General features: G+C 71.3%; 47 protein-coding genes, 1 pseudogene and 1 other annotated feature. Of the genes and pseudogenes, 18 read left to right on the forward strand and 30 right to left on the reverse strand.

Annotated elements, in window-relative coordinates:
- The first annotated feature begins 448 nt into the window (after positions 1-448).
- The 5 genes from AAC134_RS14125 to AAC134_RS14145 are packed head-to-tail and all read left to right on the forward strand — an operon-like array spanning position 449 to position 5,345.
- The gene (locus tag AAC134_RS14125) at positions 449-1,510 is read left to right on the forward strand and encodes a phosphotransferase family protein (RefSeq protein WP_339949746.1); all 1,062 of its coding nucleotides are present in this window, start codon (positions 449-451) and stop codon (positions 1,508-1,510) included.
- A complete protein-coding gene (locus AAC134_RS14130) occupies positions 1,501-1,968 on the forward strand; it encodes a hypothetical protein (RefSeq protein ID WP_339949747.1) in 468 nt (155 codons plus the stop codon). Before AAC134_RS14125 ends, AAC134_RS14130 begins: the two co-directional genes overlap by 10 nt.
- A 26-nt stretch (positions 1,969-1,994) precedes the next feature.
- Positions 1,995-3,101 carry a hypothetical protein gene (locus tag AAC134_RS14135; protein ID WP_339949748.1) on the forward strand — a complete coding sequence of 369 codons (1,107 nt, stop codon included), beginning with the start codon at positions 1,995-1,997 and terminating at the stop codon, positions 3,099-3,101.
- 52 nt (positions 3,102-3,153) lie between these two features.
- On the forward strand, positions 3,154-4,710 hold the full coding sequence (locus tag AAC134_RS14140; RefSeq protein WP_339949749.1) for a long-chain fatty acid--CoA ligase: 1,557 nt from the start codon (positions 3,154-3,156) through the stop codon (positions 4,708-4,710).
- Between the two features lie 38 nt (positions 4,711-4,748).
- Entirely contained in the window at positions 4,749-5,345 is a 597-nt protein-coding gene (locus AAC134_RS14145; RefSeq protein ID WP_339949750.1) for a TetR/AcrR family transcriptional regulator, read from the forward strand.
- Positions 5,346-5,375: 30 nt separating this feature from the next.
- Here AAC134_RS14145 and AAC134_RS14150 read toward each other — a convergent pair whose 3' ends face one another.
- The 11 genes from AAC134_RS14150 to AAC134_RS14200 form a co-directional block, all read right to left on the reverse strand.
- Positions 5,376-6,671, reverse strand: a complete 1,296-nt coding sequence (locus AAC134_RS14150) for a TRAP transporter large permease (RefSeq protein WP_339949751.1) — start codon at positions 6,669-6,671, stop codon at positions 5,376-5,378.
- Positions 6,668-7,201, reverse strand: coding sequence for a TRAP transporter small permease (locus AAC134_RS14155; protein WP_339949752.1), 534 nt, complete (start codon positions 7,199-7,201; stop codon positions 6,668-6,670). The genes AAC134_RS14150 and AAC134_RS14155 overlap by 4 nt, the downstream gene beginning before the upstream one ends.
- Positions 7,198-8,232, reverse strand: a complete 1,035-nt coding sequence (locus AAC134_RS14160; RefSeq protein WP_339949753.1) for a TRAP transporter substrate-binding protein — start codon at positions 8,230-8,232, stop codon at positions 7,198-7,200. Before AAC134_RS14160 ends, AAC134_RS14155 begins: the two co-directional genes overlap by 4 nt.
- A 252-nt stretch (positions 8,233-8,484) precedes the next feature.
- On the reverse strand, positions 8,485-9,714 hold the full coding sequence (locus AAC134_RS14165; protein WP_339949754.1) for an FAD-dependent oxidoreductase: 1,230 nt from the start codon (positions 9,712-9,714) through the stop codon (positions 8,485-8,487).
- A gap of 76 nt (positions 9,715-9,790) precedes the next feature.
- Positions 9,791-10,945, reverse strand: coding sequence for an ABC transporter substrate-binding protein (locus AAC134_RS14170; RefSeq protein WP_339949755.1), 1,155 nt, complete (start codon positions 10,943-10,945; stop codon positions 9,791-9,793).
- Positions 10,946-10,971: 26 nt separating this feature from the next.
- Positions 10,972-12,018 (reverse strand): branched-chain amino acid ABC transporter permease, encoded by a 1,047-nt coding sequence (locus AAC134_RS14175; RefSeq protein WP_339949756.1) that lies wholly within the window; start codon positions 12,016-12,018, stop codon positions 10,972-10,974.
- Positions 12,018-12,890, reverse strand: a complete 873-nt coding sequence (locus tag AAC134_RS14180) for a branched-chain amino acid ABC transporter permease (protein WP_339949757.1) — start codon at positions 12,888-12,890, stop codon at positions 12,018-12,020. The genes AAC134_RS14175 and AAC134_RS14180 overlap by 1 nt, the downstream gene beginning before the upstream one ends.
- Entirely contained in the window at positions 12,887-14,839 is a 1,953-nt protein-coding gene (locus AAC134_RS14185) for an AMP-binding protein (protein WP_339949758.1), read from the reverse strand. The genes AAC134_RS14180 and AAC134_RS14185 overlap by 4 nt, the downstream gene beginning before the upstream one ends.
- A gap of 1 nt (position 14,840) precedes the next feature.
- The gene (locus tag AAC134_RS14190) at positions 14,841-15,671 is read right to left on the reverse strand and encodes an ABC transporter ATP-binding protein (RefSeq protein WP_339949759.1); all 831 of its coding nucleotides are present in this window, start codon (positions 15,669-15,671) and stop codon (positions 14,841-14,843) included.
- Positions 15,668-16,525 carry an ABC transporter ATP-binding protein gene (locus AAC134_RS14195; protein ID WP_339949760.1) on the reverse strand — a complete coding sequence of 286 codons (858 nt, stop codon included), beginning with the start codon at positions 16,523-16,525 and terminating at the stop codon, positions 15,668-15,670. The genes AAC134_RS14190 and AAC134_RS14195 overlap by 4 nt, the downstream gene beginning before the upstream one ends.
- Before the next feature lie 221 nt (positions 16,526-16,746).
- Positions 16,747-17,352: a TetR/AcrR family transcriptional regulator gene (locus AAC134_RS14200; RefSeq protein ID WP_339949761.1), complete on the reverse strand. Its 606-nt coding sequence runs from the start codon at positions 17,350-17,352 to the stop codon at positions 16,747-16,749.
- 162 nt (positions 17,353-17,514) lie between these two features.
- On the opposite strand from AAC134_RS14200, the gene AAC134_RS14205 reads away from it, so the two are divergent.
- Both AAC134_RS14205 and AAC134_RS14210 read left to right on the forward strand, forming a co-directional pair.
- Complete coding sequence (locus AAC134_RS14205; RefSeq protein ID WP_339949762.1) at positions 17,515-18,831, forward strand: FAD-dependent oxidoreductase; 1,317 nt, start codon at positions 17,515-17,517, stop codon at positions 18,829-18,831.
- A 119-nt stretch (positions 18,832-18,950) separates the two neighbouring features.
- Positions 18,951-19,862: an SDR family NAD(P)-dependent oxidoreductase gene (locus AAC134_RS14210; RefSeq protein WP_339949763.1), complete on the forward strand. Its 912-nt coding sequence runs from the start codon at positions 18,951-18,953 to the stop codon at positions 19,860-19,862.
- A gap of 45 nt (positions 19,863-19,907) precedes the next feature.
- On the opposite strand, the gene AAC134_RS14215 is transcribed toward AAC134_RS14210, so the two are convergent.
- Positions 19,908-21,101, reverse strand: coding sequence for an acyl-CoA dehydrogenase family protein (locus AAC134_RS14215; RefSeq protein ID WP_339949764.1), 1,194 nt, complete (start codon positions 21,099-21,101; stop codon positions 19,908-19,910).
- A gap of 268 nt (positions 21,102-21,369) precedes the next feature.
- On the opposite strand from AAC134_RS14215, the gene AAC134_RS14220 reads away from it, so the two are divergent.
- From AAC134_RS14220 to AAC134_RS14235, 4 genes are read left to right on the forward strand one after another with little or no spacing between them, the layout of a single operon-like run.
- Positions 21,370-22,641 carry an aromatic ring-hydroxylating dioxygenase subunit alpha gene (locus AAC134_RS14220; RefSeq protein WP_339949765.1) on the forward strand — a complete coding sequence of 424 codons (1,272 nt, stop codon included), beginning with the start codon at positions 21,370-21,372 and terminating at the stop codon, positions 22,639-22,641.
- Between the two features lie 3 nt (positions 22,642-22,644).
- Positions 22,645-23,199, forward strand: a complete 555-nt coding sequence (locus AAC134_RS14225; protein WP_339949766.1) for an aromatic-ring-hydroxylating dioxygenase subunit beta — start codon at positions 22,645-22,647, stop codon at positions 23,197-23,199.
- A 35-nt stretch (positions 23,200-23,234) separates the two neighbouring features.
- On the forward strand, positions 23,235-24,062 hold the full coding sequence (locus tag AAC134_RS14230) for an enoyl-CoA hydratase-related protein (protein WP_339949767.1): 828 nt from the start codon (positions 23,235-23,237) through the stop codon (positions 24,060-24,062).
- 2 nt (positions 24,063-24,064) lie between these two features.
- Complete coding sequence (locus AAC134_RS14235) at positions 24,065-24,805, forward strand: SDR family NAD(P)-dependent oxidoreductase (protein ID WP_339949768.1); 741 nt, start codon at positions 24,065-24,067, stop codon at positions 24,803-24,805.
- A 9-nt stretch (positions 24,806-24,814) separates the two neighbouring features.
- On the opposite strand, the gene AAC134_RS14240 is transcribed toward AAC134_RS14235, so the two are convergent.
- The 3 genes from AAC134_RS14240 to AAC134_RS14250 form a co-directional block, all read right to left on the reverse strand.
- Positions 24,815-25,585, reverse strand: a complete 771-nt coding sequence (locus tag AAC134_RS14240) for an SDR family oxidoreductase (RefSeq protein ID WP_339949769.1) — start codon at positions 25,583-25,585, stop codon at positions 24,815-24,817.
- Between the two features lie 17 nt (positions 25,586-25,602).
- Positions 25,603-27,048, reverse strand: coding sequence for an NAD(P)/FAD-dependent oxidoreductase (locus AAC134_RS14245; RefSeq protein WP_339949770.1), 1,446 nt, complete (start codon positions 27,046-27,048; stop codon positions 25,603-25,605).
- 67 nt (positions 27,049-27,115) lie between these two features.
- Positions 27,116-28,135, reverse strand: coding sequence for a TRAP transporter substrate-binding protein (locus AAC134_RS14250; protein ID WP_339949771.1), 1,020 nt, complete (start codon positions 28,133-28,135; stop codon positions 27,116-27,118).
- Between the two features lie 220 nt (positions 28,136-28,355).
- Here AAC134_RS14250 and AAC134_RS14255 point away from each other — a divergent pair, with 220 nt between their 5' ends.
- Together AAC134_RS14255 and AAC134_RS14260 are read left to right on the forward strand one after the other, a co-directional pair.
- Positions 28,356-29,114: an SDR family oxidoreductase gene (locus AAC134_RS14255; protein WP_339949772.1), complete on the forward strand. Its 759-nt coding sequence runs from the start codon at positions 28,356-28,358 to the stop codon at positions 29,112-29,114.
- Between the two features lie 9 nt (positions 29,115-29,123).
- Positions 29,124-29,819 carry a TetR/AcrR family transcriptional regulator gene (locus AAC134_RS14260; protein WP_339949773.1) on the forward strand — a complete coding sequence of 232 codons (696 nt, stop codon included), beginning with the start codon at positions 29,124-29,126 and terminating at the stop codon, positions 29,817-29,819.
- Positions 29,820-29,825: 6 nt separating this feature from the next.
- On the opposite strand, the gene AAC134_RS14265 is transcribed toward AAC134_RS14260, so the two are convergent.
- From AAC134_RS14265 to AAC134_RS14290, 6 genes are all read right to left on the reverse strand, one after another.
- The gene (locus AAC134_RS14265; protein WP_339949774.1) at positions 29,826-31,457 is read right to left on the reverse strand and encodes an AMP-binding protein; all 1,632 of its coding nucleotides are present in this window, start codon (positions 31,455-31,457) and stop codon (positions 29,826-29,828) included.
- 114 nt (positions 31,458-31,571) lie between these two features.
- Entirely contained in the window at positions 31,572-32,462 is an 891-nt protein-coding gene (locus tag AAC134_RS14270; RefSeq protein WP_339949775.1) for an alpha/beta hydrolase, read from the reverse strand.
- The gene (locus AAC134_RS14275) at positions 32,459-33,418 is read right to left on the reverse strand and encodes a nitronate monooxygenase family protein (RefSeq protein WP_339949776.1); all 960 of its coding nucleotides are present in this window, start codon (positions 33,416-33,418) and stop codon (positions 32,459-32,461) included. The genes AAC134_RS14270 and AAC134_RS14275 overlap by 4 nt, the downstream gene beginning before the upstream one ends.
- Positions 33,419-33,552: 134 nt before the next feature.
- On the reverse strand, positions 33,553-35,016 hold the full coding sequence (locus tag AAC134_RS14280; RefSeq protein WP_339949777.1) for an NAD(P)/FAD-dependent oxidoreductase: 1,464 nt from the start codon (positions 35,014-35,016) through the stop codon (positions 33,553-33,555).
- Positions 35,017-35,071: 55 nt separating this feature from the next.
- Entirely contained in the window at positions 35,072-36,214 is a 1,143-nt protein-coding gene (locus AAC134_RS14285) for a hypothetical protein (protein WP_339949778.1), read from the reverse strand.
- A gap of 129 nt (positions 36,215-36,343) precedes the next feature.
- On the reverse strand, positions 36,344-37,189 hold the full coding sequence (locus AAC134_RS14290; RefSeq protein WP_339949779.1) for a LuxR C-terminal-related transcriptional regulator: 846 nt from the start codon (positions 37,187-37,189) through the stop codon (positions 36,344-36,346).
- A 10-nt stretch (positions 37,190-37,199) separates the two neighbouring features.
- Here AAC134_RS14290 and AAC134_RS14295 point away from each other — a divergent pair, with 10 nt between their 5' ends.
- The 4 genes from AAC134_RS14295 to AAC134_RS14310 all read left to right on the forward strand — a co-directional run bounded on the left by AAC134_RS14295 (position 37,200) and on the right by AAC134_RS14310 (position 42,279).
- Positions 37,200-38,075, forward strand: a complete 876-nt coding sequence (locus AAC134_RS14295) for an alpha/beta hydrolase (RefSeq protein ID WP_339949780.1) — start codon at positions 37,200-37,202, stop codon at positions 38,073-38,075.
- A complete protein-coding gene (locus AAC134_RS14300; RefSeq protein WP_339949781.1) occupies positions 38,072-38,821 on the forward strand; it encodes a glucose 1-dehydrogenase in 750 nt (249 codons plus the stop codon). The genes AAC134_RS14295 and AAC134_RS14300 overlap by 4 nt, the downstream gene beginning before the upstream one ends.
- A gap of 111 nt (positions 38,822-38,932) precedes the next feature.
- Positions 38,933-40,525 (forward strand): AMP-binding protein, encoded by a 1,593-nt coding sequence (locus tag AAC134_RS14305; protein WP_339949782.1) that lies wholly within the window; start codon positions 38,933-38,935, stop codon positions 40,523-40,525.
- Between the two features lie 671 nt (positions 40,526-41,196).
- Positions 41,197-42,279, forward strand: a complete 1,083-nt coding sequence (locus AAC134_RS14310; RefSeq protein ID WP_339949783.1) for a TRAP transporter substrate-binding protein — start codon at positions 41,197-41,199, stop codon at positions 42,277-42,279.
- A gap of 133 nt (positions 42,280-42,412) precedes the next feature.
- On the opposite strand, the pseudogene AAC134_RS14315 reads toward AAC134_RS14310, so the two are convergent.
- From AAC134_RS14315 to AAC134_RS14350, 8 genes and pseudogenes are all read right to left on the reverse strand, one after another.
- Positions 42,413-43,085: pseudogene (locus AAC134_RS14315) on the reverse strand (hypothetical protein).
- Positions 42,672-42,788: a sequence feature (AL1L pseudoknot), on the reverse strand. It overlaps the preceding pseudogene by 117 nt.
- Positions 43,086-43,375: 290 nt before the next feature.
- Positions 43,376-44,833, reverse strand: coding sequence for an IMP dehydrogenase (guaB, locus tag AAC134_RS14320; RefSeq protein ID WP_339949784.1), 1,458 nt, complete (start codon positions 44,831-44,833; stop codon positions 43,376-43,378).
- Between the two features lie 201 nt (positions 44,834-45,034).
- Positions 45,035-45,562, reverse strand: coding sequence for a PEP-CTERM sorting domain-containing protein (locus AAC134_RS14325; protein WP_339949785.1), 528 nt, complete (start codon positions 45,560-45,562; stop codon positions 45,035-45,037).
- A gap of 164 nt (positions 45,563-45,726) precedes the next feature.
- Positions 45,727-46,104, reverse strand: a complete 378-nt coding sequence (locus tag AAC134_RS14330) for a rhodanese-like domain-containing protein (protein WP_339949786.1) — start codon at positions 46,102-46,104, stop codon at positions 45,727-45,729.
- Positions 46,105-46,216: 112 nt separating this feature from the next.
- Positions 46,217-47,329, reverse strand: coding sequence for a CorA family divalent cation transporter (locus AAC134_RS14335; RefSeq protein ID WP_339949787.1), 1,113 nt, complete (start codon positions 47,327-47,329; stop codon positions 46,217-46,219).
- A gap of 249 nt (positions 47,330-47,578) precedes the next feature.
- Complete coding sequence (locus AAC134_RS14340; RefSeq protein WP_339949788.1) at positions 47,579-49,483, reverse strand: propionyl-CoA synthetase; 1,905 nt, start codon at positions 49,481-49,483, stop codon at positions 47,579-47,581.
- Between the two features lie 264 nt (positions 49,484-49,747).
- Positions 49,748-50,389, reverse strand: a complete 642-nt coding sequence (locus tag AAC134_RS14345) for a LysE family translocator (protein WP_339949789.1) — start codon at positions 50,387-50,389, stop codon at positions 49,748-49,750.
- 10 nt (positions 50,390-50,399) lie between these two features.
- Positions 50,400-52,694, reverse strand: coding sequence for an NADP-dependent malic enzyme (locus AAC134_RS14350; RefSeq protein WP_339949790.1), 2,295 nt, complete (start codon positions 52,692-52,694; stop codon positions 50,400-50,402).
- A gap of 275 nt (positions 52,695-52,969) precedes the next feature.
- Here AAC134_RS14350 and nhaA point away from each other — a divergent pair, with 275 nt between their 5' ends.
- Entirely contained in the window at positions 52,970-54,196 is a 1,227-nt protein-coding gene (gene nhaA, locus AAC134_RS14355; protein ID WP_339949791.1) for a Na+/H+ antiporter NhaA, read from the forward strand.
- A gap of 219 nt (positions 54,197-54,415) precedes the next feature.
- On the opposite strand, the gene AAC134_RS14360 is transcribed toward nhaA, so the two are convergent.
- Positions 54,416-55,339 carry a 2-dehydropantoate 2-reductase gene (locus AAC134_RS14360; protein ID WP_339949792.1) on the reverse strand — a complete coding sequence of 308 codons (924 nt, stop codon included), beginning with the start codon at positions 55,337-55,339 and terminating at the stop codon, positions 54,416-54,418.
- Positions 55,340-55,559 lie beyond the last annotated feature (220 nt).

A 55,559-nucleotide genomic window follows, 5' to 3' on the forward strand; every position in this document is an offset into this window, starting at 1 on the left:
CGATCCTCTTCCAGACCGAGGACCTGCGCGAAGGCGCCGCCGCCTTCGTCGAACGACGCCCCGCAGTCTTCAACGGGAGATGAGACGCCCACGCTCTTGAATCGGCGAAGCTCGGGTCGGTCTCCTGACTGACCCGCGACCGGGCGCCCGCGACGGTCTGGACCCGAAGCGTCCGGACCGTCGCAAGCCGATCCCGCACAAAATCCTTAGATCAGGCCGGCTTCGGACCGGCCGCTGTCCGGCCACTCTCGCCTGCGCTGGACGTGGGTCCGCGATTCCCCCGAGGCCCGCTGCTCCGGCCTCATCCAGATAATTGATTGACCGACTGGCCGGTTTTTCTTATAGCATCGGACAGGCGTCGCGGAACTGACGCCCGCAGGACAGAGGATGGCGTCGTCGGCTACATGCAGAACTCCCCCCGCCATAAGACAATTTTCCGAGGCCGCCCGTGACTCTCGCCAGCCCCGCCTGGAGAAGCCCGGCGCTGCAACCGCGGCTTGCCGGGTTCATCGAACGGCAAGTCGGCGAACCGGTTTCGGTCGCGGATCTGCACCGGTTCACCGCGGGACTGTCCTGGGCCACGATCGGCTTCACCCTGCGCCGCGAGGGGCGTCCGGACGAGCCGCTGATCCTGCGCATCGGCGATCCCAACGGCCTTCTCGCGCCCTACTCGGCGCGCCCCGAACACCTGGCGCTGTCCTCGCTCGCCGGCGCCGCGCGCCTGCCCGCGGCGGCCTCGCGGTGGTGGAGCGACGACGTCGAGATCATCGGCGCGCCGTTCATCGTGACCACGCGGCTGGAGGGGCGCACCCCGATGCCGATCTGGCCCGGGGCGGAGCACGACGGGGCGGGCGACAAGGAGACGGAGGACGCGGACCGGATCCTCGACGACTTCGTCGACGCGCTTGTCGCGGTGCACGCCTGCGACTGGCGCAACGCGCCCGCGGCGGCGCTCGACCCCGGCGCGACGGCGCACAGCTGCGTGCGCGACGAGATTGCGCGCTGGGTGGCGCGCCTGCCCGGCGCCGACGGGCGGCCCGAGGCGCCGGCGATGCGCTACGCGGCCGCCTGGCTGCACGACCACGCGCCGACCGCCGTGCGCCTCGCGCTCCTGCACGGCGACTACCGGGTCGGCAACTACATGGTGAAGGACGGGCGGATCAGCGGCATCCTCGACTGGGAGCTGACCCACCTGGGCGACCCGCACGAGGACCTCGCCTGGGCCGGGCTGCGCAGCCTGGGCGGCACCGCGGCCACCCTGGGCGGGCGGCTGGACCGGGCCGCGTTCCTGCGCCGCTACGCCGAGCGCAGCGGCCTGGCGCTCGAGCCCGAACGGCTCCGCTATTTCGAGGTGCTGGGCCAGTTCAAGGCCGCCTCGCTGCTGATCATGGCGCGCGAGCGGGTGCGCCGCGGGGCGGTGCATGACGCGCGTCTGGCGGTGATGGGCCTGCAGCCCGCCGCCGCCCAGATGGGCCTGATGAGCATGATCAAGGCGATCCGATGGACATGACCCCCGCCCAGATCTGCGCGGCGCTGCGCGAGCGGCTTGCCCAGGACGTGGCCCCGAAGCTCGACGACGACCACGCGCTGTCGCAGCTCCACGCCGCCATCGACGTGCTGGGCAAGATCGCGCCCCTGCTCGACTGGTCGGGCGAAATGCTGGGCGAGCAGATCGCCGCCCTCGAAAGCCGGCTGGCCGAGGCGGCGGAGACCGCGGCGGGGGCCGAGGGCGCGCCCCCCCTTTCGGCCCCCCTCGCCCTTCCCTGCGCCGACCTGCACGGGCGGCTGGCGGCGCGGCGGCGCGAGGCCTCGGCCTGGCTCGACTGGCTGCACGGGCCGGGGCGGGCGCTGGAGCCAGCCCGGCGCGAGACCCTCGAGCGGCTGCTGAGCGAGGCGCTGCAGGGGATGCTCGCGGCCGAACGCAAACGCATCGCGGCCATCGACTTCGCGTCGATGACCCGCGGCTGAAACCGGAACAACGGGAGACGACGTCCATGCTGTCGCCGCAAGACGACCTGATCGGCCACCAGACGCCCACCACCTTCAACCACGTCGCCTCCAGCGACGAGCGCTGGACCGAGCGCTACTGGTACTCCGGCGCGCCGATCGACCTGCCCGGCGTGGTGCTCGACCTCGGGCTGGGGTGGTATCCCAACCGCAACGTGATGGACGTCTTCGCCGGCCTGACCGCAGACGGGGTGCAGACGACGTTCCGCGCCTCCCGCCGGCTGGGCGGCGACCCGCTGGGCACGCGCGTCGGGCCGCTCAGCTTCCAGGTGATCGAGGGACTCAGGCGCCACCGCCTGGTGCTGGGGGAGAACGCCTCGGGCCTGAGCTTCGAGCTCGACTGGCTGGCCCGGTTCGACGGGCTGCAGGAGGCGCAGAGCTTCCGGCGCAAGCGCAACCGGGTCGAGGAGGATCTGACCCGGATGACCCAGTTCGGCCGCCTGCAGGGCTGGATCGAGCTGAACGGCCGCCGCTTCGAGGCGACGCCGCAGACCTGGTGGTCCCAGCGCGATCACTCCTGGGGCATCCGCTCGCGCATGCAGACCGACATGGCCTCGAACGACAGCCTGCCCGCCTACAAGGAGTTCTTCTGGTTCTGGCTGACCTACCAGTTCGACGACTTCGCCCTGTCGCTGTTCCTCAAGGAACGCGAGCCCGGCGCGCCGTTCTTCCTGTCGGGAGAGGAAGTCGACAAGGACGGCCGCACCCGCCACGTCGTGGCGGTCGAGCATGAGATCGAGTGGGCCGACGACCCGCTGGGCCAGACCTGGAAGGGCGGCGTGCTGGAGCTGACCTACGCCGACGGCGGCCGGCGGCGGATCACGCTGGATCCGCAGCCGGGACGCTTCTTCCTCAAGGGCGGCGGCTACGGCGGGCACAAGGGCTGGAACCACGGCGACGACATGGGGCGGGAGCATTCCGACCACTACGTCTGGGACCTTTCGGACCCCGAGACCCGCCGCCAGGCCCGCCAGCTGGGCGACCACTTCACCCGCGTCGAATGCGACGGCGCCGTGGGCTGGGGGATGAGCGAATACGGCGTCGCGAAAGGCTATCCGAAATACCAAATCGCGCAGGCGCACGAGCCGCTCTGACGCGACGCCCCTCCCGGCGCGCCGCGCCGGGACCGCGCCTTGGGAGGACGAAATGCGGTTCATGTCGAGCCTGGAGCGGGCGGTGCAGACCCGCGGCCGCTTCCCCGCCGTGATCGACGGCGAAACCACACGCACCTGGTCCGAGGTCGGCGCACGGGTCGACCGTCTCGCCGGCGGGCTCGTCGCCATGGGGGTCGCGCCTGGGGACCGGGTGGCGATCCTGGCGATGAACTCGGCCGACTACCTCGAGGCGCTCTATGCCATCGCGCGGGCGGGGGCGGTCTCGGTCCCGCTCAACACCCGCTGGTCGGTCGAGGAGACGGTTGCGGCGCTGCTGGACTTCACGCCGAAGCTCCTGATCGTCGACGCCGCCTTCCGCGACCAGGCGCCCGAGCTGCGACGTCGCGCGGGCATCGGCGGCGCGATCCACATGGGCCCCGGCCCGGTCCCCGCGGAGATGGAGGGGCACGAGGCCCTGATCGCCGCCCACGCCCCCCTGCCCGACCGTTCCGGCTCGGGCGAGGACCTGTGCAGCCTGTGCTGCACGGGCGGCACCACGGGGCGCTCGAAGGGGGTGATGCTGACCCACGCCAACCTGACCTTCGCGGCGGTGAACTGGATCGCGAGCCTGCATTTCTCGGACGAGACGGTGTTCCTGCACTCGGCCGGGTTCTTCCATCTGGCGGGCTCGATCCCGCTGTTCGCGCTGACCCTGGCGGGCGGGACCCATGTCCTGCTGCCCAAGTTCGACGCGGAGGCGGCCATGGAGACGATCCAGCGCCACCGGGTGACCTACTGCCTGTTCGTGCCGACGATGATCAACACGCTGATCAACCATCCGCGCTCGGGCGAGTTCGACCTCTCCTCGATCCGGACCATCGAATACGGCGCCTCGCCGATGTCGCTCCCGGTGCTCGAGGCGGCGATGGATCGCCTGCCGGACTGCCAGTTCATCCAGGGCTACGGGCTGACCGAGGCCACCGCGCTGACCCTGTCGCTGCCCTGGCGCCACCATTTCGACAGCGCCGAGGGGGCGAGCAAGCGCGCCGCCACCGGGCGGGCCGCCTATGGCATCGACGTGCGCATCGCCCCCCCCGGCGGCGGCGAGGAGCTGCCCCGCGGCGAGGCCGGCGAGATCCTGCTGCGCGGCCCCCAGATCACGCCCGGCTATTGGAACCAGCCCGAGCAGACAGAGGCGGCCTTCCACGACGGCTGGCTCAAGACCGGCGACGGCGGCTTCATGGACGAGGACGGCTTCGTCCACATCACCGACCGGGTGAAGGACATGATCGTCTCGGGCGGCGAGAACGTCTATTCCAAGGAGGTCGAGAACGCGATCTTCTCCCACCCCGCCGTGCAGGATTGCGCCGTGATTGCAGTGCCTTCCGAGGAATGGGGCGAGGCGGTTCATGCGGTGGTGGTGTTCCGCCCCGGCCGCTCGGCGACCTTCGAGGAGATCCGCGGGCATTGCCGCGCGCGGCTCGCCGGCTACAAGTGCCCCCGCAGCCTCGAGGTGCGGGACGCCCTGCCCCTTTCCGCCGCCGGCAAGATCGTGAAAGCTGAGCTGCGCGCGCCCTGGTGGGCCGACCGGCGACGCTCGGTCGGCTAGGCGCGCGAGGCGACCGGGGACGAGGCAGGGGGCGCGGGATGGCGCGGGTTCAAGCGGCCGACTACGGCGAGAAACGTCAGGCGATCATCGACTCCTCCGCCCGGCTTTTCGCGGAATCCGGCTACCCCGCCGTGCGCATCGCCGAGATCGCCAAGGCCTGCGGCGTCTCCAAGGCCATGGTCTACCACTACTTCCCCGCCAAGGACGACATCCTCCACCACCTGGTGCGCGAGCATCTCGAGCAGGTGGTCGAAAGCCTCGCGGGCGAGATCGACGCCGATGCGGAGGTCGAGCGGGCGCGGCTCGAAAGCTTCGTGCGCGGCTTCCTCGAAGCCTCGGCCAAGGCGCGCCACCGCAACCTGGTGGCGATCCACGACGTCATCTACCTCTCGCCCGAGCGTCGGACCGAAATGCAGGCCCTCCAGCGCCAGGTGATGGAGCGGCTGGGCGAGCGGCTCGCCGCCGCCAACCCCGGCGCGCCGCGGGAAATGCTGCGCCCGATGGCGCTCTACCTGATGGGCGTGCTGAACTGGTCCGACCGCTGGTTCCGCCCCGACGGCCCGATCGGGGCCGGGCAGATGGCCGCCCAGGTCAATCAGGCGTTCCTGCACGGCTGGCTCAGCTTCAAGGGCTGAACCAGCCGCTTTCCGGAACACAAGCTCCGCTCACCGGAACAGAAGTTCCGGCAGCAGCAGCGAGATCCCCGGGATCGCCGCCAGCAGGATCAGCCGCAGCACGTCCGCCGCCACGAAGGGCGCGACGCCGCGGTAGAGGGTCCACAGCGGCACGTCGCGCACCACCGTGCGCATGACGAAAAGGTTCATGCCAAGCGGCGGCGTGATCAGCCCGATCTCGACGGCCATCACCACCACGATCCCGAACCACACCGGATCGAAGCCGAGCCCGGTGACGATGGGAAAGAACAGCGGCACCGTCAGCAGCATCATCGACAGACTCTCGAGCACGCAGCCCATCACCAGGTAGATGCCCAGGATCGCCGCGATCACCGCCCAGGGCGGCAGCCCCGCGTCCCGCACCACCGCCAGCACGCCCTCATGCGCGCCGGAGAAGTTGAGGAACTCGGCGAAGACCGTGGCGCCGATCAGGATCGCGAAGATCGCGGCCGTGACCTCGGCGGTGGAGACCATGATCTCCCACAGCGTGCGCAGGGTGAGGTCGCCGCGGGAAGCGACGATCAGCAGGCTGCAGGCGGCGCCGATGCCCGCGGCCTCGGTCGGGGTGAACAGGCCCCCGTAGATGCCCCCGATCACCACCACGAACAGCAGCAGCACCGCCCAGACCCGGCCCAGCGCCGCGCGAACCTCGCGCCAGGGCACGCTCTCGCCCGGCGGAGCGCTGGCGGGGCGGCGCATCACGATCCAGGCGATCGCGAGGCAATAGCCCAGAATGCCCAGCAGGCCGGGGATCATGCCCGCGGCGAACAGCTCGCCGATCGGGGTCTCGGTGGTGATGCCGTAGACGACCATGATCACGCTCGGCGGGATCAGGATGCCCAGCGTGCCGCCCGCGGCCACGGCCCCGGTCGCCAGCGCATCGGAATAGCCGCGCCGGCGCATCTCGGGCACCGCGATGCGCGAGAGGGTGACGGCCGTGGCGACCGACGAGCCCGAGACCGCCGCGAAGCCCCCGCACGAGAGGATCGTGGCGAAGGCGAGCCCGCCGCGGAACCGCCCCACCAGGGCGCGGGCGGCGTCGTAGAGCTCTTCGGCGAGGCCCCCGCGGGCGACGGCGGCGCCCATCAGGATGAACAGCGGGATCACGGTCAGCGTGTAGGCGAGCGTGGTCTCCTTGACCACCAGCGCCATCGAGGCGAGCGCCATCTTCGCCCCGTAGGTCATCCAGATGCCGGCGGTCCCCACGCTCATCAGCGCCACCGCCACGGGCACGCGCGCGAAGATCAGCACGAAGGCCGCGAGGAAGCCCAGCAGCGCGACGGTCATTCCGCGCCCTCCTCGAGGTCCCCGCCGCGGACGATCACCGCGACCAGCAGCAGGGCCCGCAGGGCGAAGGCCAGCGCGCAGATCGCGCACATCACGGTCATGAAGCCCAGCGGCCAGGTCATCGACAGCCCGAAGGTCGCCGAGACGTCGCCGAACTCCGCCGCCCGACGCGCCAGCCGCAGCGCCTGGGGCGCGGCGAGCCCGAAGATCCCCGCCCCCAGCAGGCAGCCGAAGGCCCGCAGCGCCAGCCGACTGCGCGGACCGAGCAGCGCGTCGAACAGGTCGGCGGTGATGTGGCGCTCGCGCCAGGAGACGAACACCAGCCCGGTGAACACCGCGACGACGAGCGAGAACTCGATCAGCTCGGTGGCGCCGGGCAGCGGGCTGTTGAGCGCCTCGCGCCCGAAGACGTCCGCCGTCATCAGCCCCATCATCACGAGGATGGAGACGGCCGACGCCGCCTCCACCCCCCGCAGCAGCCTGGACCAGAGCCGGCGCGCCGGCCCCGGCGCTTCTCCGGCCCCGCTCATTGCGACAGCGCCGCCGTCTCGTCGCGCAGGCGGCCGGGCAGCTCGGCCGCATTCTCGACGCCCAGGCTCTCGGCCTTCTCGACCCAGGCCTTCTCGACAAAGGCCAGACGCTCGCGCAGGGCCGCCATCAGCTCGGGGTCGGCCTCGATCACGCCGCCGGTCTCGAGCGCATTCATCTCCGCCTCGGCGAGCACGTCGTTGGCGGCGTAGCCCGAGCCGATGGTGGCGGCCATCTTCTCGCCGGCGGCCGCGAGGACGATCCGCTGGTCCTCGGGGCTCAGCGCCTCCCAGGCGTCGCGGTTCATCACCAGGCCCAGCGCCGGCTGGAACAGGCCGCCCTCGACCTTGGTCATGTAGGGCATCACCTCCATCAGGCGGAAGCTCTTCATGGTGTCGAGCGGGGTGAAGGTGCCGTCCACGACGCCCGACGAGGCGAGCTCGTACATCTCCGAGACCGGCTTGTTGATCGGCACGGTGCCCAGCGCCTCGGAGGCGGCGGTGAAGCTGGCCACCGGGTTGCGCATCTTGAGCCCTTCGAGCTGGTCGATGCGCTCGATCGGCTGGCTGCGGGTGGCGATCTGGGAAGGCGTGGTGACGGCGAGCGTCAGGACCTTCACGCCCTTGAACTCGTCGCGCGGCTCGATCTCGGCCTCGAACATCCGCCACAGCGCGACGCTCAGCGCGCTGGGGTCGAAGTTGGAGAAGGGCAGCTCGGCCACCTCGGTCAGGGGGAAGCGGCCCGGCGTGTAGCCCAGCACCAGGAAGGTGATGTCGGCGAGCCCGTCGACGGCCACGTCGTACTGGCCGGGGACGGTGCCCACCACCTTGGGCAGGGTCTCGATCTTCACGCGGCCTTCGGTCTTTTCCTCGACCTCGGCGATGAAGGGCTTGATGGCGCCTTCGAGGACCGAGTGGCCCGCGGGCAGCCAGTTCGAGTAGCGCAGCACCGTCTCGGCCTGGGCCGAGGGGGCCTGCGTGGCGGCCAGCAGGGCGAGCCCCGCCAGGCGCGCCAGGCGTCGATCCATCTTCATGTCGCGTTCTCCCTGATCCGGCGCCTGTTCTGAGGGTCCCGGCGCCCTGTCTCGCGGGAGGCGGCCGCCGCGGGCGGACCGTCTCCCGACGCGGTCCGCCCGGGCTCGCCACGGGCGAGGGGGCAGAGGCGCGATGGGGCAATTATTAACCGGCTGTCCGGTTTATGCAATGAGAATGAATCGAGCGAAAACCGCCTGTTGGGTTGAGCGTTGAGGCGTCCTTTCGTCCGATCTGGCGAATTGTCCGACGAGTCAGCCGGCTTTCGCGAGCCGCGCCAGGCTGCCGTCGTGCGCCTCGAGCGCGGCGCGCGACACCCCGCCCGCGGAGAGCAGACGGCGGGCGGCCATGTGCTCGGCCGGGGCGTTGACCGTCTCGACGCAGACCAGCTCGGCGCCTTCCCAGCGATGCACGGCGAAGCCGCCCCGGGGCAGGTCGCGGACCTCCGCCGGGCCGTCCCCGCGCGGGGGGAGACCGGCGATCTGGAGCTTCCAGTCCGCCTGATCGCTCCAGAACCAGGGCAGCGCCGCGTAGGGCTCGGGGCGACCGGCAAGGCGTCGCGCGATGGTCCGGGCGTGGTCGCTGGCGGCCTGCACCGACTCGAGCCGCACCCGCGCTCCGGTCCGCGGATCGGGAAAGCTGCACGCGTCGCCCAGCGCCGAGATCGCAGGGTCGGAGGTCAGCAGCCCTGCGTCGGCGGCGATCCCGTCGGCGATCTCCAGCCCCGCCTCCTGCGCCAGCTCGACGTTCGGGCGCACCCCCACGGCCAAGAGCACGAGGCCGCCGAGGATCTCGGTCCCGTCGGCCAGCGCCACGCCTCGGGCGCGACCGGCGGCGTCGGTCAGGATCGCGGCGGCGGGGACGCCGAAAGCCAGCTCCACGCCCAGGCTCTCGTGCCTGGCGCGGAAGCGGGCGGACGTTTCGGGGGAGACGGCGCGGGCCATCAGCCGCTCGGCCGCCTCGACGACCGTGACGGCGCAGCCGGCGGCGCGGGCGACGGCGGCGAACTCCAGACCGATGAAGCCGCCCCCGATCACCACCGCCCGCGCGCCGGCCTCGACCGCGGCGGGGAGCGCCGTGCGCAGCGCCTGCGCATCGGCGAGCGTCCGCAGCCCCAGCACCCCGGGCGCGTCGATCCCCGGCAGCGGCGGACGCGCGTTGCGCGCGCCGGGCGCGAGGATCAGGTGGTCGTAGGCGAGCGGCGCGCCGCGGGCGAGCGCGACCTCCCGCGCCTCGCGCCGCAGGGCGCGCGCGCGGTCGTGGACCAGCTCGATGCCCGAGGTGGCGTAGAACGCCTCCGGCCGCAGGGCGAGCCGGGCGGCGTCGCCGTCCTTGAGATAGGCCTTGGACAACGGCGGGCGCTGGTAGGGCAGGCCCGGCTCCTCGCAGACCAGGCGCACCGGGCCCTCGTATCCTTCCTGCCGCAGACTGGCCGCGGCCTGGAAACCGCCCTGCCCGCCGCCCACGATCACCACGCCTGCCATTGCGCTCGCTCCCGCCATCCGCACATGAGAACGGCGGCGACCGGGGTCGCCGCCGCAGGGTCGTTCCGCCGTCGGCTCACTCGACCGGGGCGTAGCTCAGCGTCTCGAAATCGGCCTGCATGATGGTGACGGGGGAGTTGGTGAACCGCCCGCCCTCGAACGCGGCCGGCGCCATCACGCCGCTGTCGATCGGCGGCCCCTCGGCCAGGGCCTTGTTGGTGCAGGCCCAGGTCAGGTCCTGCGCGCAGCTCTGCATCGCGGCGATCAGCAGCCGGGTAGAGGTGTAGCCGGTCATCGTGTAGCGGTTGACGCGCGCCACCTCGCCCTCGTCGAGATGCTGCCTGGCGAGCTCCAGGAACGCCTTGCCCGCGTCGGACTGCAGGGGCGCCACGTAGTCCACGGCGTAGATCCCGTCCGAGGCCGGGCCGATGGCCTTGAGCACCTCCGGCACGCGGCCGGGCCAGAAGGTGGCGATGGCGGGCGTGATGCCCAGCTTCTCGGCCTCCTTCACCATGGCGATGTTCTCGGAGATGATGCCGCCGGCGACCAGCACCTCGACGCCGGCGTCCTTCACGCGCAGCATCTCGGAGGAGAAGTCCTTCTGTCCGCGGGCGTAGCGGGTCTCGAAGGCGACCTCGATCTCGGCCTCGCCCCTGGCCTGCTCGATGCCCTCGCGCAGCGCGGCGCCGTAGTCGTCGTCCTGGGTGATCACGCCCCACTTGGCGCCGGGATGCTTGTCCGCGAGGAACAGCGCCAGCTGCCGCATGCCCTCGGTGTAGGACTGGCCGACGACGAAAACGTTGTCCATCGGCGGCTCATAGAGCGGCGGCAGCGGGCCGATGGGGATCATGGTGGGGATGCCCGACTGCTTGAGCACCGGGATCGAGGCCACCGCCTGCCCCGAGCCCGAGACCGCGGTCAGCGCGAAGACCTTGTCCACCCCGATCAGCTTGCGCAGGCTCTGGATCGTGCGGGAGGTGACGTAGCCGTCGTCCTCGGCGACCAGCTTCAGGGTGCGCCCGCCGACGCCGCCCGCGGCGTTGGCCTCGGCCAGCGCCAGGCGGACGCCGAGGTTGTGGGCGATGCCCAGCAGGCCCGGCGGGCCGGTCAGCGGCTCGACCTCGCCCAGCAGGATCTCGGTGTCGCTCACGCCCTGGTCGGCGGCCGTTGCGGCCCCCGCCAGCGCCGCGGCGGCGAGCAGGCCGGCGGCCGCGCCTTTCCAAGTCTTCATCTCTTTGACCTCCCTGGTTTTCTTGTTCAGTAGCGCAGCGGCCAGAGCGTCCAGACACGCTGCGCGTCTCGCCACAGGCCCATCAGCCCCTCGGGCTGGAGCCTGAGGAATAGGATGATCACCAGCCCGTAGAGCGCGCCCTTCACCTCATGCGCGCCGGTCGAAAGCAGGGCGCGGGCGGAGTCTCCGAAAGCCGCGAACAGCATCGACACGACCTCCGGGAGGCCCACCAGGAAGACCGCGCCCAGGATCGCGCCGGCGATCGAGCCCATGCCCCCCACGATCAGCATCGCCAGCGCCTCGATCGACAGCAGGAACGGGAAGCCGTCCACCGTCACGAAGCTGAGGAAGATGCCGTAGAGCGCGCCCGAGATCCCCACCACGAAGGAGGAGGCCACGAAGGCGTAGAGCTTGTAGGTCCGCAGATCGACGCCCATGACGCGCGCCGCGTCGTCCTTGTCGCGGATCGCGAACCAGGCCCGCCCGATGCGCGAGCGCTTCAGGTTCAGCGCGCCGAGGATCGCCAGCACCAGGAAGATCGCGGCGAGCCGGAACATGTCCCGGTCGGTCGCCACATCCCAGCCCAGCAGCGTCGGGCGGTTCACGAAGATGCCCGAGGCGCCGTTGGTCAGGCCCGGAAACTCCAGCACCAGGTGGGTGACGATGAAGGCCGAGGCCAGCGTGGTGATCGCGAGATAGAGGCCGGTCAGCCGCAGCGAGGGGATGCCCACCAGCACCGAGGCCGCCGCCGGAACCAGTCCCGCCAGCAGGAAGCCCGCCAGCGGATCCCACCCCCAGCTCTCGACCGGGATCGCGTAGCCGTAGGCGCCCAGCACCATGAACCCGGTCTGGCCCAGAGAGATCAGGCCCGTCCACCCGGTCAGGATGTTCAGCCCGATGCCGCCCACGGCCGTGATCATCATCAGCGTGACCAGCGTCAGCAGGTAGGTGTCGAGCAGGAAGGGCGCCGCGGCGAGCGAAGCCAGCCCGACGGCGATCCAGGCGCGCTGGGGCCAGGAATCCGTCAGCGCCAGATGCTCGGCGATGGTCTGCTTGTAGAACCCGGAGCGCATCAGAGCCTCTCGATCCGCTTTTCGCCGAACAGGCCGTAGGGACGGACCATCAGGATGGCGATGATGATGACGAAGCCGGCGACCTCCTTCAGGCCGGGGCTGAGGTAGCCGCCGACCAGGTTCTCGGTGACGCCGATCACCAGCCCGCCGAAAGCCGAGCCGACGACGGAGTCGAGCCCGCCCAGGATCGTCGCCGGGAACGATTTCAGCCCCAGCGCGTAGAGGGAGGGCGACAGCTCCCACGCGATGGCGAACAGCGCGCCGGCGATGCCCGACATCACCGCCGCCGCGCCCCAGGCCGCCTGCTGGACGCGGGCGGTCTTCACCCCCATCAGCCGGGCGGTGGCGTCGTCGGAGGCCACCGCGCGCATGGCGATGCCGAAGCGCGAATAGCGGAAGAAGGCGAGCATCGCGGCGACCGAGACGGCGAGCGCGACCACCACCCCGATCTGCGCGCCGCGCACCCGCACGCCGCCGAGATCGACCAGCGCCGAGCCGGCGGCCAGCCCCATGTCATGAGGCAGCGCGTCCCAGACCAGCATGGTCCCCGAGCGCAGGATCACCGCAAGGCCGATGGTGGTCATGATGCGCGCCAGGATCGGCTCGTCGACCATCGGGCGGATCACGATCCGCTCCACCGCCAGGGCGAAGAGGACCGAGAACACGATGGCGCCCGCCGCGGTCAGCCAGGGGTTTCCGTCGGTCGAAGAGGCGATGGAGAACGCGACGTAGGCGGTCACCATCCCCATCTCGCCCTGGGCGAAGTTCAGCAGGCCCGTGGCCTTGAAGATGATCGCGAAGCTCATCGCGATCAGGCCGTAGACCGCGCCGACGGCGAGGCCGGAGACCAGAAGTTCCACAAGGTAGTTCATGCGCTCGCCTCCGCCGGGCCATAGATCTGTTCGAGCTCGCGGGCGAACTTCGTTTCGATGATCGAGCGGCGGACCTTCTGGGTGGCGGTCAGCTCGCCGTCGTCGTGGTCGAGCTCCTTCTCCAGGATCACGAAGCGGCGGATGTTTTCCACGCGCGCGAAGCGGGTGTTGACCTCGTCCACCACGGTCTGGATGAAGGCGCGCATCTGCGGCAGTTGCGCCAGCGACTTGTAGGTCGTGTAGGGCAGGTCCCGCTCGGCGGCCCAGAGGCCGGCGTTGTCGAAATCGAGCTGGATCAGCGCGCCGAGGAACTTGCGCCCGTCGCCGGTGACGATGACCTCCTTGATGCAGGGATGGTCCTTGAGGGCGTTCTCGATCTCGGAGGGGGCGATGTTCTTGCCGCCGGAGGTGATGATGATCGCCTTCTTGCGGTCGACCACCGCGATCTCGCCGTTGTCGAGCGTGGCCACGACGTCGCCCGACAGCAGCCAGTCGCCCTGCATGGTCTTGGCCGTCGCCCCCGGGTCGCGGAAGTAGCCCTTGAAGACGGCGGGGCCGCCGAGCAGGATCTCTCCGTCCTGCGCGATCTCGTAGTCGGTGCCCTCCACCGGCAGGCCGCAGCCGCCCAGGCGGAAGAAGCCGGGGCGCTGGACGAAGACGCAGCCCGCCACCTCGGTCATGCCGTAGCCCTGCGCCAGCGGCAGGCCGATCACCGAGAAGAAGCGCAGCGTCTCGGGGGAGACCGAGGCGCCGGCGCAGAGGCGGTGATAGGTCCGGTCGAGGCCCATGTGGCGCTGCACGTTGCGAAACATCAGCCAGTGGAGCGCCTGCCCTTGCAGTTTTTGCGAGAGGGAGAGGCGGCCGTCATTGGCCTGGCGCGCATCGTCCAGGCGGCGGCCCCAGCGCAGGAGGGCTTCCGCGATGCGCCGGCGGGTCGCGCCGCTCTCGCGCAGGCGAAACTCGAACCCCTCCTTCATCTTCTCCCAGATGCGGGGGACGCCGACCATGAAGGTGGGGGCGATCTCGCGCACGTTGAGGTTCACCGCGTCGATGGACTCGGCGAAGTTCACCGTGCCGCCCGCGACCAGCAGCATGGCCATCGAATAGCAGCGCTCGGCCGCGTGGCAGAGCGGCAGGTAGCCCACCGCCTCGATCCGGGCGCGGTCGGCGCCGACGGTGCGGGCGTAGGCGTGGGTCGAATAGACGATGTTGCGATGGGTCAGCATCGCGCCCTTGGGCGGGCCGGTGGTGCCGGAGGTGTAGACCATCAGCGCCGCGTCGTCGGGCGAGGCCTCCTCCAGCATCGCGTCGAGGCGCGCGTCGGCGTCCGGGTGGGCGGCAAGATACGCGTCCCCGGCCTCCAGCAGCGCCTCGAACGAGGTGAGCTGCGGGTTGGCGTAGAGGCGCATGCCCTTCATGTCGACGCAGACCACGTGGGCCATGTCGGGCAGGCCGTCGCCGTTCGCCTGCGCGTCGAGGACCTTGTCGGTCTGCTCCTGGTCGCCGCAGACGGCGAGGCGCGCGCCGGAGTGGCGGGCGATGTATTGCAGCTCCGGCCAGGGGTTGGTGGGGTAGATGCCGACGGGGATGGCGCCGATCATCTCGGCGCCGAGGTCGGCGTAGTACCACTCGGGCGTGTTCTCCGAGGCGATGACGATCCGGTCGCCCCGCCCGATGCCGAGGCTGAGCAGCGCCAGCGCGAAGCGGCGCGCCTGCCGCTCGTAATGCGCCCAGTCGTAGCGCCGCCAGACGCCGAGGTCCTTCTCGCGCAGCGCCAGCTCTGTGGGCGTGCGGCGGGCGCGTTCGCGCAGCAGGCGCGGCAGGGTGGTGGCGCCGGCGCGAAGGGTGTCGAAGGCGAGCGGGTCGTGGCCCGACGGCAGCGGCGTGCGGTCGGCGGCGAAGAGTTCGGCGGGGGGGGCGAGGCGCGGATCCGGGGTCAGGTCGGTCATCTCAGCTCGCCTTCGCCTGGAGGAGAAGGGCGGGCGCGGCCCCGGGCGCCTGGCGCGCGGCGGCGGCCTTCGATCCGAGGTAGGCTTCGATCACGCCGGGATGGGCCTGCACCTCGGCCGGCTTTCCTTCGGTGATCGTCGCGCCGAAGTTCAGCGCGTGGACCCGGTCGGAGATGTCCATCACCAGGTGCATGTCATGCTCGATCATCAGGATCGACACGCCGAGCTCGTCGCGGATGTCGAGGATGAAACGGGCGATGTCCTCGGTCTCCTCCTGGTTCATGCCGGCCACGATCTCGTCCAGCAGCAGGAGTTTGGGGTCGGTGGCGAGCGCGCGGCCCAGCTCGACGCGCTTCTGCTGGCCGTAGCTGAGGGTGCCCACGATCTTGTCGCGGATGGTCTCGATCTCGAGGAACTCGATGATTTCCTCGGCGCGCTCGCGGGCGGCGATCTCCTCGCGCCGGGGGCGGCCGAAGTGGAAGACCGCCTCGACCAGCGAGGTCTTCATGCGCCAGTGGCGGCCGACCAGGATGTTGTCGACCACGGTGCCGTGCTTGAACAGCGCGAGGTTCTGGAAGGTCCGCCCGATGCCGTGGCGCACGTAATCGTGGGGCGCGACGCGGGCGAGGTCGCGGCCCAGGAGCTCGATCGTCCCCGCAGAGGGCGGCAGCACGCCCGAGATCATGTTGAAGAGCGTGGTCTTCCCCGCCCCGTTGGGTCCGATGATCGAGACGATCTCGCCCGCCTCGACATGGGTCGAGACGTCGCTCACCGCGGTCAGCCCGCCGAAGCGCTTGGTGACCCCGGTCAGTTTCAGCAGAGGCGCGCTCACGACAGCCACCGCTTGCGGCGCTTGTAGTGCTTCACGTCCCGAAAGCTGCGCCGCTCCCCGCCCCCGGAGAAGCCCAGGTAGTATTCCTGCACGTCGAGATTGCCGCGCATCTGCTCGGCGGGGCCGTCGAGCACGATGCGGCCGTTCTCCATGATGTAGACGGTGTCGGCGATCTCCATCGCCTGCATGGCGTTCTGTTCGACCAGCAGGATGGTCATGCCGAACTCGGCGTTCAGGCGGGAGACGGTGGCGTAGATCTGCTCGGCGATCAGGGGCGCGAGGCCGAGGCTGGGTTCGTCCAGCGCCAGCAGCCGCGGCTCGGCCATCAGGGCGCGGCCGACGGCGACCATCTGCTGCTCGCCGCCCGAGAGGTATCCCGCGATCTGGCGACGCCGCTCGGCGAGGCGCGGGAACAGGTCGTAGACCATGGCCCGCAGGCGGGAGAGGTCGTGGGAGGACTTCAGGTGCCCGCCCATGGTGATGTTGTCCTCGACCGTGAGGTTGACGAACAGGCGCCGCCCCTCGGGGACCAGCGCCACGCCGCGGGCGACGATGCGGTCGGTGGGCGTGCGGCCGAGGTCCTCGCCGTCGAGCAGGATCGCGCCCTTCTCGACCTCCCCGTCCTCCAGCGCCAGCGAGCCGGTCAGGGCCTTGAGCAGGGTCGACTTGCCCGCGCCGTTGGAGCCGAGCAGCGCAACGACCGAGCCCTGGGGGACGACGAGCGAGACGTCGCGCACCGCCTCGACCGCGTGGTCGTAGACGATCCGGGCGTTGCGGATCTCGAGCAGCGGGGCCGCGGGCGGCGGCGTGGGCGCCGCTTCGTCCGCGAACGAACTGGTCTGGATCTGACTCAAGAGGACGGCCTCCCTGGCGCCTGCTGGCTGGGTCGCCGACCCCTCGCAGCCCGCATCGAATTAGCAGGCTGGACGTTCGGCTTTTTTTTGAATCTCTATCACAGATCGTTCCACGCGCAACAGGTGGAATGCCCTGCGGGCTCAGGATCCAAATAAAAAACCGAACGCACGGCTTATCATTCAGGCGCAGGCTGGTCCTGCCGCGGCCGCTGCGGCCGCGGTCAGCCCCGGTCAGGAGAGCTGCGGAAGCCGTTGAGGAAGATATCCACGGTCCGGTCGGCGAACGTCTCGGCCGAGATCGGGCCGTCGCGGTCATACCAGGCGAAGGTGTAGTTCAGGATGCCCAGCAGCATCATCGCGTAGGTGCTGTCCGAGCTGATCGCCAGACGGCGCGAGGCGTCCAGCCGCGCCAGCGCGTTGCGGACAATGGACACGATCTTGCGCTGGTCGGCGGCGATCTTCTGGCGCAGATCGGGCTCCAACAGGTTGAAATCGTTCAACAGAACCACCTGCTCATGGGCGTTGACCGCGTTCAGCCGCATGATGCAGCGCGCCACTTCCCGCAGGTGCGCCTCGGGGTCGAGGAGCCTGCCCTCCACCGCCTCGAGCTGGCCCAGCATCTCGGCGACATGGCTCTCGATGATCTCGGCGAGGATCTCCTCCTTCGATCCGAAATAGTGGTAGAGCGCCCCGCGCGACGAGTCGCAGGCCCTGGCCAGGTCCAGGATGGTCGCCGTCGCGAATCCCTTCTCGGCGAACAGTTTGCCGGCTGTCCGGAGAATCTTCTCCCGGATCTCGGGGTAGAGCTGCGACTGGGTCCGGGCCATGCGGTCGTCCTCTGCTGCGCCTTCGCCCATACGTTCTCGCAAAAGCGACGTCCCCCGGCAAGCCACCGGCGGTTGCAACGAGACCCGGTCGATGGAAGAATAACAAGACGGCCGGACGGATTATAATTCCTGCCGAGGACGAGGCATCGGGAGGATTCGAGCATGCGGACGGACGACCGTTTCGACGTGGTGGTGATCGGCGCCGGCGCGGGGGGCTGCTGCGCCGCCGCCCGGACCGCGGCCGCGGGTCTGCGCACCCTGCTGATCGACGACCACGCCTGGCTGGGCGGGCGCGCGGGCACCGAGGTCATCGACGGCCACCGGGTCAACATGGGCGCCATCGCGCTCGAGCCCGGCGGCGTCTTCGAGGAGACCTTCCGCCTCGCCGGCGCCGAGCTGGAGATCCGCGAGCCGAACCCCGCCACGGTCTTCTACCTCGACCGCAAGGTGGTGAACGTCCAGAAGGGCGGCCTGGGGCTGCTGCTGGGCGGGCTGACGAAACAGGCCTCCAAGGTGCTCGACCAGTTCGCGCAGGCGCGCTCGGGCTCCCTGCCCGACGGGCGCGAGTCGACCGAGGACTGGCTCAAGCGCTACACCTCGAACGCCACCGTGCACGCGATCTTCCGCAACCTGTGCGCCGCGATCTTCGCGATGAACGCCGACGAGATCCCGGCCCGCGCCTTCCTGACCTACTTCACCTCCAAGGGCGCGTTCAAACGCTTCGGCTTCCACCCGCGGGGCACCGGCGGCGCCTGGGAAGAGCTGGCCGCGGCGGTGGAGCGGCTGGGCGGCGAGGTCTGGCTGGAGGCCCCCGCCGTGGAGCTGGAGATCGAGGGCGGCGCCATCCGCGCCGTGCTGATCGCGCGCGAGGGGGAGACGGTGCGCGTGCCCGCCGCCTCGGTGATCTTCAACGGCGGCCCCCGGGCGCTGGCGGGGCTGGCCGGGGCGCATCTCTCCCCCGATTACGTGCGCCGCGCGCGCGAGGTGCTGAAGCCCGCCGCCAACATCGTCTACAACTTCGCGAGCCGCGAGGAGATCATGCCCGCCCCCGGCATCATGACCTTCGGGCGCACCGCCACCGGGCGGCTGTGCAACATGGCCAACCTTTCGGCCGCCTGCCCCGAGATCGCGCCCGAGGGCTGGCATCAGTACGTGGCCTACGCCGTCCCCCGCCCCGCCATCGGCGATTTCGACTCGCAGGCGGAGGTCGAGAACGGCCTGACCGACCTGCGCGAGCAGTTCCCCGGCTTCGACGACAAGGTGAAGATGCTCTCGGTGCGGGTGATGCGCGACGACTGGCCGGCCCAGCGCTCCGGCGCCGGCTACGACATGGAGCAGGAGACCGGCGTGACCGGCCTGTGGTGCGTGGGCGACGCGGTCAAAAGCTACGGGAACGGCGGCACGCAGGCCTGCGCCGAGACGGCCAGGATCGCCGTGGACCGCATCCTGGCCGAGCGTCGGCAGACCGCGCCCGCCTGACCGCCGCGCCGGCGCCGGGCGAGCGCGCCCCTTCCCGTTGCAACTGGACGGCGCGGCGCCGGGCTGCTTTGCTCGCGCGCAGGACCGGGCGAAGACCCGGCTCGGGAGGAGAACAAGACATGACATTGAGGCTGGATGGACGGGTCGCCGTGGTGACCGGCGCAGGCGCAGGGCTTGGGCGCGCCCATGCGCTGCTGCTGGCGAAACAGGGCGCGAAGGTCGTGGTCAACGACCTCGGCGCGGCGATGGACGGCACGGGCGCCAACATGGCCGCCGCCGACCGCGTGGTGGACGAGATCCGCGACGCCGGCGGCGAGGCGGTCGCCAACTATGAGAGCGTGGCCTCGAAAGAGGGGGGCGAGGCCATCGTGGCCGCCGCGCTGCGCGCCTTCGGGCGCATCGACGTGCTGGTCAACAACGCCGGAATCCTGCGCGACAAGTCCTTTGCGAAGGCCAATCTCGACGATTTCCGCACCGTCTTCGACGTCCACTACTGGGGCGGGGTGTTCTGCACCAAGGCGGCCTGGGGACATATGCTCGACCAGGGCTACGGGCGGGTGATCTTCACCACCTCGATCGCGGGAACCTCGGGCAACTTCGGGCAGGCCAACTACGGCTCTGCCAAGGAGGGGCTGCTGGGCCTGATGCGCACGCTGGCGATCGAGGGCGCCAAGAAGAACGTGCTGGTCAACGCCGTCTCGCCGGGCGCCCGCAGCCGGATGACCGAGAACCTGGGCATCCCCGAGGACTATCTCGCCATGCTCGACCCGGGCCATGTCTCGCCGGCCGTCGCCTACCTGGCCTCCGAGGCGTGCTCGGACACCGGCGTGATCGTCACCGCGGCGGCCGGCGGCTTCGGGCGGCTGCATTATTTCGAGAGCCTGGGCGTGCAGTTCGACTCCCACGGCCCCGTGCCGGTCGAGGATTTCGCCGCCGCCTGGGACCGCATCACCGCCCTCGACGGGCTGAAGGCGAGCGAGTTCGGCGCCTCGGGCCGAACGCAGGACCGGCTGGCCACGCGAAAGAAATGAGCAGGGGCCGCCCGCCGGCGCCGGAGCCGGTGGGCGGCGCGCCGCTCAGATCCGCTTGGCGACCTCTTCCAGCATGACCTCGGTCGCGCCGCCGCCGATGCGCAGGATGCGGGCGTCGCGGGCCATGCGCTCGATCGGCGTGCCGCGCATGTAGCCGGTCCCGCCGTGGAGCTGCAGGCAGCCGTGCACGACGTCGTGCAGGATCTCGGGCGCGGTGGACTTGATCATCGCCGTCTCCAGGCTGACCGGCCGGCCGCCGTCCAGGGCCTGCGCCGTCTGGTAGACCAGCGCGCGCACCATCGCCACCTGGCTCGCCAGCGTCGCCAGGCGCTGGCGGGTCGCCTGCTGGTCCCAGATCGTCTTGCCGAAGGCCCGGCGCTGGCGCACGTAGTCCAGCGTCAGCTCGATGGCCTTGGCGCCCTCGCCGGCCGAGAAGGCGCCGATCATCAGGCGCTCATGCTCGAACCCCTGCATGATCGCGTAGAAGCCGCGGTTCTCGCCCCCCAGCAGGGCCGAGGCGGGGACGCGGACGGAATCGAAGTAAAGCTCGGCGGTGTCCGAGCTGAGCCAGCCGTGCTTGCTGAGCTTCTGGGCCACGCTCACGCCCGGCGTGTCGCGCGGCACCAGGAACAGCGACAGGCCGCGCGCGCCCTCGCCCCCGGTGCGCGCGCCCACGATCAGCAGGTCGCCGTAGACGCCGTTGGTGATGAACATCTTCGAGCCGTCGATGATCCAGTCCGCATCCTCGCCCGGCCCGTCGCGACGCGCCTTCGTGCGCAGGGCCGCAACGTCCGAGCCGCCCCCCGCCTCGGTCACTGCGATGGCGCACACCACTTCGCCCGCGCAGATCCGGGGCAGCCACTGCGCCTTCTGCTCGGGCGTGCCAACGCGGCTGATGTGGCTGGCCGACATGTCGGTGTGCACCGTCACCGAGGCGGTGACCCCCCCGAAGGTGGAGCGGCTGAGCTCCTCGCCGAACACCACCGAGGCGAGCGCGCCCATCGCCGTGCCGCCGTATTCCTCGGCGTGCTGCATCCCCAGAAGGCCCAGCGCGCCGAGCTTGGCGAACACCTCGCGCGGGATCTCCCCGGCCTCCTCCCAGGCTTCGGCATGGGGCTGGATCTCGGTCTCGACGAAGCGGCGGACCTGGTCGCGGAGCATCTTGAGCTCCTCGGGCACGAAGTCCGGGTCCGGCAGGCGAAAGCCCTTCTCGGCCGAAGTCTGGGCGAATGCGTTCACGGCGAGGGCCTCCCTGTCACCCCGCGCGGGACGCCCCGAGAAGGGGTGGCGCGTCGGGGCTGTCGAAAATCAAGACGAACGTCCGGTTAATTACTCGTTACGCCGCTGCGCCCGTCCCGGTCAAGCCTCGTCGCATCGCGCGAGCGTGGCCGAAAGGCTTGACCCGCCGCGCGTTGCAAAATAATAGAACGTCTGTCCGGTTTATTACATCGCTCCGACGCCTCGCCCCGAGCAGCGTCCGCGCAACCCAATCCTGTGGAGGCTTCGCATGGACGGATCCGCACTTCCCGGCCGCTGGGACGGCCTGATCGAGCCCGGCCGCGTGCACGGCTCGCTCTATTACGACGAGGCGATCTTCCGCGAAGAGGTCGAGAAGATCTGGTTCCGCACCTGGGTCTACATCGGCCACGAAAGCGAGATCCGCGAGAAGAACGACTTCGTGACCAAGAGCCTCGGGCCGATGCCGGTGCTGATGGTGCGCGACATGAAGGGCGAGGTGCGGCTGCTGCTGAACCGCTGCCCCCATCGCGGCAACGCCGTGTGCGTGCAGGAGAAGGGCAACCGCGCCCGCTTCACCTGCCCCTACCACTCCTGGACGTTTGCCAACGACGGCCGGCTGATCGGCTACGCCTTCCCCGAGGGCTACCGAGACGCGCCGAAGAACGAGCTGGGCCTCGGCCAGGTGCCGCGGGTTGAGAGCTACCGCGGCTTCGTCTTCGGCTGCATGGACCCCGACGTGATCCCGCTGGAGGAACACCTGGCCGGCGCCCGGCGCACCATCGACCAGGCCTGCGACAACTCCCCCACCGGCGAGATCGAGGTCACCGCCGGGTTTCTCAAGCACCGCACCCGGGCCAACTGGAAGTTCATCCTCGAGAACGAGTGCGACGGCTATCACCCGGCCTTCGTGCATTCCTCGATCTTCTCGGTCTCCGACAGTCAGATCGGCTCGATCTACGGCGACGACGCGGTCTGCGTGACCCGCGCCCTGGGCCAGGGCCACACCGAGGTCGACGTCCGCCCCGAGTTCCGCCGCCGGGACGAACCGCTGAGCTGGTTCGGAACCAAGGCCGCCAAGCTGCCCGCCTACGTCGAGCAGATGAACGCAGCCTATGGCGAGGAAAAGGCCCGTGAAATCATGATCGACGGGATGCCGCACGTCATGATTTTTCCGAATCTCTTCATCGCAGAAATCCAGATCTTCGTGATCCAGCCCGTCTCCGCCAACGAGTCGATCCAGAACGTGACGGCGATCCAGTTCAAGGGCGCGCCCGACATGAACCGCCGGCTGCGCCAGCAGACCATGGGCTCGGTCGGGCCCGCCGGCTTCCTGCTCGCCGACGACACGGAGATGTATGAGCGCAACCAGCGGGGCCTCGAGATCCGCGACCCCGAGTGGCTGTTCCTCAAGCGCGGCGAGCATCGCGAGCGCCAGGACGAGGACGGCTTCACCGTCGCCCATTCCACCGACGACCTGCCCAGCCGCCACATCTGGGCGCACTACAAATCGGTGATGTCGCGCCCGCTGAAGGAGGCCTGAGCCATGTCGATCCCCGCCCAGGACATCGCCGGCCCCGAGATCCTCAAGGAGTGGACCGGCGCCGACAAGACCGCGATCCGCGCCGACCCGGCCCTGCATTTCGAGGTCAGCCAGTTCCTCTACCGGGAGGCGCGCCTTCAGGACACCCACGACTACGACGGGTGGGAGGCGCTGTGGACCGACGACGCGGTCTACTGGGTGCCGGCCAACGGCGCCGACATCGACCCCGAGCGGCAGATGTCGATGATCTACGACAACCGCTCGCGCATCGGGCTGCGCATCCGCCAGCTCAAGACCGGGCGGCGCCACTCCCAGACCCCGCCCAGCCAGCTCGCCCGAGTGATCTCCAACGTCGAGCTGCTGGAGAGCGAGAGCGACGACATCCGCGTCGCCGCCAACGTGATGGTGTTCGAGACCAACCTGCGCGGCGACACCGTCTGGGGGGCGCGCAACGAATACACCCTGCGCCGGATCGACGGCGCGCTGCGGATGGCCTTCAAGAAGGTCGTCCTGGTCAACAACAACAAGGCGATCTGGACGCTGTCCTTCCTCGTCTGAGGAGGGACGCGTCCTCGCCCAGGGAGGACCGCGACATGGACGACCAGACCCCCGACAAGCCCGAGGAGATCATCGCCGAGGGGCCGGTGCTGGTCCGCTACGCCGAGGGCGTCGCCGAGATCGAGCTCAACCGCCCCGAGGCCGCCAACGGCTTCAGCCTCGAGCTCGGGCGACGCCTTCACGAGGCGATCATGACCGTGCATGGCGACCGCCGGGTGCGGGCGGTGATCCTCTCGGGCCGCGGGCGGATCTTCTGCGCCGGCGGCGACATCAAGGAGTTCTTCTCCAAGGGCGAGGACCTGCCGAACTTCCTGCGCATGGCCACCGCCTACCTGCAGACCTGCGTCTCGGGGCTGGTGAACCTCGAGGTTCCGGTGGTCGCCAAGATTCAGGGGTATGCCACCGGCGGGGCCGGGATGGGCCTGACCTGCGCGGCCGACATCGCGGTCTGCGGCGCCTCGACCCGCTTCATGGCCGGCGCCACGCGCGTGGGCATGGCGCCCGACGGCGGCGCCACGGCGACGCTCTCGCGCCTGGTGGGCTTCCGCCGGGCGATGGACATCGTCCTGACCAACCGCATGGTCGAGGCCGACGAGGCCGAGCGCATCGGCCTCGTCACCCGCGTGGTCGCCGACGAGGCGCTGGACGCCGAGGTCCGCAAGCTCGCCCGCCAGCTGGCCGACGGGGCGCCCCGGGCGCAGTCGGCGACCAAGCGGCTGATGTGGAACGGGCTCGCGCGGGGCTTCGACGCCTCCCTGCCCGACGAGGCGCGCGAGACCTCGCAGCTCTCGGGCACGGCGGACTCGCTCGAGGGGCTCAAGGCGGTGATCGAGAAGCGCAAGCCGGTGTTCGAGGGCCGCTGAAGGTGCCGGGAACCGACCGCCTGCAAGACCTGCGCGCCCTCGTCACCGGGGGCGCGGCGGGCATCGGCGCCGCCGTCGTCCGCCGCCTGGCGCAGGAGGGCGCGCAGGTCGCGATCCTCGATCGCGACGCCGCCGCGGCCGAGGCGCTGGCGGCCGAGACCGGCGCCGCGTTCGCCGCCGTCGACCTCACCGACTTCGCCGGCGTGCGCGAGGCCATCGCCCGCCTCGGCCCCTTCGACATCGCGGTCAACAACGCCGGCGTCGACCAGCACGCCTTCTTCACCCAGACGACCGAGGCCGACTGGCGCCGTCTGCTGGCGATCAACCTCGAAGCGGTGTTCTGCGTGACCCATGCGGCTCTGCCGGCCATGCAGGCGCAGGGCTTCGGGCGGGTGGTGATGATCGGCTCCGAGGCGGGGCGGCTCGGCTCGCGCGGCGGCTCGGTCTACGCCGCCGCCAAGGGCGGGCTGGTCGCCTTTGCGAAGTCCCTGGCGATGGAGAACGCCCGCTACGCGATCACCGTCAACACGGTCCTGCCGGGGCCCGTCGACACGCCCCTTCTGCGCAAGGCGGTGGCGGCGGGGGGCGACAAGCTGCTGGCGGCCATGGAGAACGCGACCCTGCTTCGTCGCCTCGGCGCGCCTGAGGAGGTCGCCGCCGCCGTCGCCTTCCTCGCCTCGCGCGAGGCGGGGTTCGTCACCGGCGAGACGCTGGGCGTCTCCGGCGGCATGCCGCTCGCCTGAGCGCGGCGCTCAGCCCACGAAGCTTCCCCCGTTCACGTCCAGCACCGCGCCCGAGGTGTAGGAGGCCGCGCGCGTGCACATCAGCGCGATGGGCCAGCCCAGCTCCGCCGGCTCGGCGGCGCGGCCGGCGGGCAGCGAGGCGGGATCGAAGCGGATCGTCCGGGCGACGCGCTCGAACAGCGGCGTGCGCACCACGCCGGGCGCGACGCCGTTGACCAGCACGCCCCGCCCCACCGCCCGGCGCGACAGCCAGCGCACCAGCGTGTGCACCCCGCCCTTGGAGGCGGCGTAGGCCGCATAGTCCAGCGACGCCTCCTGCGAGGCGCCGCCGTTGCGCCCGGCCGCCGATCCGACCAGCACGACATAGCCCTCGCCCCGCTCGGCCATGCCCTCGACGATGCCCGCGGCGAGCTGCACCGGCGCGCGGACGTTGACGTGCATGACAAAGTCGAAGGCCTCCTCCGGCGTCTGGCCGGGAAGGCCCTGGAAGACGCCGGCGACATTGGCGAAGGCGAACCAGGGCGCGGCCGCGACCAGGCGGGCGCAGAAGGCGGGCTCGCGCAGGTCGCCCTGCTCGGCGCGCACGCGCGCCCCCTTCGCCTCGAGCGCCTCGCGAAGGGGGGCGAGGTCGGCGATGTCGGCCAGGGTCAGCTCCGCCCCCAGTTGCGCCAGGCATTCGGCCGTGGCGCGGCCGATGCCGCTGGCCGCGCCCGTGACCAGCACCGGGCGCCCCGAGAGGTCGAGCGGCGCCGGCAGCGGGGGGAGGGGGTCGAGAGGCATTTGCGGGGTCTCCGGCATCAGGCGAGGTGGAACTCGGCGGGGTCGGGTCGGGCAAGCGAGGCGGTGAAATCCTCGTAGGTCCAGGGCCAGGAGGCGACCTTGCCGCTGCGGTCGAAATACCAGCTCGAGCAGCCGCCGGCGGCCCAGACGGTGCCGGGCATCGCGGCCTCTAGCCGGGCGTTCCAGTCCTGCGTGGCGTCCTCGCGCGGCTCGACCAGGCGGGGCGCCTCGCCGGCCTCGACCAGGTCTGCCAGGCCCGCGATGAAGCCCACCTGCGCCTCGGCCGTCATCAGGAACGAGAAGTTGCCGATCGGGCTGTTGGGCCCGCCCACGAAGAAGAAGTTGGGGTATCCCGGCACGGCGACCGAGCGCAGGGCCCGGCTGGATCCCGCCCAGTCGTCGTCCAGATCCCGCCCCGCGCGCCCGATGACCTTCATCGGCCGGTGGAAGTTGAACGTGTCGAAGCCGGTGGCGAAGACCAGCACGTCGAGCGCATGCAGCGCCCCGTCGCCCGTGCGCACCCCCTCCGCCTCGATCCTCTCGATCGGGTCCGTGACCAGCTGGGCTGCGGGGCTCTGGATCGCCTCGTAGAAGCGGTCGGAGATCACCAGCCGCTTGCAGCCGACCTCGTAGTCCGGGGTCAGTCGGGCGCGCAGGTCGGGGTCGCGCACGCGGGCGAGGTTTGCCCGGCAGTTCGCCTCGATCTCGGCCAGCGCCTCGGGGTTGCGGCCGACCAGCGCGGCGGCGAAGCGGCCGTTCATCGCCTCGCCCAGCATGTCGTAGAGGCCGCGCATCCGCTCGGGCTCGGCGGCGAAGGCCTCGCGTTTCGCTGCGGCGATGGGGCGGTTTGGGACCGAGAAGATCCATTGCGGCGTGCGCTGAAAGAGCGCGATCCGCGCCACCCGGTCCGCCACCGCCGAGACGATCTGCGTGGCCGAGGAGCCGGTCCCGATCACCCCGACCCGCAGCCCGTCGAGCGAGAGGTCCTCCGGCCAGCGGGCGCTGTGGAAGCTGCGGCCGGCGAAAGCCTCGCGGCCCGGAATGGCGGGCAGCACCGGCTTGTGCAGCACCCCCATGGCCGCGATCACCAGGTCGAAGGCGCCGGCGTCGCCCGAGGTCGTGGTCAGCCGCCAGCGCCGGCCCTCCAGCGCGGCGCGGCGCACCTCCTCGCCGCAGCGGATCAGGCCGGCGACGCCCAGGTCGCGCGCCGCGCGGTCGAGATAGGCCAGGATCTCCGCCCCGCCGGCGTATTCCATCGACCAGTCGGGGTTCGGCGCGAAGGAAAAGCGGTAGAGGTGGGAGGGGATGTCGCAGGCGACCCCGGGATAGCGGTTCTCGCGCCAGGTTCCGCCCAGCCGCGCGGCCTTCTCGAAGACCTGCACGTCATGCCCCGCCGCGCGCATCCGCGCCGCCGCGGCGATGCCCGAGGCGCCGGCGCCGATCACCGCGATCCTGAGCCCCATGGCGCCCTTCCTTTCAAACTCAGTTTCGATTTTCGAGCGTGGGGCGGGACGCACCCGCCCCGCGCCCCTACTCGGCGGCCTCGACCGCCCGGGAGAGCGCGTCGGCGATGTCGGCGGCATCCTCGACGCCGGCGGCGGTCGCCTTCTCGATCCAGGCCTCGCGCACGAAGGCCAGGCGCTCGTGCAGGTCGGCCATCAGTTCGGGGCTGGCGGCCTGGACCACGGCGCCCTCGCGGGCCTCCATCTCCTCTCGCGCGACCTGGTCGTTGAGGGCGTAGTTCCGGCCCACCGCACGGGCCCAGGTCTCGCCGGCCGCCTCCATGAGGATCTGCTGGTCCTGCGGCTCCAGCGCGTTCCAGCTGTCGATGTTCATCACGAAGGCCAGGCCCGGGCTGAACAGCCCTCCCTCGACCAGGGTGATGTAGGGCAGCACTTCCATCAGGTTGAAGCTCTTCTGGGAGTCGAGCGGCGCGAAGGCCCCGTCGACCACCCCGCTCGAGGCCAGTTCATAGAGCTCCGAGATCGGCTTGTTGATCGGGACCGTGCCCATCGCCTCGGCGGCGGGGATGAAGCTGGCGATGGGGTTGCGCATCTTCAGCCCCTGCAGATCGGCCATCGAGGTCGCCGGGGCCGAGCGGGTGACGATCTGCGCGGGCGAGGCGACCGAGAGGCCCAGCAGCTTCACGCCCTTGAACTCGCCGTATTGCGCGAGCCGCTCCTGATAGACCCGCCAGTAGGCGACCGAGACCGCCTCGGGGTCGTCGCCGATGAAGGGCAGCTCGACCACCTCGCTCAGCGGGAAGCGGCCGGGGGTGTAGCCCATGATGATGAAGGCAAGGTCCGCCAGCCCGTCCACCGCGGCGTCGTACTGGCCCGCGACCGTGCCGATCACCTTGGGCGGCGTCTCGATCCGCACGCGGCCCTCGGTCTTCGCCTCGACCTCGGCGATGAACGGCTCGATCGCGTGCTCGAGGATCAGGTGGCCGCCTGGCAGCCAGTTGGAATAGCGCAGAACCGTCTCGGCCTGCAGCGGCGCGGCGGTGGCGAGCAACGCGGACAGCGCCGCGCCTGCAATCATCGTCTTCATGTGCGACCTCCCTTCGACGGCGCCGGCTTCTGTCGGCCGGGCGCGGCCTTTTCTATTTTCATATATACTGCATTAAATTGCATGCGATCAAGATCGGTGATTTCTCATTTTTTCTTTTTGCATCAATATTTTAAATGAATTTCCCCCTCGCGGCAAACTCCGCTAATCTAAATTTGATTCGAATCAGGATGCCCGAGCGGCACGAGAACGGGAGACGCATATGGACGGCACGGGCGTGGCGCTCATCACGGGCGGCAGCGGGGGCATCGGGGCCGCCACCGCGCGGCGGCTGGCCCAGGACGGCTGGGGCGTGGCGATCGGCTGGCGCTCGGGGCGGGAGCGGGCCGAGACGCTGGCCGCCGAACTCTCCGCCGCCGGCGCCCGGGCGGTCGCCCTGCCGCTCGACCTCGCCGACGCCGAGGCGACCGCGCGCAGCATCGACGCGCTGGCCGAGGCGCAGGGCGGGCTCTCGGGCCTGGTCACCGCCCACGGCCCCTTCATCCGCATGGCCCACGTCAGCGCCATTCCGCCCGAGCAGTTCCGCCGGACGATGGAGGACGACGTCTTCTGCGCCTACAACGCCATCCACGCCGCCCTGCCCCACCTGCGCCGCAGCCGCGGGCCGCTGGTGTCGATGGCCACCGCCGCGCTGGGCCGATACCCGGCGACCGACATGCTCTCGGTCGCGCCCAAGGCCGCCATCGCCGCCCTGGTGCGCGGCGTCGCGGTCGAGGAGGGACGCTTCGGGATCCGCGCCAACGCCATCGGCGTGGGCATGCTGGGCGACGGCATGTTCGACGCGCTGCAGGCCGCGGGCCATTTCACCGAAAGCTTCGTTGAGAAGTCGCGGGCCAACATCGCCCTCAGGCGCCTGGGCGACTCGGCCGAGATCGCCGCGGTCGCCGCCTTCCTGATGTCGCCCGCCGCCTCCTACGTCACCGGCCAGTTGCTGATGGCCGACGGCGGCTACGCGGTGTAGACACGGGCCATGGACGACGCGGCGCAGCAGAACTCTCCGGGCAAGCCGGCTCGCAAGGGCGCCGCCCGTCCTCCGCGACGGGCGGAGCGCGCCGAGGCCAGCGCCAGCAAGTCCGAGCAGACCCGCGCCCGCATCCTCGACGCCGCCGCCTTCGTGTTCGCCCGCAAGGGCTATTCGGAGGCGCGCCTGTCGGACATCGCGCGCACCGCGCGAATGCAGACCGGCAGCCTCTACTACCACTTCGCCTCGCGCGAGGAGCTGGTGGCCGAGGTCATGCGCGTGGGCGTCGAGCAGGTCCACCGCGCCGTGCGCGAGCGGATGGAGACGATCCCCGAGGGCACGCCCGAGATCGAGCGCCTGCGCCTGCTGCTGGAATGCCACCTGCTGACGCTGATCGACCAGAACGACTACACCCGCGCGATCAGCCGCCTGCTCGGCCAGGCGCCGCCGCGGCTGCAGCTTCAGCACTCGGCCAACGGACGCCAGTTCATGGCCCTGTGGCGGGGCCTGCTGCGCGAGGGGCAGGCCTCGGGCGTCCTTCGCTCCGACGTGGACATGTCGGCGATCCGGATGCTGCTGCTGGGCGCGATGAGCTGGTCCATCGTCTGGTTCAAACCCGAGAACGGCCCGGCCGAGCTGGTCGCCCGGGACTTCGCACGCATGGCCGTGGACGGGCTGCGCGCCCGCCCCGCGGCCGAGGGCTGAGGGGGCTCAGGCCCGCTCCGCCGCCAGCACCTGCTCGCGAAGCGCCTTTCGCATCAGCTTGCCGGTGGGGGTGGTGGGCAGGTCGTCCACGAACTCGATCCGCCGGGGCGCCTCGTGCCGGGCCAGGCGGCCGCGCACGAACAGGCGCAGCTCCTCCTTCAGCGCGTCCGAGGGCGCGGCGCCCTCCGCGAGCCGGATGAAGGCCGCCACGATCTCGGTGCGGTCGGGGTCCGGCAGGCCGATCACCGCCGCGAGCGCCACCGAGGGATGGGCCAGCAGCGCGTCCTCCACCTCCGAAGGGCCGATCCGGTAGCCCGATGAGGTGATCACGTCGTCGGCCCGCCCCACGTACCAGAAGAACCCGTCCTCGTCCTGCCGGCCCAGGTCGCCGGTCAGCATCCACGCGCCGACCATCTTGTCGGCCGTGGCCTGAGGGTTTCCCAGATACTCCCGGAAAATGATCGGATGCGGCCGGCGCACCGCGATCTGGCCGATCTCGCCGGCCGCGAGGCGGGCGCCCGCGTCGTCCACGATCGCCGCCTCGTGCCCCGGAACCGCGCGGCCGAGGCAGCCGTGGGGCGCGCGCATCCGGCGCTGGTTGTTGACCAGCAGGGTCGAGCACTCGGTCTGGCCGAAGGTCTCGTTGAGCGGGGCGCCGAAGACCTCCTCGACCCATCGGTAGAGCTCGGCGCCGCAGGGCTCGCCGCCGGTGATCACGGCGCGCACCTGGAGGTCCCCGCGCCGCTGCTGCGCAAGCGGGACCTGGCGCATCATCTTGAGCATGGTCGGCACCAGGAACACGCGGTTCACCCCGTGCTCGGCGAGGGTGCGGAAGGTCTCGGCCGCATCGAAGGCGCCGGCCCGCGGCTGGGCCACGACCGTCATCCCCAGGAACAGACCCGTCATCAGCGTGCACATGTGGCCAGCGAGCCAGGCCCACTCCGCCGGCGACCAGATCACCTCGCCGGCCCTGGGGTAGTCGTAGAGCCACTCCATCGCCGCCACCTGGCCCAGCATATGCGACTGGGGCGCCACCACGCCCTTGGGCTGACCCGTGGTGCCGGAGGTGAAGTTCAGCGACAGCGGATCGTCGGCGCGGGTGTCGGCCGTCTCGAACCGGGAGGGGCGCCCGGCGAGCGCGGCCGAGAGCGCGTCGGCTTCCCCCGCGCCCGCGTCGGAGACCAGGATGCGCACCGGTCGGCCCGCGATCTGCACCGCCTGCCGCGCGCGGGCCTCGTTCTCGCGGTCGACGACCAGCAGGCCGATGCTCGCGGCCCGGAGGCGGAAGGCCAGCGCCTCGGGCGCGAAATGCGTGGACATCGGGCAGACCGCGGCGCCGGCCTTCCAGGCGCCGATGGTGACGGCGGGCGTGGCGAGGCCCGGCTGCGCCAGCACGCCGACATAGTCGCCGCGCCCCAGCCCCTGTTCCTGCGCCAGATGCCCGAAGCGCGAGGCAAGATCCGACAGCTCGTCATAGCTGTGCCGGACGACGCCCTTCGACGTCTCCACCACCAGCGCCGGGTTCGCGCGGCCGAGGTGCCGGTCGCAGGTGTCGCGCGCGGCGTTGTAGCGGTCCGGCACGTTCCAGGCGAAGCGCGCCGCGACATCCTCCCAGGACGCGCCCTCGGTCATCACCATTGCCGTCTCCTCCCGTCGCCCCGCGGATCCGGCGCCCGCGTTCCGGCGTCAATATTCTAACTACGATTCGATTTCAGGGCGCAAGGCGGCGCCCTGCGAACCGGGCGCCGTGGGTCAGGAGATCCGCGCGCGCAGGAACTCCCCGATGCGGGCCAGCGAGCGCTCGGCCTCCGGCAGGTCTGGGAAGATCTGGAAGTGGTGGATCATCTCGGGCCAGACCTCGAGCGTCACCTCGACCCCGGCCGCGCGGGCGCGCTCGGCGAAGGTTTCGGAGTCGCTCAGGATCGCCTCGTGATCGCCCACATGCACCACCGTCGGCGGCAGGCCCGCGAAGTCCCCGTGGATCGGCGAGGCGAGCGGGTCGCGCGGATCCCCCTCCCGTCCCAGATACAGCCGCGCCATCACCAGCAGTTTCTCGCGCGGCGTCATCGGGTCGAGGCCCGCGCGCGAGGTCAGCGACTCGCCCTTCGCCTCCAGGTCCAGCCAGGGTGAGAGCAGGGCCGCGGCCCCCGGCAGCGGCGCCCCCTCCCGTTTCGCGCGCAGCATCGTGGCCAGCGCTAGCGCCGCGCCCGCGCTGTCCCCGGCGATGGCGACCCGCCCCGGCGCCGCGCCCTGCGCCAGCAGCCAGCGCCAGGCGGCGGCGCAGTCGTCCAGCGCGGCGGGAAAGCGATGCTCGGGCGCCAGGCGGTAGTCGAAGGCCAGCAGCGGCAGGTCGGCCGCCGTGGCCAGCCGGTGCATCAGCCCGCGGTGCGAGCGGATCGAGCCGACCTGATAGCCCCCGCCATGAACATAGAGGATCGCGGGCGCGCCCTGCCCCGCCTCGGGCCCGAACCAGGCGCCGGGCATTCCGGCGACCTCGACGTCCCGACAGGGCGGCGCCTCGGCCCCGCCCAAGCTCGCGTCGAAGTCCGCGCGCATCTCGGCCAGCGTCGTGTCGCGGGTCCAGCGGGCGAAGGTCGCCTCCATCCGCGCCTTCACCGCCTCGATCGGCGTCATGCCGCTCATGCCCGCATCCTCCCAAAGCGCCCGTCGATGATCTCCTCGGCCTCGGCCACGATGCGCGAGACCAGCTCGGCGCACGTCGGCACGTCGTGGATCAGCCCCTGCGCCTGACCGGCCCAGATGATGCCGCCGTCGACGTCGCCCGAGACCAGCGCCTCGCGCCCCCGCTTGCCCGAGACGAGATCGGCCACCGCCTCGAATCCCGCCCCCGGCGCGGAAAGCCGCGCCGCCGCCTCGTCCGAGACCGCGTTCCTGGCCACCCGCGCGGTGTTGCGCAGCGAGCGAAAGATCAGGTTCGTCGCCCGCTCGTCGTTGGCCACCAGGAAATCCTTGATCGCGGGGTGGGCGGGCGCCTCGGCCGTGGCGCAGAAGCGTGTGCCCATGTTGATCCCCTCGGCCCCCAGCGCCAGCGCGGCCGCGAGCCCGCGCCCGTCCGCAAAGCCGCCCGAGGCGATCATCGGGATGCGCACGCGGTCGGCCGCGGCCGGGATCAGCACCAGGCCGCCGATGTCCTCCTCCCCCGGATGGCCCGCGCATTCGAACCCGTCGATCGAGATCACGTCGACGCCCATCCGCTCCGCCGCCATCGCGTGGCGAACGGAGGCGCACTTGTGTATCACCTTCACGCCGTGGGCCCGGAAATCCTCGACATGCGGGCCGGGGTTGCGCCCGGCGGTCTCCACGACCCTCACCCCGCCCTCGATGATCGCCCGGCGGTAATCGTCGTAGGGGACCGGATCGATGGTCGGCAGGATCGTCAGATTTACGCCGAACGGTCGGTCGGTCATTTCGCGGCAACGCCTGATCTCGGCGGCCAGCGCCTCGGGCGAGGGCTGCGTCAGCGCCGTCAACATGCCCAGCGCACCCGCGTTCGAGGCCGCGGCGGCCAGGCCCGCCCGCCCGTAGAAGGTCAGTCCTCCCATGACGATGGGGTGCTCGATCCCGAGCAGGTCTGTCACACGCGTTTTCAAGCCCACGGCCGGGATACTCCAAGTCGGCTTCGGTCGGCCCGCAAGATGCCGTCCGGGCCGCCGCGCTTCAATAATAAAACCGTCCAGTCGGTTTTATTTTTTGCACCCCTCCGCGGCGCGCGTCATTCGACGGGGGCGAGAACATCCTCGAAGTCGCGCCAGTCCGGAGCCCGCAGGACGTCGGCGAAACGCTCGAAGGTCCAGGGCCAGGAGGCGACGTGGCCGTTGCGGTCGATGTACCAGCTGCGGCAGCCGCTGGCCCAGACGGTGTCCTGCACCCGCTCGCGCGCGGCGGCCTCGAAACGGTCCATGGCCTCGGCGCGGGGCGCCAGCGCGCGCGCCTCTCCGCGGGCCACCCGCCCGATCAGGGCGAGGATGTAGTCGAACTGCGTCTCGGCGGTCATCAGCCAGGAGAAGTTGCCGATCGGGCTCGAGGGACCGCCGATCATGAACCAGTTCGGAAAGCCCGGCGTCGCCACGGTCAGGTAGCTGCGGTTCGCCTCCGCCCAGGCCTCGTCGAGCGTCGCCCCGCCGGGGCCCTCGACCCGCATCGGCCGGAAGAAGCGGTGGGTGTCGAAACCGGTGGCGAGCACGATCACGTCGAATTCCCGCACCACGCCGTCCTCGGTCTCGATCCCCCCCGGCAGGATGCGCCGGATCGGATCGACGACCAGCTCGGCGTTGGGGCGCTGGATGGCCTCGTAGAACTCGCTCGACATCACCAGCCGCTTGCAGCCGACCTGGTAGTCGGGGGTCAGGCGGGCGCGCAGCTCGGGGTCGGCGACGGTGGCCACATGCGCCTCGCAAGCCTCGACCAGCTTGGCGTAGGCGCCGGGATTCTCGTTGACGATGGCCGCGGCGAACAGCTCCACCTGGCGTCGGTTGAGCTTGTCGTATTCGGCGGCCAGCGCCTCGGGGTCGGCGCGGAACTCCTCGCGCCGCTCGGGCGGGATCTCCTTGTTGGGCAGCGGCAGGATCCACTGCGCGGTGCGCTGGAACAGGCTGAGGCGGGCCGTGCGCCCGGTCGCCGCGCCGACCAGCTGCGTGGCGGTCGAGCCGCTGCCGATCACCGCCACGCGCTTGCCCTCCAGCGTCTCGTCCTCCGGCCAGCGGGCGGTGTGGAAGGCGCGGCCGCGGAAATCCTGCAGCCCCTCGATCTCCGGGACGACGGGATGGTGCAGGACCCCGGTCGCGGTCACCACCACGTCGAAGGCGCCCTGGGGACCCTGCGAGGTCTCGAGCCGCCAGCGTCCGTCCTCGAACCGGGCCGAGAGCGCCTCATGCCCGAAGCGGATCCGCCGGACCACGTCGCGCCGCTCGGCCACCTCGCGGAAATAGGCCAGAAGCTCCTCGCCCGTCGCCCAGACATGGGTCCAGTCCGGGTTCGGCGCAAAGGAATAGCGGTAGGCGTGGCTGGGCACGTCGCAGGCCACGCCCGGATACCGGTTGTCGCGCCAGGTGCCGCCGAGATCGTCGGCCTTCTCGAAGCAGACCACATCCTCGTAGCCCGCCTCGGCCAGCCGGATCAGCGCCATGATGCCCGAGGCGCCCGCCCCGATCACCGCAATCCGGAAGCCTGTGTCCATGCTGGGTCTCCTTCGTCTTGTGGCGCGGGGCCGCCGGTCGGGCGGCCCCGCGAGGTCAGGGACGCGCGCCGTAGGCGGCGACGTCGATCCGCGAGAGCGCCTCGTCCCAGAGCAGGGCCGCGAAGGCCGCCTCGGAGTCCACCGGCTCGACCAGCGTCAGCCAGCGCGCGAACAGGGCCTGCATGCGCGCCGCGCTCTGTTCCGCGCCGGAGATGCCGAAGCGCTCGGCATAGGCGGCGACGGCGGCGTCCGCGTCGGCATGGGCGAAGGCGGCGGCCTGGGCGGCCATCTCCTGCGAGGGCGGGCCGGCCTCGACCCCCATCCCCGCCGCCGCCTCGACCGCGGCCGCGCCCTTCTCCTCGTAGCGCCAGGTCAGCGCCGCGGCCCCGGCGGCCGAGGCTTTCAGCAGCGCCGTGCGCCCGGCCGCGTCCAGCCCGGCCCAGAAGTCCGCCCCGACGTTGTGGATCGAGGCCGTCCCGAAGCCCCCGCCCGGGTAGTCCGAGACCACGGCCTTGGCCACCTCGGCCAGCCCGAGGTCGACCAGCTCGACCGGGTTGGAGATCGTGCAGTCCAGCACCCCCTGGCTCATCGCCACGAACTGCTCGGAGGTGGGCACGGTGACGCCGATCGCCCCGACGCTGGCCGCCCAGCGCGACCAGGCCGGCGCGGCGGCGCGGATCTTCAGCCCCGCGAGGTCCGAGACCGTCTCGACGGGCCGCGAACAGATCAGCGAGTAGCCGGTCGACGAGTTCACCGTGAACACCTGGTTCTGGGCCAGGAACTCCGCCTGGCAGGCGTCGCATTCCAGCGCGATGAACTCGGTCATCGCCCCGGTCCAGGCGAGCGCCGGACGCGACCCCAGCGGGGCGTCGGCCCACAGCATCACCAGCTCGCCCAGCACGTTGCTGCTGGGATAGTCGGTGGGGAAGTAGGGGCCGATCAGGGCGCCGGTCTCGACGATCCCCTCGCGCAGCCCGCCCGAAAGCTCCGAGAAGCTGAGCAGCGAGGCGGCGTAGACCTTGGCGGTCAGCGCGCCGCCGCTTTCGCGGGCCAGGGCCTCGGCGAAGGTCTGGGCGGCCTTGTCGCCGGTCGAATTGGGCGGAAAGCCCGTCGCGTAGCGGATTTCCTCCGCCGCCGCAGGCATGGCCGCGACAGCCAGCGCGGCAAGCAGCGCCGAGCGGCGCAGTGCGGTCATCATCTCCGATCCTCCCTGTCCGGGCGGCCTTTTGGCGGCCGCCTCGCGATCGACCTTCGGCGGAGGTCCGCCGCGGTCGGCCAAGGAGGTAGCAGGGACGCCGCGGCACGCGTCCCCTCGAAACCCGCAGGCTCAGTCGATCGGGCCGACCAGACCCAGCTGCGCGCCCAGGGCCACGGCATGCACCCGGTTCGCGGCCCCCAGCTTGCGCACCACGTTGTCGAGGTGGAAGCGCACGGTGGTCGCGCGCAGGCCCAGCATGCCCGCCACCTGCTCCTCGCGGTGGCCCTGCGCGGTCAGGCGCAGGCACTGCTGCTCGCGCGGGGTCAGGCGGGCGAGTTCCTCGGCGCTGGAGGGGAAGCGGGCGGTCTCGGCCAGGTAGACGCGCATGAACAGGTGCGCGGCGGCGAGCAGATAGGGCCGCGCGAACCCCAGCGCCTCGCGCGCCTCGGCCTTGGTCAGCCCGCCGCCCCAGGTCACCATGGCGATGCGCCCGCGCGGCAGGTGCACCGGCGCGGTGATCAGCGCGCGCAGGCCCATGTCGCGCATCAGCCCGGTCAGGCGCGGGATCTCGGAGGGGCGCGAGGGGATGCGCGCGTCCAGGTCGGTCACGAACGGCTCCGCCCCCGTCCGACAGCGGATGTAGAGCGGGCTCTTGAGCATGATCGCCCGGTTCCACCACAGCGAGAGAACCTCGTCCGACCAGCCGGCGCGGCGCATGAAGGCGTCCATGTGCCGGTCGAAGTCGGGGCGCGCCACGTCGGGCGCCCAGGACAGCGTCGGCAGGCCGAGGGACTGGCCGATGGTCTGCAGGCCCGCCTGGCCGGCCTCGAGCGTCTCGGCCCGGTCGATCGCGGCGAGCGCCTCGACCAGGGCGCGAAGGGGCCCGCCCGCCGGGTTCTCCTGCGGGGTTCGAGGGGGGCGTCCCGGATTCTGCGTGCTATCGCCGTGTGACGTCGACCGAGAAGAAGCGACCATGGGAGGCACAATGCCCGCAACCGAACTGGAACGTCTAGCCGCCGCACTGCGCGCGCGCCCGTTCGAACTGACCGAAGACCCCGCGCCGGCCCGGCGCCGGATCGAGGCCTTCGCCGACGTCTACGCCCCGCCGCCCGGGCTGCGCATCGACGCCACGGAGCTCGCCGGCCGCCCGGCCGAGCGGCTGAAGGCGGGCGAGGGTCCGCGCGTGCTCTACCTGCATGGGGGCGGTTTCGTCACCGGCTCGCCGGCCTCCCACCGCCATCTCGCCGGCCGGCTCGCGGTCGAGCTGGGGGGAGAGGTCATCCCGCTCGACTACCGCCTCGCGCCCGAGCACCCGTTCCCCGCCGCCCTCGAGGACGCGGTCGCGGCCTGCGAGGCGATGGAGGGTCCCTTCGCGCTCGCCGGAGACTCCGCCGGCGGCAACCTTGTCTTCGCCGCCGCCGCCGCGCTGCGAGACCGCGGCGCGCCCTTGCCCGCGGCGCTGCTGGCGCTGTCGCCCTGGCCCAATCTCGACAGCGGCGACGAGGCGTTCGATCTGCTGGCCCCGCTCGATCCGCTGCTCTCGCGCGAGGTCGCCGACTGGCACGCGACCCGCTACCTGGGCGGCGCCCCGGCAACCGATCCCCGCGCGTCCCCCCTGTTCGCCGATCTCTCCGGACTGCCCCCCACGCTGATCCAGGCGGGCGACCGGGAGGTGTTCTTCGGCGACGTGGCGCGCCTGCACCTGCGCCTGCTCGCCGCCGGCGTGGACGCGCAACTTCAGGTCTGGCCGCGCATGATCCACGTCTGGCACCTGCACTGGCCGGTCCTGGAGGAGGGCAGCACGGCGCTGGCCGACGGCGCGCGTTTCGTCCAGACCGCCATGGCGGAGGCCCAGGCATGAGCGGTCTGCTGGAGGGACGGGCGGTCCTGGTCATCGGCGGCGCCTCGGGGATCGGCCGGGCGACGGCGCTCGGGATCCTGCGCGAGGGCGGACGGGTGGTGATCGCGGACCTCGAGGCCGAGGCCGCGCGCGCTCTCGCCTCCGCCTGCGGCGACCGCGCCGTCGGGATCGGCGTCGACGTCGCCCGCCGCGAGCAGGTCGAGGCGGCCGCCGACCTGATCCTCGCGCGGCATGGCCGCTTCGACGGCATGGTCAACTGCGCCGCCCGGCCCGAGCCCTACCGCGGCCTGCTTGAAGCCCCCGAGGAGGCCTGCGACGAGATCTTCGCCCCCAACGTTCGCGGCGCCTGGATCGCCCTGCGCGTGGCGATCGCGCGGATGCAGGCGCAGGGGCGCGGCGGCTCGATCGTCACCATCGCCTCGGCCGCCGGGGTGCGGGGGGTGCGCGGCATGGCCCTCTATTGCGCGAGCAAGCACGCGGTGATCGGCCTGACCCGCTCGGCCGCGCTGGAGTTCGCCCGCCAGGGCCCGCGCATCAACGCCGTCTGCCCCGGCGTGATCGAGACCCCGATGATGGCCGGCGTCGCGGAAGACCCCCGCGCGCGCCGCTCGCTCGAGGCCGGCCAGCCCAACGGCCGCTTCGGCGCCCCCGAGGAGGTGGCCGAGGCCTGCCTGTGGCTGCTCTCGGACCGCGCCTCGCTGGTCACGGGCGCGGTGCTGGGCGTCGACGGCGGCATGACCGCCTGACGCGTCGCCCCCCCCTCGGAACCGAGGGGGGCCGGCGCCCTGCCCGCCCGGCTATTCTGCCCAGAACGCCCGGCCGCCAGAGCCCGGAACGCCCATGGGAGGAGCCGAAAGATGAGCGACGCGCAATTGCCCGACGCCGCCGACTGCGTGCTGCGCGACCTGCTGGAACGCCATGCGCGCGAGCGCCCCGACGCGGTGTTCGCGACCTTCGAGGACGCGCCCGAGGTGACCTGGGCGGAGATGCTGCGCCTGACCCGTTCCACCGCCGCGGGGCTCCAGGCGCTGGGGGTCGCGCAGGGCGACCACGTCCTGAGCTGGCTGCCCAACGGGCTCGACGCGATCCGCGTCTGGTTCGCGATCAATTACCTCGGCGCGGTCTACATGCCCCTGAACCTCGACTACCGCGGCGGCCTGCTGGCCCACGCGGTGGCGCTTTCGGACGCGCAGGTGATCGTGGCCGATCCCACGCTCGTCCCCCGCCTGGCCGAGATCGACCGCGCCGGCCTGAGCACGCTGGTCACCCTCGGCGCGCCTGTCGCGGCGCCGCCGGGCCTTCGCGCGCTCGGCCCCGAGGCGCTGACGGGCGACCCCGAGACGCTCGTGCCCCTCGCGCGCCCGATCGAGCCCTGGGACGTGCAGTCGGTTATCATGACCTCGGGCACAACCGGCCCGTCGAAGGCGGTGCTCTCGTCCTATGCGCATCTGCACGCGCTCTGCCGACCGGAGAGCTGGGCCTACGTGCGCGACGACGACCGTTTCATGATCACCCTGCCGCTGTTTCATATCGGCGGCACGGCCTGCATCTACGCCATGGTGATCCGCGGCGCCTCGATCGCGATGGTCCGCCGCTTCCGGACCGAGGGGTTCTGGGACGCGGTGCGCCGGACCCGCGGCACGGTGGTCGGGCTGATGGGCGCGATGACCCCGTTCCTGATGTCGGCCCCGCCCTCGCCCGCCGACCGCACGCATGGCCTGCGGGTGGCGGTGATCATCCCCCTGACCGGCGACATCGGCGCCTTCGCCGCGCGCTTCGGCGTCGAGGTCTACACGGTCTACAACATGACCGAGATCTCCACGCCCCTGATCTCGGATCTCAACCCCACCGAGCTCGGCGCCTGCGGCCGGCCCCGCCCGGGCGTCGAGCTGCGCCTTGTCGACGAGCACGACCGCGAAGTCCCCCAGGGCGAGGTCGGCGAGCTGACGATCCGCACCACCCAGCCCTGGGCGCTGTGCAGCGGCTATCACCGCAACCCCGAGGCCACCGCCGCGGCCTGGCGGAACGGCTGGTTCCACACCGGCGACGCCTTCCGCAGACGCGCCGACGGCCTGTATTTCTTCGTCGACCGGCGCAAGGACGCGATCCGGCGACGCGGCGAGAACATTTCCAGCTTCGAGGTCGAGCGCGAGATCGCCGCCCATCCCGCCGTCGCCGAGGTCGCCGCCTACCCGGTCCCCAGCGAGTTCGGCGAGGACGAGGTCATGGTCGCGGTCGTTCCCCGTGCGGACCAGGCGCTGGATCCGGCCGACCTGATCGCCTTCGCCGCCGAACGCATGCCGCGCTTCATGGTCCCGCGCTACGTCCGGGTGATGGCCGACCTTCCCCGCACGCCCACGGCGAAGGTGACGAAACACGTCCTCCGCGCCGAGGGATCGGCGGTCGCGGACTACGACGCCCAGTCGCGCCTGTCGCGCGCGGCGTCATAGCCCGGGCGCGTCGCCCAACCGGCCCTCGCGTCCGGGGCGTCGGCTGGAGGAAGCGGACGCCGGCCTCAAGGCGGAGCGTGATCCGCACAATCTGCGGCCGCATCCCATGCCGGGGACAGCGCGGCGGCCCACCGGCGGCGCGCCATCGATGCCGCAAGCCGCGCCGGCCGAGCGCCGCGTCGCCCGGGCCAACCCGTCGCTGCGCCTCGGTGCGGCAGGCGTCGATCTCGCCTGTTCGTCCAGTGGCGAGTGCCCGACTCCGTTCCATCTGGAGACGACCGGCGGGGAGCTGCCTGCACTGAGGCTCCGTTCAGGTCACCGCGATCCGTCCGTGGATCGGGAACTGCCTGAAAGCAGGCAGGCTGGCGGTCGCATCCCGCCTGGTCGCCTCGCTGCGACCGGAGGCCTCAAGAGCCCTCACAGGGTCTTCCCAGGCGGACCGCGGCAGAGCCGCGCTTCGATATCCCGCGTCCGCCCGCGCTGACATCGGAGTTGCTGCGGAGGGGCCGGCGACGCGCGGGCCCTTGGCGACAGCGCGGGGAGTGAGGACGGCGCGGGTTCGAGCGCGTCTTGTAAGAAATTCCCCCGTGCGGCGTCGATGGTAACGTAGGCGAACGAATCAAAAGAGGCCGGCCGAAAAAGCGCCGGTCGATCACTAGGGAGAAAGAACCATGAAGCGCAGGACTTTTCTGACCGGAGCGGCGGTCGCCGGCGTCGGCGGCGCCCTGGCCGCGCCGGCCATCGCCCAGAGCCGCAAGGAGATGATCATCGTCTCGGCGTATCCGCGGGACTTTCCGGGGATCGGCATCTCGGTCCAGCGGCTGGTGCAGCGCATCAACGATCTGTCCAACGGCCAGCTTCAGACCACCTACTTCGCGGCCGGCGAGCGCGTGGGCGCCTTCGACGTGCTCGACGAGGTCGCCTCGGGCAACAGCCAGGCCTATGTCGCCAGCGACTATTACTTCACCGGCAAGCACCCGGCCTACGTCTACTTCTCGACGGTGCCCTTCGGCATGACCGCCTCCGAGCTGAACGCCTGGGTGAAATACGGCGGCGGCCAGGAGCTGTGGGACGAGCTGGCCGGCTCCTTCGGCGTGAAGACCGAGCTGTGCTCCAACACCGGCACCCAGGCCGGCGGCTGGTTCAAGAAGGAGATCAACTCGACCGACGACCTCAAGGGGCTGAAGATGCGCATCCCCGGCCTCGGCGGCGTGGTGATGTCGAAGCTGGGCGTCTCGACCGTCTCGCTTCCCGGCGGCCAGATCTACGAGAACCTCGCCTCGGGCACGATCGAGGCGACGGAGTGGATCGGGCCCTACAACGACTACTTCATGAAGTTCTACGAGGCCGCGCGCTACTACTACACCGGCGGCATGCACGAGCCGGGCACCGCGGCGGCCCTGGGCATGAACGCCTCGTGGTACGGCAGCCTGAGCCAGTGGGAGAAGGACGTCATCCGCGCCGCCTGCATGGAGGAAAACGCCAACTCCTACGAGGAGCTGGTGGCGTTGAACGGCGACTATATGACGAAGCTGGTCAACGAGCACGGCGTCGAGGTCCGGGAGTTCAACGACGAGCTCTGGGACGCGTTCGGAGAGGCCTCGACCGAGGCCTTCGCCGAACTGCGCGAGCACTCAGAGATCGCCGCGCGGATCGACGACAGCTATCAGGCGTTCCTGCGCAAGAGCGGCGGCATGATGAGCGCCTTCGAGGGCACGTTCGTTCGCCAGCGCAACCGCGTCCTCGGGATCTGAACCCGAAGCCGAGGCGCCTGCGCGGGCCATCGCCCGCGCAGGACGTCCACACCCGGCGCTGCGAGGGCCCCGGCCGGCGCCGCCGGTTTGGGTCGGAACCGCGCCGGGTCTGCCGGCGGCTGACACGCGTTGGCTATGCGGCCACGTCGCGGGTTTCCCGCGCGGTGCAGAATGCGGCTTCGGCGTCGGCTGGCGGCTGATTGCCGACAGGCTCCCGCGGGCGGCGGTTGTCGTACCAGTCGTCCCATTCGAGGGTGGCGCGCTTCACCGCCTCGAAGCTGCGCCAAGGCCCGCGCCGGTGGATGACCTCGGCCTTGAACAGGCCGTTGATCGTCCCGGCCAGTCGCTCGGTTGAGCGAATGGACAGATATTGGGTGGTCGCAACAGGTGGAAGGGGCGCTCGGCAGGATCCCGCAGATCGGCTCGACCCCATGCTACGCCCGGTGATCGTCGATGACGGCGATCATGTCTTCGACCGGCGGTCGGGCTCCGTCTGAGCGCACGACGCGCTGGCCTTGCGCAGGATGTCGGTGGACTGGCAGAGCTCGCGGGTCTCCCGCTCCAACGCCTTCATCCTCTCGCCCATCTCGGCGGGGGCCAACGCGGCGGCCGCCGTCGGCCTCCGCCCGCTTGACCCCCGCGTTCAGCGTCTGCGCCGCGCAGCCGATCTCCTGTATCGAAACGATCGCCTGCCAGCGCGAGCCGTGCCGGCCCTCGTTCTCGAGCACCAGACGCGCGGCACGCTCGCGGACTTCAGGGAAAAGCTTGTTCGGCGTCTTGCTCCGGGCTCCATCCTGCTCAGGGATTGGAGCCTCCGGCAGACCGGGCGCGGTTCAGTGTCAAAGACCGGATCTCCGGCCCCAGAACCTGTCTCTCAGGCGAAACCGGACGCAGACTATCCCGGCAAGGGCGATCAGGCGCGCACGCGTATTGCCCGAGCCGCGCCTCCGGGTTGATGAGAGTGAAGAAGCCGATCAGCTCACCCGATACAGCCCGTTGGACTGTATCCAAGCCGTATCTGCAGAACCCTGCCGCTCGCCGCCTGTCCCCGCCCTGTGCTGCCAGGGCGGGAACCGATCACAGACGTATCTGTCTGTTATCCCATGCGATAGTTTGGGCTCTCGCGCGTGATCTGCACGTCGTGGACGTGGCTCTCGCGCAGGCCGGCGTTGGTGATGCGGACGAAATTGCAGTTCTTGCGCATCTCGTCGATGGTGCGGTTGCCGGTGTAGCCCATCGCAGCCCGCAGGCCGCCCGAAAGCTGGTGGACCACCGCCGCGGCCGAGCCCTTGTAGGGCACCCGGCCCTCGATCCCCTCGGGGACCAGCTTCTCGGCCGAGACCTCCTTCTGGAAGTAGCGGTCGGCCGAGCCGCGGGCCATCGCGCCCACCGAGCCCATGCCGCGGTACTCCTTGTAGGAGCGGCCCTCCCACAGCACCACCTCGCCGGGGGATTCGTCGGTGCCCGCGAGCGCCGAGCCCACCATCGCGCAATGCGCCCCCGCCGCGATCGCCTTGGCCAGATCGCCCGAAAACTTGATGCCCCCGTCGGCGATCGCCACCGCGCCGTGGCGGTCGGCCTCCTCGGCGCAGTCCATCACCGCGGTCAGCTGCGGCACGCCCACGCCCGCCACGATCCGCGTGGTGCAGATCGAGCCCGGACCGATCCCCACCTTCACCGCGTCGGCGCCCGCGTCGATCAGCGCCCGCGTGGCAGAGGCCGTGGCGACGTTGCCCGCCACCACCTGCACCGCGTTCGACAGCTTCTTGATCCGCGTCACCGCCTCGGCGACCGAGGCCGAATGCCCGTGCGCGGTGTCGATCACGATCAGATCGACATGCGCGTCGATCAGCGCCTCGGAGCGTTCGAAGCCCGCGTCGCCGACCGTGGTCGCCGCGGCCACCCGCAGGCGGCCCAGCGGGTCCTTGCAGGCGCGGGGGTGGACGACCGCCTTCTCGAGGTCCTTGAGCGTCATCAGGCCCGAGAGGCGACCCTCGGCGTTGACCACCAGCAGTTTCTCGATGCGCCGCTCGTGCATGGCGCGGCGGCCGGCCTCGGCGTCGAGCGGCTCGCGGCCCACGACCAGCTTCTCCTCGGGGGTCATCATCACCCTCACGGGGGTGGTCTCGTCCTCGACGAAGCGCATGTCGCGGTTGGTCAGGATGCCCACCGGGCGGCCACGCTCGTCGACGACGGGAAAGCCGGTGATCTTGAAACTGGCCTGCATCTGGCGCGCGTCGGCGAGCGTCTGGTCGGGACGCAGGGTGATGGGATTGTAGACGATCCCGCTCTCGAACCGCTTCACCCGGCGAACCTGATCGGCCTGGGTTCGCACGTCGAGATTGCGATGGATCACGCCGAGCCCGCCGGCCTGGGCCATGGCGATGGCCATCTCGGCCTCGGTGACCGTGTCCATCGCCGAGCTGAGCAACGGCAGGTTCAGCTCGATCTCGCGGGTGACGCGGGTGCGCAGGTCGGCGGTCGCGGGCAGGACCTCGGAAGCCCCCGGAACCAGCAGCACGTCGTCGAAAGTGTATGCCTCGCGAATCTCCATGGGAGCCTCCTGCCCGGGACCTCGGTTGGCGCTTCCCTCTGTCACCTCCGGGCGAAAAAGAAAAGCGGCCCGGACGCCGCGGGCGCCGGCCGGCGGGAGGGGGCGCCGCAGCGCCCGGCGCGGGGGGGCCGAACGCGCAAGGGGCCCGGCATCGCGCCGGGCCCTCGCGTCGCTTTCGGCAGAGCCCCGGCGGGGAGGCCTTCAGCCCCTGCGGCGACGGGCGGCCAGACCCAGCGCGCCCAGGGCCAGCACCGCCAGCCCGGCGGCGCCGGGCAGCGGCACGCTCGCGGGCGCCTCGGACAGGATCACGTCGAAGCTGTAGGCCTCCAGCGCAGAGCCCCCGAAAGTGTCTGTGTCCACGATGCCGAGGTAATAGGTCCCCGGTCCCACCAGAACGTTCTGGAAGGCGAACAAGCCCGGACCGCTGTATTCGAAGAAACAGTCGAAGCAATATTCCAGGGGGGTCGCTTCCGTCCCGAACCCGATGTCAAACGCGTCGTAGCTTTCGTTCAGGCTCACGTCCGGCGACAGGTTCCCCACGCTCACGTAGGTCGGCACGCTCAGGACGAAGACGTAGAGGTCGTTGCCCCCCTCCCCCAGCGTGCCGGAGATGCCGGTCAGCGTGCTCGCGTCGACCGCCTGCGCGGTGGCGAAGGTCGAGCCGGCGTCGCCGATCTCGACATGCACCAGCGCCGAGGCGACAGCCGGCGCGAGGGCCGCTGCAGCCACGAGCAGGCTCGCGGCGATCCGTTGTCTTGCAGGTCGCATTTGGTCCCCCCAGTCGCAGCTGGTCGGGAATTGTCGCAACGTCAACGGGAAATGGCAAGCGGCAAGTGGCGTGCCGCGACCCGGGTTCGGCGCGCGCCCCAGCGCCGGGGGCGCGCCGAGGCCGGTCAGCCGCCCGAGCGCTTCGGCGCGCCGGTGGCCATGTCCGTGCCGATGAAGGGCAGTTTCGCGCTTTTCCAGGCGCCGAAGCCGCCCTCCATATGGGCCACCCGCTGCGCCCCCGCCTCGAACAAGGCGGTGGCCATGCGCGCCGAGCGGATCCCCGAGCCGCAGTGCAGCACCACCCGTTTCGAGCCGTCCACCGGCAGGCCGGCGGGCGTGAAGAAGGCCATCGGCATCAGCAGCGCGCCCTCGATATGCTCGAACATGTATTCCTGGGGGGTGCGCACGTCGACCAGCACGATCTCGCCGGCGCTCATCGCGACGGCGACCTCCTCGGGGGTCCAGTGCTCCAGCACGCCCCGGGGGGTGGTTTCCTCTCGCATGGCGATCTCCTCCTGGGGGCCGCGGGCGGGCGGCGGGGCCTCGCGCCTCACATGGGCGCGCGGGGGCCTCGCCGCCAGAGGCGAGGGCGCCGGAGGCGGGGGCGCGCCGCCCTCACAGCAGCCGCAGCTTGCGGATCAGCCACAGCTCCAGCCCCGCCACCAGCGCCAGCATGCCCACGAAGGCGGCGAAGCCCCAGGGCGAGTCCGCCCCCGGCAGCCCGCCCAGGTTCACCCCCAGCAGCCCGGTGAGAAACCCCAGCGGCAGGAACACCGCCGTGACGATCGAGAGCACGTACATCGCCCGGGTCGAGCGTTCCGCCGCCCGCGCCGCGGCCTCCTCGGCCAGCACCAGCGCGCGCTCGCGGATCGCGTCGAGGTCCTCGACATAGCGGGTCATGCGGTCGCCGATCTCGGCCAGCTCGGCGCGGTCGACGTCGTTCAACGGCGCGGCGCCCATCCGGCGCAGGTCGACCAGCGCCTCGCGCTGGGGCGAGAGATAACGGCGCAGGGCGATCCCGGTTCGGCGCAGCTCCGCCAGCTCCCGGCGGGCCTGGCGGGGGTCGACGGGGTCGATCTCGCCGAGCGCGGCCTCGGCGGCGCGGTCTTCCATGTCGTCGGCCCGGTCGTCGAGCGCATCGAGCACCGGCGCCATGCGCGCGGCCAGCCCCTCGGCGAGCTCGGTCAGGAACTGGCCCGGACGGACCGGGGCGCGCCCGGCCTCGAGGTCGTCGCGCAGGGCCGCCACCGACATCAGCCGGCGCAGGACCACGGTGATCACGCGGGTCTCCTCGACCCAGATGCGGATCGAGATCATGTCCTCGGGATCGGCGCCCGGGTTCAGGTTCACGCCGCGCAGGAACACCAGCGCCCCGTCGCCGCCCGACTGGGCGCGGGGGCGGGTGTCGGTCTCGGTCAGCGCCTCGGCGATGATGTCCGACAGCGGGCCGCAGCCCCCGGCGGCGAGGAACGCCTCGGCCCCCGGCGCGTGCCCGTCGACATGGGTCCAGCGCCAGGCCGCGCCCTCGGCGAGCGGACGGTGCGCCTGCGCGGGAGGGACCGCCTCGGCCCGACCGTCGGGGAAGATGTCCCAGGCCCACAGCAGCGCAGGCACCGACATGTCGGGCGCCCGGTCGTGGTCCGAGGCCCGGTCGGGCCCCGGGCGCGGCGCGCCGGAGAGGTCCCGGGCCGAGACGGCGGCGCGCGGGCGGATCGGCTCGAGGGTCATTCACGCTCCTGCCTGGCGGATGGGCCCCCAGATCTAGCGCGCCCCCGCGGCGCTGCCCAGCGCCCCGGGACGCCGTGCCCGGGGCGGCGTCCCCGGTCCTGCGCCGGGTGACCGGCCCGCCGCCTGCGCCCGACGCCCGCCTCCCGCGCAACGCAAAAGGGACGCCGAGACCCCGCCCCGCCGTGCCTTCCCTGTCGCGCCCTGCCCGGCGCCTCGCCTGTGAAGCCCCCCTGCGGCGGGGCCGCGCCTTCAGGCCCCGGCCTTCGCCTGGGGGTAGCCCAGGTCCTTCACCGCGCCGCGGATCTCGTCGAGGATCGCGGGGTCGTCAATCGTGGCCGGCGTCTTGAAGCTGTCGCCGTCGGCGATCTTGACCATGGTCGCGCGCAGGATCTTGCCCGAGCGGGTCTTGGGCAGCCGGTCGACCACCACCGTAAGCTTGTAGGCCGCCACCGGCCCGATCTCCTCGCGCACCATCGCCGCGCATTCCTTCACGATCTCCTCGTGCGGCCGGTTCACGCCCTTGGTCAGGCACACGAAGCCCATCGGAAGCTGGCCCTTGAGCTCGTCGGCCACCCCGATCACCGCGCATTCGGCGACGTCGGGATGCGAGGCCAGGATCTCCTCCATCGCCCCCGTGGACAGGCGGTGGCCGGCCACGTTGATCACGTCGTCGGTGCGCGCCATGATCCAAAGGTAGCCGTCGGCGTCGATCATCCCCGCGTCGCCGGTCTCGTAATAGCCGGGGAAGCGCTCCAGGTAGCTCTTGCGGAAGCGGTCCTCGGCGTTCCACAGCGTCGGCAGCGTGCCCGGCGGCAGCGGCAGCTTCACGGCCACCGACCCCAGCGTCCCGGCAGGCAGCTCGCGGCCGTCCTCGTCCAGCACCTGCACGTCGTAGCCCGGCATCGGCACGGTCGGCGAGCCGACCTTGATCGGCAGCAGCTCCAGCCCCGCGGGGTTGCCCACGATGCACCAGCCCGTCTCGGTCTGCCACCAGTGGTCGATCACCGGCACGCCCAGCTTCTCGGCCGCCCAGTTGACCGTGTCGGGGTCCGCCCGCTCGCCCGCAAGATAGAGGTGCTTCAGGCACGAGACGTCGTAGCGCGCCAGGTGCTCGGCCTTGGGATCGTCGCGCTTGATGGCGCGAAACGCGGTCGGGGCGGTGAAGAACGAGCGCACCTTGTGCTCCGAGATCACCCGCCAGAAGGTCCCGGCGTCGGGCGTGCCCACCGGCTTGCCCTCGAAGACCACCGTCGTGCAGCCGGCCAGCAGCGGCCCGTAGCAGATGTAGCTGTGGCCCACGACCCAGCCCACGTCCGAGGCCGCCCAGAACACGTCGCCGGCGTCGACCGCGTAGAGGTTCTTCATCGACCAGGTCAGCGCCACCGCATGGCCCGCGTTGGGACGCACCACCCCCTTGGGCTGGCCGGTCGTGCCGGAGGTGTAGAGGACGTAGAGCGGATCGGTCCCCTTCAGCGGCTCGCAGCCGCACGGCTCGGCCCCGGCCTGGAAGGCGTGCCAGGCGAAATCGCGCCCCGGGGTCAGCTCGCATTCCTCCGCGTCGCGCTGCACGATCACGGTGAACTCGGGCTTGTGGGCCGCCTGCGCGATGGCGCCGTCGAGCAGGGGCTTGTAGTGGACGATCCGCCCCGGCTCGATCCCGCAGGAGGCCGCCAGGATCGCCTTGGGCTTGCAGTCGTCGATGCGGACCGCCAGCTCATGGGCCGCGAAGCCGCCGAAGACGACCGAGTGCACGGCCCCGATGCGCGCGCAGGCCAGCATCGCCACCAGCGCCTCGGGGATCATCGGCATGTAGATGATCACCCGGTCGCCCTTCTCGACGCCCCGCGCCTTCAGCGCGCCGCCCATCCGCGCCACGCGGTCGCGCAGGGCGGCGTAGGTGATCTCCTGCCTGGTCCGGGTGACGGGGCTGTCCCAGATGATCGCCGTGCGCGCGCCGTGGCCGGCCTCGACATGGCGGTCGACGGCGTTCCAGCAGGTGTTCATCACCCCGTCGACATACCATTCGTAGAGCGGCGCGTTGGCGTCATCCAGCGCCCGGGTCGGCTTCTCGACCCAGTCGATCAGCTCTGCGGTCTGCATCCAGAACGCCTCGGGGTCCGCCTTCCAGGCGTCATAGGTCTCGCGGTAGCCCATGGCTTCCTCCCGTCTCGCCCGCCGCGCCGGTCGCGCGCGCGGGTCGCTGCCCTCCGCCCGCGTCCCCGTTCGGCCGCGGGCGGGGCGGAGGCCGAGGCGCCGCCCTGCGCCCGACCCTCCGCCGTCGAGGGGGCGGCTCCTCTCCGCCCCCGAACGGACGCGCCTGGCGCATCCCCGCGGACCGCGTCGCGCGATCCGGCCTCCTCATGACGCGGGCCCCGGGGGGCGCGCCTTGATCCATCTCATGTCCGGGCGGCGACCCCGTCAGACGGCCCGCCCGGCCCGCGCCAGCAGCAGCGCCGCCAGCGCCAGCAGCCCGCCCGAGACGCGGTTGACCGCGCGCCGGCGCGCCCGGCTCATGCCGCCCGCGCCCAGCAGGGCGCCGGCGCCGGCCCAGGTCGCGGCGGCGGCCAGCTCGCAGACCAGATAGACCGCGCCCAGCGCCAGCAACTGCGCGGCGAAGCCCCACGCGGCCCCCGCCTGCACGAACTGCGGCAGGAACGCCGTAAACAACACCAGCGCCTTGGGGTTTGCAATGCCGGTCAGGAACTCCCGCCGCGCCAGCGGGCCGAGGCCGCGCGGGCGCCCGGCCTCGGCCCGGGCGCGGGCCATGGCGCCCTCGACCGGCGCCGACCACAGTTTCCAGGCGAGCCAGGCGAGATAGGCCACCCCCGCCCACTTGATCGCCGCAGCCAGCCCCGCCGAGGCCGCCAGCACGGCCCCGAGCCCGAAGGCCACGCCCGCGATCAGCAGCCCATAGGCCGCCAGCCGCCCGAAGGCCCCCGCCACCGCCGCCCCCCATCCCCGGGTGGCGGCGTTGGCGAAGGCCAGCAGGTTCGACGGCCCCGGCGTCAGCGCCATCAGCAGCGCCGCGGGAACGAAGGCGAGAAGCTGCAGCCCGCTCACCCCGCCCCCGTCAGGCGTAGGAGGCGGTCGGCGTCGAGGCCAGCGCGGCGATGTTCAAGAGCCCCCGCGCGGTGATCGAGGGCGTCACGATATGCGCCCGGTTGCCCATCCCCATCAGGATCGGCCCGACCTCCAGCGCCCCGGCCATCTGCTTGAGCACGTTGCGCATCCCCGAGGCCGCGTCGGCGTTCGGCAGGATCAGCACGTTGGCCACCCCCTCGATGCGCGAGTTGGGGAAGATCCGGGCCCGGATCTCGGGGTCCAGCGCCGCGTCGGCGTGCATCTCGCCCTCGTAGGCGAAGCCGCGATCCTGCTCGTCGAGGATCTCCAGCGCCCGGCGCATCTTGCGCCCCGAGGGGATGTCCATGTTGCCGAACTGGGAATGCGAGAGCAGCGCGATCTGCGGCTCCATCCCGAAGCGGCGGCAGTGGCGGGCAGCCCCGATGGCGATCTCGGCGATCTCCTCGGCGGTGGGGTCGGGGTGGACCTGGGTGTCGGCGATGAAGGCCAGACCCCGCTCGAGCAGCATCAGCGACAGGCCCCCGATCGGCTTCAGTCCGTCGGTCGCCAGCATCTGGGTGACGTAATTCAGGTGCCACAGATACTGGCCGAAGGTGCCGCAGATCAGGCTGTCGGCGTCGCCCTGGCGGACCATCACCGCGGCGATGGCGGTGGTGTTGGTGCGCAGCACCGCGCGCGCCAGATCCGGGGTCACGCCCCGCCGCTCCATCGACTGGTGGTAGGTCTCCCAGTAGCTGCGATAGCGGGGGTCGGACTCGGGGTTGACCAGCTCGAAGTCGCGGCCGGCCTCGATCGGCAGGCCGTAGCGCTCCAGCCGGTGGGCGACCACTTCCGGGCGGCCGATCAGGATCGGCTTGTGGGTGGTCTCCTCCAGCATCGCGTGGGCGGCGCGCAGCACGCGCTCGTCCTCGCCCTCGGCGAAGACGATCCGCCGCTCGGAGGTGCGGGCCGCGTCGAACACCGGGCGCATCACGAGGCTGGAGCGGAACTGCGAGCTCTCGAGCTGGTGGCGATAGGCGTCCAGATCCTCGATCGGTCGGGAGGCGACGCCCGAATCCATCGCCGCCTTCGCCACCGCCGAGGCGACCGCGGGCAGCAGCCTGGGATCGAAGGGCTTGGGGATCAGGTATTCCGGCCCGAACACCAGCCGCTCGCCCTGATAGGCCGCGGCCGCCTCGGCCGAGCCCGCCTGCAGCGCCAGGTCGGCGATCGCCTTCACGCAGGCGATCTTCATCGCCTCGTTGATCTCCGAGGCGCCCACGTCCAGCGCGCCGCGGAAGATGAACGGGAAGCACAGGACGTTGTTGACCTGGTTGGGATAATCCGAGCGTCCGGTGGCGATCAGCGCGTCGGGCTTCGCCTCGCGCGCCAGCTCGGGCATGATCTCGGGGATCGGGTTGGCCAGGCCGAAGATGATCGGACGGTCGGCCATCTTGGCGACCATCTCCCTGGTCATCACGTTGGCGGCCGAGAGGCCGAGGAACATGTCCGCGCCCGCGATCACCTCGTCCAGCGAGGTTCCGGCCTCGACGTCCGAGGCCGCCCGCGCGTAGGAGGCCTTCTGCGCCCCCATGTTGTCGCCGCGGTTCTCGTAGATCAGGCCCTTGCGGTCGAGCAGCCAGACGTTCTCGCGCTTCACGCCCAGGGTCTGGAGCAGGTTGAGGCAGGCGATCCCCGCCGCGCCCCCGCCCATCGAGACGACCTTGATGTCCTCGAAGTTCTTGCGCGCCACCCGCATCGCGTTCAGCGCCGCCGCCGCCACCACGATGGCGGTGCCGTGCTGGTCGTCGTGGAAGACGGGGATGTTCATCTTCTTCTTGCACAGCTCCTCGACCTCGAAACAGTCGGGAGCGGCGATGTCCTCGAGGTTGATGGCGCCGAAGGTCGGCTCGAGGGCGGCGACGATGTCGGCCAGCTTGCGCGGGTCGCGCTCGTTCACCTCGATGTCGAAGCAGTCGATGTTGGCGAATTTCTTGAAGAGGACGGCCTTGCCCTCCATCACCGGTTTCGAGGCCGCGGCCCCGATGTCGCCCAGGCCCAGCACCGCGGTGCCGTTGGAGACGACCGCGACCAGGTTGGCGCGCGCGGTGTAGCGGGCGGCGGCCAGCGGGTCCTTCTCGATCTCGAGACAGGCTTCGGCCACGCCAGGGCTGTAGGCGCGGCTCAGGTCGCGCTGGTTGGCCATGGGCTTGGTGGCGCGGATCTCCAGTTTCCCGGGCTTGGGGAACTCGTGATAGTCCAGCGCAGCCTGCCGGGCCGCGTCCTGGGTGCGGTCTTCGCTCATGACCTTCCTCCCGTTTCTCGTCGGGGGAACGCCTCCCGCCCCCCCGGCGGCGCCGACTTTGCGGCGCGAATTCCGGACGGACCCAATGGCCCATTGCGCGCCCGGGGGCAAGCGGCGCGCACACGGAACGGACGCAGGGACAGGCGACCCAGCGTCACCCGCGACCGAACGCGCAGAAGAAACTCACGCAGGCGGGGCGCTTGCGCGTTGAAACGGTGGACTGAAATCCCAAATTGGTTTCCTGACGCGAAAATTCCAGTACAGAGGGACCGCCCATGATCATCCGCGCCATCGACCGATTGTTCCGACACGAGGCCGCTGGCGGGATATTGTTGCTGATGTCGGCGGTCGCCGCGCTGGTCGTCTACAACTCGCCGCTGGCCGAGTGGTATGACACCACGCTCAACGCCTATCTCGACTTCACCTATGCGGGCGCAGGCATCGAAAAGCCGCTGATCCTGTGGATCAACGACGGGTTGATGGCGATCTTCTTCTTTCTGGTAGGGCTCGAGCTGAAGCGCGAGTTCCTCGAGGGCAAGCTGAAGGACCCCGCCGACGTGATCCTGCCCGGCATCGCCGCCATCGGCGGCATGGCGGTTCCCGCGATCATCTACGCGGCGCTGAACTGGTCGACGCCCGAGACGCTGAGCGGATGGGCGATTCCGGCGGCCACCGACATCGCCTTCGCGCTGGGGGTCCTGGCGCTGCTGGGCGACCGCATCCACCCGTCGCTGAAGGTGTTCCTGCTGACGCTGGCGATCCTGGACGACATCGGCGCGATCCTGATCATCGCGATCTTCTACACCGCCGAGATGAAACCCGAGTATCTCGCCTACGCCCTGATCCCGATGGCGGCGATGCTATGGCTGAACCTGCGCGGCGCGCACCGGGTGGCGCCGATCCTGATGCTGGGTCTGGTGCTGTGGTTCCTGGTGCTGAAGTCGGGCGTGCACGCGACCATCGCGGGCGTGCTGCTGGCCTTCTTCATCCCGCTGCGCTCGCGCCACGGCTCCTCGCCGCTGCACTCGATCGAGCATGGGCTGACGCCTTACGTGTTCTTCTTCATCGTGCCGGTCTTCGCCTTCGCCAACGCCGGCCTGTCGCTGCAGGGGATGAGCTTCGCCTCCCTGCTCGAGCCGGTGCCGCTGGGCATCGCCGCGGGCCTGTTCCTGGGCAAGCAGATCGGCGTCTTCGGCGCGTCGTTCCTGACGGTGAAACTGGGCCTCGTGAAGCTGCCGCAGGGGATGACCTGGCCCAAGCTCTACGGCGCCGCGCTGCTGGCGGGCATCGGGTTCACCATGTCGCTGTTCATCGGGGGGCTCAGCTTCTCGGACGTGCAGCATGCCGCCGACGTGCGCCTCGGGGTGCTGGCCGGCTCCCTGCTCTCGGCGGTCGCGGGCTATCTGGTGCTGCGCCTGCTGACCAAGCCTCACGAGGCGGAGGGCAAGCTCTCCGAGCCCGAGGCGGGGGTTCTGAACGCCGGCGGCAAGCCCGCCGAGTGACCCAGCGGCGAGGGGCGGCCTCCGCCCCTCGCCGCCCGCGCGACCCGTGGCCGATCGACCGGGGTCGGCCTCGTCGGGTCCCCTCGCGGAGCGGCTGCCTCCTGGCAAGTCGGACGTCCTGGCAAGTCGGACGCTCCGCCGGAGGCGCCCTGCGCTCCGGCATCGGCGGCGCCCGCGACGGGCCCAGGCCCGCCCGCGGGGCGCCTCCTCGCCGTTCGTTCAGCCGCGCCGTCCCAGCCGCCAGGGGGCCAGCACCGCCGCGAGCGTGCGATGTGCCGGCGCCTCCAGCCCTTCGGCCGCCGACAGCCGCGCCACCGCGCCGGAAAGCCAGTCCACCTCCAGCGGGCGCCCGGCGTCGAGATCCTTGGCCATGCTCGCGCGCATTCCTGCCGGGAACCCCGCCATCAGCTCGAGCACCTTGGCCTCGTCCGACTCGCGGATCGGCACGCCCTTGGCGCGCGCCAGCGCCCCGATCTCGGCCACGCAGGCCCTGGCCAGCGCGCTCAGCGCCTCCGAGGCCTGCACGTCCCCGGCCGAGCACCGCCCCGCCGCCGTCACGCCCGACAGCGTCGCCAGCATCAGGAACTTGCGCCAGATCTCCACGCGGATGTCCTCGGGCACGGTCGCGTCGACGCCGGCCTCGCGCATCGCCGCCGCGATCGCCTCGGCCCGCTCGGAGCGGGTGCCGTCGCGCTCTGCGAACTTGTACCAGGCGAAGGAGGAGGCCATGTCCAGCCGCCCCGGCTCGCCGAGGAAGATCGAGATCCCGCAGGTCCCTTCCAGCACCCGGCCTCGGCCCAGATGGGACTCCAGCCGTTCCGAGGCCTCGACCCCGTTGAGGAACGGGATCACCACCGTCTCGGGGCCCATCAACGGCAGGCACAGCGGCGCCGCGCCGTCGAGGTCCTGGGCCTTCACCGCGAAGAACACGACGTCGACCGGACCGATCTCGCCCGGGTCGTCGGTCGCGAGCCTGGGCCGCCCGACGCTCTCGCCGCCCGGGCCCACCAGCCGCAGCCCGCGGGCGCGGATCGCCTCGAGATGGGCGCCGCGGGCAAGGCACGCCACGTCCGCCCCACCCTCGGCCAGCTTCACCGCGAGGTAGCCGTTCACGCCCCCCGTCGCCACCGTCGCGAACCGCATGCGCCTGCTCCTGCATCCGCAGGGCCGTCCCCTGCGCGCCCAGAGTGACCCCGCCTGCGGGCCGATTCAATGGGCGCGCCGGGTCGCAGGGCGCTCAGTCGGCCGCCTTGCCGACCGCCGAGGCCGCGTCGCCGACCGAGGGCTGGGCGGCGCCCGTCACCGCGCTCGCCGCTCCGGCCGCGTCGGCGCCGGGAACCTTCACCCCCGCAGCCGTCGCCGC

The sequence above is a fragment of the uncultured Albimonas sp. genome (assembly GCF_963977235.1).
In the GTDB taxonomy this organism is placed as follows: domain Bacteria; phylum Pseudomonadota; class Alphaproteobacteria; order Rhodobacterales; family Rhodobacteraceae; genus Albimonas.

Excerpts from the sequence above, each read along its gene's own strand:
- AAC134_RS14130 (WP_339949747.1), top strand. The coding sequence starts at position 1,501 with ATGGACATGACCCCCGCCCAGATCTGCGCGGCGCTGCGCGAGCGGCTT.
- AAC134_RS14135 (WP_339949748.1), top strand. The coding sequence starts at position 1,995 with ATGCTGTCGCCGCAAGACGACCTGATCGGCCACCAGACGCCCACCACC.
- AAC134_RS14140 (WP_339949749.1), top strand. The coding sequence starts at position 3,154 with ATGCGGTTCATGTCGAGCCTGGAGCGGGCGGTGCAGACCCGCGGCCGC.
- AAC134_RS14145 (WP_339949750.1), top strand. The coding sequence starts at position 4,749 with ATGGCGCGGGTTCAAGCGGCCGACTACGGCGAGAAACGTCAGGCGATC.
- AAC134_RS14150 (WP_339949751.1), bottom strand. The coding sequence starts at position 6,671 with ATGACCGTCGCGCTGCTGGGCTTCCTCGCGGCCTTCGTGCTGATCTTC.
- AAC134_RS14155 (WP_339949752.1), bottom strand. The coding sequence starts at position 7,201 with ATGAGCGGGGCCGGAGAAGCGCCGGGGCCGGCGCGCCGGCTCTGGTCC.
- AAC134_RS14160 (WP_339949753.1), bottom strand. The coding sequence starts at position 8,232 with ATGAAGATGGATCGACGCCTGGCGCGCCTGGCGGGGCTCGCCCTGCTG.
- AAC134_RS14165 (WP_339949754.1), bottom strand. The coding sequence starts at position 9,714 with ATGGCAGGCGTGGTGATCGTGGGCGGCGGGCAGGGCGGTTTCCAGGCC.
- AAC134_RS14170 (WP_339949755.1), bottom strand. The coding sequence starts at position 10,945 with ATGAAGACTTGGAAAGGCGCGGCCGCCGGCCTGCTCGCCGCCGCGGCG.
- AAC134_RS14175 (WP_339949756.1), bottom strand. The coding sequence starts at position 12,018 with ATGCGCTCCGGGTTCTACAAGCAGACCATCGCCGAGCATCTGGCGCTG.
- AAC134_RS14180 (WP_339949757.1), bottom strand. The coding sequence starts at position 12,890 with ATGAACTACCTTGTGGAACTTCTGGTCTCCGGCCTCGCCGTCGGCGCG.
- AAC134_RS14185 (WP_339949758.1), bottom strand. The coding sequence starts at position 14,839 with ATGACCGACCTGACCCCGGATCCGCGCCTCGCCCCCCCCGCCGAACTC.
- AAC134_RS14200 (WP_339949761.1), bottom strand. The coding sequence starts at position 17,352 with ATGGCCCGGACCCAGTCGCAGCTCTACCCCGAGATCCGGGAGAAGATT.
- AAC134_RS14205 (WP_339949762.1), top strand. The coding sequence starts at position 17,515 with ATGCGGACGGACGACCGTTTCGACGTGGTGGTGATCGGCGCCGGCGCG.
- AAC134_RS14210 (WP_339949763.1), top strand. The coding sequence starts at position 18,951 with ATGACATTGAGGCTGGATGGACGGGTCGCCGTGGTGACCGGCGCAGGC.
- AAC134_RS14220 (WP_339949765.1), top strand. The coding sequence starts at position 21,370 with ATGGACGGATCCGCACTTCCCGGCCGCTGGGACGGCCTGATCGAGCCC.
- AAC134_RS14225 (WP_339949766.1), top strand. The coding sequence starts at position 22,645 with ATGTCGATCCCCGCCCAGGACATCGCCGGCCCCGAGATCCTCAAGGAG.
- AAC134_RS14230 (WP_339949767.1), top strand. The coding sequence starts at position 23,235 with ATGGACGACCAGACCCCCGACAAGCCCGAGGAGATCATCGCCGAGGGG.
- AAC134_RS14240 (WP_339949769.1), bottom strand. The coding sequence starts at position 25,585 with ATGCCTCTCGACCCCCTCCCCCCGCTGCCGGCGCCGCTCGACCTCTCG.
- AAC134_RS14245 (WP_339949770.1), bottom strand. The coding sequence starts at position 27,048 with ATGGGGCTCAGGATCGCGGTGATCGGCGCCGGCGCCTCGGGCATCGCC.
- AAC134_RS14250 (WP_339949771.1), bottom strand. The coding sequence starts at position 28,135 with ATGAAGACGATGATTGCAGGCGCGGCGCTGTCCGCGTTGCTCGCCACC.
- AAC134_RS14255 (WP_339949772.1), top strand. The coding sequence starts at position 28,356 with ATGGACGGCACGGGCGTGGCGCTCATCACGGGCGGCAGCGGGGGCATC.
- AAC134_RS14260 (WP_339949773.1), top strand. The coding sequence starts at position 29,124 with ATGGACGACGCGGCGCAGCAGAACTCTCCGGGCAAGCCGGCTCGCAAG.
- AAC134_RS14265 (WP_339949774.1), bottom strand. The coding sequence starts at position 31,457 with ATGGTGATGACCGAGGGCGCGTCCTGGGAGGATGTCGCGGCGCGCTTC.
- AAC134_RS14270 (WP_339949775.1), bottom strand. The coding sequence starts at position 32,462 with ATGAGCGGCATGACGCCGATCGAGGCGGTGAAGGCGCGGATGGAGGCG.
- AAC134_RS14280 (WP_339949777.1), bottom strand. The coding sequence starts at position 35,016 with ATGGACACAGGCTTCCGGATTGCGGTGATCGGGGCGGGCGCCTCGGGC.
- AAC134_RS14285 (WP_339949778.1), bottom strand. The coding sequence starts at position 36,214 with ATGATGACCGCACTGCGCCGCTCGGCGCTGCTTGCCGCGCTGGCTGTC.
- AAC134_RS14290 (WP_339949779.1), bottom strand. The coding sequence starts at position 37,189 with ATGGTCGCTTCTTCTCGGTCGACGTCACACGGCGATAGCACGCAGAAT.
- AAC134_RS14295 (WP_339949780.1), top strand. The coding sequence starts at position 37,200 with ATGCCCGCAACCGAACTGGAACGTCTAGCCGCCGCACTGCGCGCGCGC.
- AAC134_RS14300 (WP_339949781.1), top strand. The coding sequence starts at position 38,072 with ATGAGCGGTCTGCTGGAGGGACGGGCGGTCCTGGTCATCGGCGGCGCC.
- AAC134_RS14305 (WP_339949782.1), top strand. The coding sequence starts at position 38,933 with ATGAGCGACGCGCAATTGCCCGACGCCGCCGACTGCGTGCTGCGCGAC.
- AAC134_RS14310 (WP_339949783.1), top strand. The coding sequence starts at position 41,197 with ATGAAGCGCAGGACTTTTCTGACCGGAGCGGCGGTCGCCGGCGTCGGC.
- guaB (WP_339949784.1), bottom strand. The coding sequence starts at position 44,833 with ATGGAGATTCGCGAGGCATACACTTTCGACGACGTGCTGCTGGTTCCG.
- AAC134_RS14330 (WP_339949786.1), bottom strand. The coding sequence starts at position 46,104 with ATGCGAGAGGAAACCACCCCCCGGGGCGTGCTGGAGCACTGGACCCCC.
- AAC134_RS14335 (WP_339949787.1), bottom strand. The coding sequence starts at position 47,329 with ATGACCCTCGAGCCGATCCGCCCGCGCGCCGCCGTCTCGGCCCGGGAC.
- AAC134_RS14340 (WP_339949788.1), bottom strand. The coding sequence starts at position 49,483 with ATGGGCTACCGCGAGACCTATGACGCCTGGAAGGCGGACCCCGAGGCG.
- AAC134_RS14350 (WP_339949790.1), bottom strand. The coding sequence starts at position 52,694 with ATGAGCGAAGACCGCACCCAGGACGCGGCCCGGCAGGCTGCGCTGGAC.
- nhaA (WP_339949791.1), top strand. The coding sequence starts at position 52,970 with ATGATCATCCGCGCCATCGACCGATTGTTCCGACACGAGGCCGCTGGC.
- AAC134_RS14360 (WP_339949792.1), bottom strand. The coding sequence starts at position 55,339 with ATGCGGTTCGCGACGGTGGCGACGGGGGGCGTGAACGGCTACCTCGCG.